Origin of the sequence: Auritidibacter ignavus (genome assembly GCF_003703835.1) — a bacterium.
GTDB classification, from domain to species: Bacteria; Actinomycetota; Actinomycetes; order Actinomycetales; family Micrococcaceae; genus Auritidibacter; species Auritidibacter ignavus.
The window spans coordinates 115,344-173,014 of sequence record NZ_RDQR01000002.1 but is presented as its reverse complement, the minus strand read 5'-3'; the positions used below and the strand labels follow the sequence as shown (position 1 = coordinate 173,014).

General features: G+C 60.2%; 47 protein-coding genes, 1 tRNA gene, 1 other RNA gene, 1 pseudogene and 1 riboswitch (2 of these 51 cut by a window edge). Of the genes and pseudogenes, 37 read left to right on the top strand and 13 right to left on the bottom strand.

What is annotated here, in order from left to right; genetic code table 11:
• From DYI20_RS02360 to tgt, 9 genes and pseudogenes are all read left to right on the top strand, one after another.
• Nucleotides 1-2,576 carry the 3' portion of an Lhr family helicase gene (locus DYI20_RS02360; protein WP_244924644.1) on the top strand. Its footprint begins 2,431 nt before the window's first position, so the window shows 2,576 of its 5,007 coding nt (coding positions 2,432-5,007); its start codon lies off the left edge, out of view; its stop codon occupies nt 2,574-2,576.
• A gap of 30 nt (nt 2,577-2,606) precedes the next feature.
• A pseudogene (locus tag DYI20_RS12835) lies at nt 2,607-2,804 on the top strand (hypothetical protein); the annotation flags it as partial.
• Between the two features lie 115 nt (nt 2,805-2,919).
• On the top strand, nt 2,920-3,162 hold the full coding sequence (locus DYI20_RS12830; RefSeq protein WP_342352891.1) for a zinc finger domain-containing protein: 243 nt from the start codon (nt 2,920-2,922) through the stop codon (nt 3,160-3,162).
• Between the two features lie 21 nt (nt 3,163-3,183).
• Entirely contained in the window at nt 3,184-4,251 is a 1,068-nt protein-coding gene (locus DYI20_RS02345; RefSeq protein WP_122548762.1) for a pseudouridine synthase, read from the top strand.
• A 137-nt stretch (nt 4,252-4,388) separates the two neighbouring features.
• Nucleotides 4,389-6,266, top strand: a complete 1,878-nt coding sequence (locus DYI20_RS02340; protein ID WP_122548761.1) for a TspO-related membrane protein — start codon at nt 4,389-4,391, stop codon at nt 6,264-6,266.
• A 41-nt stretch (nt 6,267-6,307) separates the two neighbouring features.
• Nucleotides 6,308-6,847 (top strand): NUDIX hydrolase family protein, encoded by a 540-nt coding sequence (locus DYI20_RS02335; RefSeq protein WP_110099936.1) that lies wholly within the window; start codon nt 6,308-6,310, stop codon nt 6,845-6,847.
• Nucleotides 6,848-6,963: 116 nt separating this feature from the next.
• Complete coding sequence (locus tag DYI20_RS02330; RefSeq protein WP_122548760.1) at nt 6,964-7,314, top strand: non-heme iron oxygenase ferredoxin subunit; 351 nt, start codon at nt 6,964-6,966, stop codon at nt 7,312-7,314.
• The gene (locus DYI20_RS02325; protein WP_122548759.1) at nt 7,311-8,696 is read left to right on the top strand and encodes an FAD-dependent oxidoreductase; all 1,386 of its coding nucleotides are present in this window, start codon (nt 7,311-7,313) and stop codon (nt 8,694-8,696) included. The genes DYI20_RS02330 and DYI20_RS02325 overlap by 4 nt, the downstream gene beginning before the upstream one ends.
• Before the next feature lie 78 nt (nt 8,697-8,774).
• On the top strand, nt 8,775-10,154 hold the full coding sequence (gene tgt, locus DYI20_RS02320) for a tRNA guanosine(34) transglycosylase Tgt (protein ID WP_122548758.1): 1,380 nt from the start codon (nt 8,775-8,777) through the stop codon (nt 10,152-10,154).
• Here tgt and DYI20_RS02315 read toward each other — a convergent pair.
• Nucleotides 10,094-10,885 (bottom strand): queuosine precursor transporter, encoded by a 792-nt coding sequence (locus DYI20_RS02315; RefSeq protein ID WP_424923553.1) that lies wholly within the window; start codon nt 10,883-10,885, stop codon nt 10,094-10,096. The genes tgt and DYI20_RS02315 overlap by 61 nt on opposite strands.
• Before the next feature lie 312 nt (nt 10,886-11,197).
• Here DYI20_RS02315 and DYI20_RS02310 point away from each other — a divergent pair, with 312 nt between their 5' ends.
• The 3 genes from DYI20_RS02310 to thiD all read left to right on the top strand — a co-directional run bounded on the left by DYI20_RS02310 (nt 11,198) and on the right by thiD (nt 13,732).
• On the top strand, nt 11,198-12,310 hold the full coding sequence (locus DYI20_RS02310; RefSeq protein WP_122548757.1) for a class I SAM-dependent methyltransferase: 1,113 nt from the start codon (nt 11,198-11,200) through the stop codon (nt 12,308-12,310).
• A gap of 11 nt (nt 12,311-12,321) precedes the next feature.
• Complete coding sequence (locus DYI20_RS02305; RefSeq protein ID WP_183145578.1) at nt 12,322-12,840, top strand: hypothetical protein; 519 nt, start codon at nt 12,322-12,324, stop codon at nt 12,838-12,840.
• Nucleotides 12,841-12,910: 70 nt separating this feature from the next.
• Nucleotides 12,911-13,732, top strand: a complete 822-nt coding sequence (gene thiD / locus DYI20_RS02300; protein ID WP_233242784.1) for a bifunctional hydroxymethylpyrimidine kinase/phosphomethylpyrimidine kinase — start codon at nt 12,911-12,913, stop codon at nt 13,730-13,732.
• Between the two features lie 143 nt (nt 13,733-13,875).
• On the opposite strand, the gene DYI20_RS02295 is transcribed toward thiD, so the two are convergent.
• A complete protein-coding gene (locus DYI20_RS02295) occupies nt 13,876-15,042 on the bottom strand; it encodes a thermonuclease family protein (RefSeq protein WP_122548756.1) in 1,167 nt (388 codons plus the stop codon).
• Between the two features lie 264 nt (nt 15,043-15,306).
• Between DYI20_RS02295 and DYI20_RS02290 the strand changes: the two genes are divergently transcribed.
• Together DYI20_RS02290 and DYI20_RS02285 are read left to right on the top strand one after the other, a co-directional pair.
• Nucleotides 15,307-16,314, top strand: coding sequence for a YeiH family protein (locus tag DYI20_RS02290; protein WP_122548755.1), 1,008 nt, complete (start codon nt 15,307-15,309; stop codon nt 16,312-16,314).
• Nucleotides 16,315-16,407: 93 nt separating this feature from the next.
• Nucleotides 16,408-17,532 carry a YihY/virulence factor BrkB family protein gene (locus DYI20_RS02285; RefSeq protein WP_233242785.1) on the top strand — a complete coding sequence of 375 codons (1,125 nt, stop codon included), beginning with the start codon at nt 16,408-16,410 and terminating at the stop codon, nt 17,530-17,532.
• A 112-nt stretch (nt 17,533-17,644) separates the two neighbouring features.
• On the opposite strand, the gene DYI20_RS02280 is transcribed toward DYI20_RS02285, so the two are convergent.
• From DYI20_RS02280 to DYI20_RS02270, 3 genes are all read right to left on the bottom strand, one after another.
• The gene (locus DYI20_RS02280) at nt 17,645-18,202 is read right to left on the bottom strand and encodes a CarD family transcriptional regulator (RefSeq protein WP_110099928.1); all 558 of its coding nucleotides are present in this window, start codon (nt 18,200-18,202) and stop codon (nt 17,645-17,647) included.
• 201 nt (nt 18,203-18,403) lie between these two features.
• Complete coding sequence (locus DYI20_RS02275; RefSeq protein ID WP_122548754.1) at nt 18,404-19,888, bottom strand: helix-turn-helix transcriptional regulator; 1,485 nt, start codon at nt 19,886-19,888, stop codon at nt 18,404-18,406.
• 36 nt (nt 19,889-19,924) lie between these two features.
• The gene (locus tag DYI20_RS02270; RefSeq protein WP_110101227.1) at nt 19,925-20,944 is read right to left on the bottom strand and encodes a magnesium and cobalt transport protein CorA; all 1,020 of its coding nucleotides are present in this window, start codon (nt 20,942-20,944) and stop codon (nt 19,925-19,927) included.
• Between the two features lie 423 nt (nt 20,945-21,367).
• Between DYI20_RS02270 and aceA the strand changes: the two genes are divergently transcribed.
• Both aceA and aceB read left to right on the top strand, forming a co-directional pair.
• Nucleotides 21,368-22,660: an isocitrate lyase gene (gene aceA, locus DYI20_RS02265; RefSeq protein WP_110099925.1), complete on the top strand. Its 1,293-nt coding sequence runs from the start codon at nt 21,368-21,370 to the stop codon at nt 22,658-22,660.
• 56 nt (nt 22,661-22,716) lie between these two features.
• On the top strand, nt 22,717-24,384 hold the full coding sequence (gene aceB, locus DYI20_RS02260; protein WP_371682191.1) for a malate synthase A: 1,668 nt from the start codon (nt 22,717-22,719) through the stop codon (nt 24,382-24,384).
• A 168-nt stretch (nt 24,385-24,552) separates the two neighbouring features.
• On the opposite strand, the gene DYI20_RS02255 is transcribed toward aceB, so the two are convergent.
• The 3 genes from DYI20_RS02255 to DYI20_RS02245 form a co-directional block, all read right to left on the bottom strand.
• The gene (locus DYI20_RS02255; RefSeq protein WP_233492070.1) at nt 24,553-25,503 is read right to left on the bottom strand and encodes a glycine betaine ABC transporter substrate-binding protein; all 951 of its coding nucleotides are present in this window, start codon (nt 25,501-25,503) and stop codon (nt 24,553-24,555) included.
• 68 nt (nt 25,504-25,571) lie between these two features.
• Nucleotides 25,572-26,459, bottom strand: a complete 888-nt coding sequence (locus tag DYI20_RS02250; RefSeq protein ID WP_334228433.1) for an ABC transporter permease — start codon at nt 26,457-26,459, stop codon at nt 25,572-25,574.
• Nucleotides 26,456-27,715, bottom strand: a complete 1,260-nt coding sequence (locus DYI20_RS02245) for a quaternary amine ABC transporter ATP-binding protein (protein WP_110110778.1) — start codon at nt 27,713-27,715, stop codon at nt 26,456-26,458. Before DYI20_RS02245 ends, DYI20_RS02250 begins: the two co-directional genes overlap by 4 nt.
• 611 nt (nt 27,716-28,326) lie before the next feature.
• Between DYI20_RS02245 and DYI20_RS02240 the strand changes: the two genes are divergently transcribed.
• From DYI20_RS02240 to ribH, 6 genes are all read left to right on the top strand, one after another.
• The gene (locus DYI20_RS02240; protein ID WP_166769898.1) at nt 28,327-29,154 is read left to right on the top strand and encodes a TIGR03084 family metal-binding protein; all 828 of its coding nucleotides are present in this window, start codon (nt 28,327-28,329) and stop codon (nt 29,152-29,154) included.
• A gap of 185 nt (nt 29,155-29,339) precedes the next feature.
• Nucleotides 29,340-30,722 carry an aldehyde dehydrogenase family protein gene (locus DYI20_RS02235; RefSeq protein ID WP_122548778.1) on the top strand — a complete coding sequence of 461 codons (1,383 nt, stop codon included), beginning with the start codon at nt 29,340-29,342 and terminating at the stop codon, nt 30,720-30,722.
• 192 nt (nt 30,723-30,914) lie between these two features.
• A riboswitch (FMN riboswitch) is annotated at nt 30,915-31,052 on the top strand.
• An 86-nt stretch (nt 31,053-31,138) separates the two neighbouring features.
• Nucleotides 31,139-32,293, top strand: a complete 1,155-nt coding sequence (ribD, locus tag DYI20_RS02230; RefSeq protein WP_122548752.1) for a bifunctional diaminohydroxyphosphoribosylaminopyrimidine deaminase/5-amino-6-(5-phosphoribosylamino)uracil reductase RibD — start codon at nt 31,139-31,141, stop codon at nt 32,291-32,293.
• Complete coding sequence (locus DYI20_RS02225) at nt 32,293-32,952, top strand: riboflavin synthase (RefSeq protein ID WP_122548751.1); 660 nt, start codon at nt 32,293-32,295, stop codon at nt 32,950-32,952. The genes ribD and DYI20_RS02225 overlap by 1 nt, the downstream gene beginning before the upstream one ends.
• Nucleotides 32,953-32,986: 34 nt before the next feature.
• The gene (ribB, locus tag DYI20_RS02220) at nt 32,987-34,375 is read left to right on the top strand and encodes a 3,4-dihydroxy-2-butanone-4-phosphate synthase (RefSeq protein WP_110099919.1); all 1,389 of its coding nucleotides are present in this window, start codon (nt 32,987-32,989) and stop codon (nt 34,373-34,375) included.
• Nucleotides 34,372-34,857 (top strand): 6,7-dimethyl-8-ribityllumazine synthase, encoded by a 486-nt coding sequence (gene ribH / locus DYI20_RS02215; protein WP_122548750.1) that lies wholly within the window; start codon nt 34,372-34,374, stop codon nt 34,855-34,857. The genes ribB and ribH overlap by 4 nt, the downstream gene beginning before the upstream one ends.
• A gap of 27 nt (nt 34,858-34,884) precedes the next feature.
• On the opposite strand, the gene DYI20_RS02210 is transcribed toward ribH, so the two are convergent.
• On the bottom strand, nt 34,885-35,838 hold the full coding sequence (locus tag DYI20_RS02210; RefSeq protein WP_122548749.1) for a cyclase family protein: 954 nt from the start codon (nt 35,836-35,838) through the stop codon (nt 34,885-34,887).
• A 1,123-nt stretch (nt 35,839-36,961) separates the two neighbouring features.
• Here DYI20_RS02210 and DYI20_RS12435 point away from each other — a divergent pair.
• Nucleotides 36,962-37,801 (top strand): PT domain-containing protein, encoded by an 840-nt coding sequence (locus DYI20_RS12435; protein ID WP_122548748.1) that lies wholly within the window; start codon nt 36,962-36,964, stop codon nt 37,799-37,801.
• A 615-nt stretch (nt 37,802-38,416) separates the two neighbouring features.
• On the opposite strand, the gene DYI20_RS02195 is transcribed toward DYI20_RS12435, so the two are convergent.
• Nucleotides 38,417-38,502: transfer RNA gene (locus tag DYI20_RS02195), tRNA-Ser, on the bottom strand.
• Nucleotides 38,503-38,646: 144 nt separating this feature from the next.
• Between DYI20_RS02195 and ffs the strand changes: the two genes are divergently transcribed.
• Nucleotides 38,647-38,743, top strand: an RNA gene (gene ffs, locus DYI20_RS02190) — signal recognition particle sRNA small type.
• 15 nt (nt 38,744-38,758) lie between these two features.
• On the opposite strand, the gene DYI20_RS02185 is transcribed toward ffs, so the two are convergent.
• Nucleotides 38,759-38,971: a hypothetical protein gene (locus tag DYI20_RS02185; RefSeq protein WP_122548746.1), complete on the bottom strand. Its 213-nt coding sequence runs from the start codon at nt 38,969-38,971 to the stop codon at nt 38,759-38,761.
• 788 nt (nt 38,972-39,759) lie between these two features.
• Here DYI20_RS02185 and DYI20_RS02180 point away from each other — a divergent pair.
• A complete protein-coding gene (locus DYI20_RS02180; protein WP_244924643.1) occupies nt 39,760-40,725 on the top strand; it encodes an NAD(P)H-dependent flavin oxidoreductase in 966 nt (321 codons plus the stop codon).
• Nucleotides 40,726-40,733: 8 nt separating this feature from the next.
• Here DYI20_RS02180 and DYI20_RS02175 read toward each other — a convergent pair whose 3' ends face one another.
• Complete coding sequence (locus tag DYI20_RS02175) at nt 40,734-41,255, bottom strand: type 1 glutamine amidotransferase domain-containing protein (protein ID WP_122548745.1); 522 nt, start codon at nt 41,253-41,255, stop codon at nt 40,734-40,736.
• A gap of 186 nt (nt 41,256-41,441) precedes the next feature.
• Between DYI20_RS02175 and DYI20_RS02170 the strand changes: the two genes are divergently transcribed.
• From DYI20_RS02170 to DYI20_RS02135, 8 genes are all read left to right on the top strand, one after another.
• The gene (locus DYI20_RS02170) at nt 41,442-44,204 is read left to right on the top strand and encodes a DNA polymerase III subunit gamma and tau (RefSeq protein WP_122548744.1); all 2,763 of its coding nucleotides are present in this window, start codon (nt 41,442-41,444) and stop codon (nt 44,202-44,204) included.
• A 36-nt stretch (nt 44,205-44,240) separates the two neighbouring features.
• Nucleotides 44,241-44,855, top strand: a complete 615-nt coding sequence (gene recR / locus DYI20_RS02165; protein ID WP_122548743.1) for a recombination mediator RecR — start codon at nt 44,241-44,243, stop codon at nt 44,853-44,855.
• A 172-nt stretch (nt 44,856-45,027) separates the two neighbouring features.
• Nucleotides 45,028-46,314, top strand: coding sequence for an aspartate kinase (locus tag DYI20_RS02160; RefSeq protein WP_122548742.1), 1,287 nt, complete (start codon nt 45,028-45,030; stop codon nt 46,312-46,314).
• Nucleotides 46,315-46,490: 176 nt separating this feature from the next.
• Nucleotides 46,491-47,399, top strand: a complete 909-nt coding sequence (locus DYI20_RS02155) for a 3-methyladenine DNA glycosylase (RefSeq protein ID WP_122548741.1) — start codon at nt 46,491-46,493, stop codon at nt 47,397-47,399.
• Entirely contained in the window at nt 47,396-48,808 is a 1,413-nt protein-coding gene (locus DYI20_RS02150; RefSeq protein ID WP_122548740.1) for a sensor histidine kinase, read from the top strand. Before DYI20_RS02155 ends, DYI20_RS02150 begins: the two co-directional genes overlap by 4 nt.
• Nucleotides 48,805-49,530 (top strand): response regulator, encoded by a 726-nt coding sequence (locus DYI20_RS02145; RefSeq protein WP_122548739.1) that lies wholly within the window; start codon nt 48,805-48,807, stop codon nt 49,528-49,530. Before DYI20_RS02150 ends, DYI20_RS02145 begins: the two co-directional genes overlap by 4 nt.
• Nucleotides 49,531-49,641: 111 nt before the next feature.
• Nucleotides 49,642-50,622, top strand: a complete 981-nt coding sequence (locus DYI20_RS02140; protein WP_122548738.1) for an ABC transporter ATP-binding protein — start codon at nt 49,642-49,644, stop codon at nt 50,620-50,622.
• Entirely contained in the window at nt 50,619-51,758 is a 1,140-nt protein-coding gene (locus DYI20_RS02135) for an ABC transporter permease (protein WP_110099165.1), read from the top strand. The genes DYI20_RS02140 and DYI20_RS02135 overlap by 4 nt, the downstream gene beginning before the upstream one ends.
• 365 nt (nt 51,759-52,123) lie before the next feature.
• Here DYI20_RS02135 and DYI20_RS02130 read toward each other — a convergent pair whose 3' ends face one another.
• Nucleotides 52,124-52,669 (bottom strand): hypothetical protein, encoded by a 546-nt coding sequence (locus tag DYI20_RS02130; RefSeq protein WP_183145576.1) that lies wholly within the window; start codon nt 52,667-52,669, stop codon nt 52,124-52,126.
• Between the two features lie 218 nt (nt 52,670-52,887).
• Between DYI20_RS02130 and DYI20_RS02125 the strand changes: the two genes are divergently transcribed.
• The 4 genes from DYI20_RS02125 to DYI20_RS02110 form a co-directional block, all read left to right on the top strand.
• Entirely contained in the window at nt 52,888-53,226 is a 339-nt protein-coding gene (locus DYI20_RS02125; protein ID WP_110099164.1) for a DUF4212 domain-containing protein, read from the top strand.
• Nucleotides 53,223-54,899 (top strand): sodium:solute symporter family protein, encoded by a 1,677-nt coding sequence (locus DYI20_RS02120; RefSeq protein ID WP_122548737.1) that lies wholly within the window; start codon nt 53,223-53,225, stop codon nt 54,897-54,899. Before DYI20_RS02125 ends, DYI20_RS02120 begins: the two co-directional genes overlap by 4 nt.
• Nucleotides 54,900-55,626: 727 nt before the next feature.
• Entirely contained in the window at nt 55,627-56,046 is a 420-nt protein-coding gene (locus tag DYI20_RS02115) for a hypothetical protein (protein ID WP_122548736.1), read from the top strand.
• 3 nt (nt 56,047-56,049) lie between these two features.
• Nucleotides 56,050-57,671, top strand: the 5' portion of a protein-coding gene (locus DYI20_RS02110) for an efflux RND transporter permease subunit (protein WP_122548735.1). The gene runs 1,522 nt beyond the window's last position; 1,622 of the gene's 3,144 nt are visible here — the first part of the coding sequence; the start codon lies at nt 56,050-56,052; the stop codon falls past the right edge of the window.

The window sequence follows — 57,671 nt, the reverse complement described above, 5'->3', positions numbered from 1 at the left end:
TCTTCCTCTTCGATCCCGACGAGCTGGCCGATCTGGTGCGGACCGAGGTCGGGTCCTCAGCGTTGTTCGCCTCCCGGTTTCGGGAAAATGCGGCTCGGGCATTATTGATCCCGCGTACGAAGCCCGGCCAGCGGGCCCCGCTGTGGCAACAGCGTCAGCGGGCCGCACAATTACTGGGCGTAGCCGCCGAGCACCCGCAGTTCCCGATCATCCTCGAAACCGTGCGCGAGTGCCTGCAGGACGTCTACGACATGGACGGGCTGATGTGGCTAATGCGATCCCTGCAGTCCGGGTCGGTGCGACTGGTCGAGGTCGAGACCGCCACCGGCTCACCTTTTGCCCAGCATCTACTATTTGGCTATACCGCCCAATTCCTCTACGAAACGGACTCGCCGTTAGCCGAACGGCGCGCGGCCGCCTTGAGTTTGGATCCCGAACTGTTGCGCCAGCTGTTTGGTGACGATCAGCTCCACGATCTGCTCGACGATGAGGTGATTGCCGAGATTGAGGCCGACCTGCAGTACCTGAGCCCGCGACGGCAACTGCGGTGGGATACTGAATCGGTGGCGGACTTAGTACGGGTGCTGGGGCCGTTGGATGCTGGCCAGTTGGCAGCCCGCATGCGGCCGGATGACGCTGAGCCAGCTACTGAATCAGCTGCCGAGCCGGCTGCCAAGCTGGCTAAAGCACTCGCGGAGGATCTGGTGCACCAGCGCCGGGCGATACGGGTGCGAATGGCCGGTCGTCAGGTCTATGTCGCTATCGAGGATGCCGCCCGGATCCGGGATGGGTTGGGGATCCCGTTGCCGATGGGTATTCCGGTGGCGTTCATCGAGCCGGTGGACGATCCGCTCGGGGACTTGTTGGGCCGGTATCTGCGCACCCACACGGTGGTCACCGCCGAGCACATCGCCACCCATTTCGGACTCGGTACCGCGGTGGTCACCCAGTATCTCACCGATCAGGTGCAACGCCAGAGGGTGGCGTCCGGGATCTTCCAACAGAGTGCTCAGTCCGGCGGAGTCCACACACACCAGACGCAGTACTGTCAGACCCAGGTGTTGCGTCGGATCCGGCAACGGAGTTTGGCGGTCTTGCGCCAGGCCGTCGAGCCGGTGACCGGTCCCGATTACGCTCGCTTCGTGCTCGACACGCACGGGATCGTTCCCCCGCGCACCCAGCATGGACTCTACCGGCCCGGGCAACGGGGGATCGATGCGGTAGCCGAAACGCTCACCCAGCTGGCGGGGTATCCAGCTCCGGCCAGCGCGTGGGAGCACTATATTCTGCCCGCCCGGGTCGCCGACTATGCGCCCGGGATGCTCAATGAGCTATTGGGCACCGGCGAATTTGTGATGGCCGGCACCGCCCCAGGCACCGGAGATGATGGCTGGTTGGCCTTCCACCCGGTCGAAACCGCCGAACTGACCGTGCCCATTCCCGATCTCGCACAGATTGAGGCCTTCGGAAGGGTGCATCACCGGATCATCGAGGTGCTGGCCGACGCCGGGGCGTTCTTTTTTCCCGAGTTATGTCACCGGGTCGCGGGACTGGATGATGACCAGCAGGCCGGTCAGCAGTTCAGCGACTCGGCGGTGCTCTCGGCCTTGTGGGATCTGTTCTGGGCCGGGGTGGTGACCAATGACAGCTTCACGATGATCCGGGCCGGGTTGGCCACCGGTCGTAGCGCGCATCGGCAACGATCGCAACCACGACGCTCCCGGGCTCGGCGGGCTCGACCTCGGTTGTCGACCGGGCTGGACTCCGGCGGGCTGAGGCCGTCCGGGGTGAGATCCACCGGGGTAAGGTCGAGCGCCGGATTGGATGCTGCCACCGATCAGCCCCGTGCGGCCGGACGGTTCTCGCTGTTGCGCCACCCGGAGGCCACCGGCCCCGATTCGACCCTGGCGGCCAACGCTCAGGCCGAGGTGTTGCTGGACCGGTACGGGGTGATCACCCGCGGGGCGGTCAGCACCGAGAAAATCCCCGGCGGATTCGGATACTACTACCGGTTCTTGACCCACCTGGAAGAACTCGGTGCGCTACGGCGCGGGTATTTCATCGATCAGCTTGGTGCCGCCCAGTTCGCCACCGCCAACACGGTGGATGCGTTGCGTAGCTTCCACCCGGCCCCGGGCGAGGAGGATCCGGACCATCCGCGGGCCACCCATCATGCGGTGGGGTTGGCTGCCACCGATCCGGCCAACCCCTACGGGGCCACCTTGCCCTGGCCCGAGATCGCCGAGCCGGCTACTGATCACCCCGCAACGGGGAAGTCCTCCGGCCCGCACCGCCCGGGCCGTAAGGCCGGTGCCCTGGTGGTCTTACTCGACGGCCAGCTGGCGGTGTACCTAGAACGCGGGGGCAAGACCATCTTGGAGTTCCCCGCCGCAACCACCCACCGCCCGCTGATCGCGCAGGCGCTGGTCGAGGCGTTGCAACGGGCCGATGCAGCTGCGGTGCATGTCAAAACCGTCAACGGGTCCCCGATCCGCAACACCGAACTCGCCGAGGCACTGCTCTCGGCCGGGTTCTCCTCCTCACCACAGGGGGTCCGGTTCCATCCACATGTTTGAACGTGACGGCTCTGCCCGAAAGTAGTTGCGATGCCCGAAGGCGACACACTTTTCCATCTCGCCGGCCAACTGGACCCGTTGTTGCGCGGGCAGATTATCACCGACTCCGATGTACGCACCCGGCGCTACGCGACCGCGGAGCTGACCGGAAGCCGGATCACCGGTGTGCGCTCGGTGGGGATCGCGCTGTTGGATCAGTCCATCCTGGCCGGAATCGGCAATATTTACCGGTGCGAGGTGCTGTTTGTGGCCCGGCTGGCTCCACATACTCCCGCCGGTGATCGTGATCCGGTCCTGCTGGGCGCGGTGGTGGATTTAGCCCGCGCGCTGATGCTGGCCAATAGTGGTGCCAGGCCCGAACACGCGTCCACGCGAAGGGGCGCACCCGCGCGCACGCGAGGGCGCGCCGATCGATTCCGCCTATTTCTGGGATGTGGAGGGCGCACCCGCGCGCACGCGAGGGCGCGGGCGGTTCTGGGTTTATGCGCGCACCGGGGCGCCCTGCCCGCGCTGTGGTGCCGTGATCCAGCACGACAGGCTGGCGGGCCGAGATTTATACTGGTGCCCGGCGTGCCAACAGCAGTAGGACACCAGGAGGGCTCACCCTATGACCATGACGCCACCGCTACCGGTCAAAGACGGGATCAATCCCACCCGGTTGCACCTACCGGTCACCGCCAACCAACTCGCCGAGCTCGCCGAACAGTACCGGCCCACTCCCCCGCGCACCATTGCCGAGTACATGATGGCCCGATTCGACCACGTGGATCCCGCCACGCTACGCGAGCGGTTCGACTCCGGGGAGGTGGTTACGATCACCGGCGATCCGGTGGGGTGGGAGCAGCCCTTGGGATCCCACGAGTTCATCTGGTATTACCGCACGGTGCCAGACGAGCAACCACTACCGGAGTCGGTCCAGGTGCTGTTCGAAGATGAGCACCTGCTGGTGGTGGATAAACCGCACTTCATGCCCACCACTCCCGGCGGGCGTTTTGTGAAGGAGTCCGCGCTGGTCAAGCTCCGGGTGGCGACCGGTCATTCCGATCTGGTGCCGCTACACCGGTTAGATCGGGCCACCGCTGGGGTGCTGCTGTTCTCCACTAATCCGGCCACCCGTGGGGCCTATCAGATGCTCTTCGAGCAGCGGCGGGTGACCAAAACCTATCAGGCGATCGTGCGGCTCGATGAGGATCCGGATCGGGCGATTCAGCAGTGCCGACGTTTACCGCTGGTGTATCGCAACCGGATCATCAAAACTCGGGGCGTGATCACGGTGGATGTCCAGGACTATCCGGTGGCCGATTCCGGTCGGCTCGCCCCACCGCGGATCGGCAAACGCCGGCGCAGTCACGATCCCACCACCGGACCGAATGCCCAGACCCGGATCTCGTGGTTGGGGGCGAGAGATGCCCAGGGTCCGGTCCCGCACCACGGGTTGGGATGGGTGCGGTTGGAACCACGCACGGGGCGCACCCACCAGTTGCGGGTGCATTTGGCCCAATTGGGTACCCCGATCCTGCACGACCGGCTCTACCCCGAGCTTTTAGCTCAGGCCCCCGATGAGATGGATCGGCCATTGCAGTTACTGGCCAGCACCCTGGAGTTTATCGATCCGCTCAGCGGTCAGGCCCGCCGATTTCAGACCGATCGACGACTCGCATATCAGCCTCGGTAAACCCCAAGATCACAATCCGGCAACGTCCAGCGTCTTTGATGAAGAATTCAGGATGATTGGGTAGCCTGAGATATCCCTGACAGAACCCGGCGGGTTCTCGGCAACGTCCCCACACCACAGCAAAGGATGCCCTGCTGATGAACGATGAGCACGGTCACGACACCGCCGCATCCGAGGCCTTGTCGCGCCTGAAAAGTTCTTCGTCAACGTCGCGCGAGCCCTTTGACCAGCAACAGTTCGAAGACTCGGCCGTCGAGGACTCTCCCGAGACCGAGTCGCCGACCCCAACCTCGGCTGATCCGAGCGCGGAGCAGGAACCCGGCACAACACCAGCAACACCAACAGAGTCTACGGAACCCGTTGAGACTACTGAACCCGCCCCTGGTGAGCCGGCCAGGAAGTCCCCGGAGGTCTCGGCCGAAGACAAAGCCCTGTGGACGGTGAGCTTCAATACCGGTTCCGGAGAAGAACAGCGCAAAGACACCCTGGGGACCCGGCTAACCACGTGGTTGGATTCATTCGGCGGACCAGATATGGACAAGGTCGAGGCCGATATTGCTGATACGCCAGCCCGGCTACGGCGGCACTGGCTCAAACATCGGGCCCGACAGACGCTGAAGAAGCGTCGCGCGGCAGAGCAAGCCGCAGCGGAACGAAGGGCGCGGGAAGAGCGGGAACGACTCGAGGCCGAGGTCGCCGAGATCCAACAGATCTTAGCGGTCCAGGCAGCCGAGCGGGCTGCCGAGGAGAGGGAACGCCAACGGTTGGCCGAGATGGAGTTGCTCAAGGCGCAGCAAGAACGCGAGACCCAGGCTTTGGTGACCGCAGCGCGCGAACTAGACGGCACCGATTATGTACCGGCCCCCGATCACCGGCCCATGTTGCAACGGCCCGGGGAAGAACTCTCCGATCAACAACTGCTGTCTCGGGCCCGATCACTCTTGCCGGAGTGGCGACGTCGTGACCGGATCGTGGAAAAGGCCCAAGCGATTGAGGCCAAGCAGGCCCAGCTACGCACAGACCAAACCGACACCGGTGACGATGCCCACGACCCACTGGGGCTTGGCGATGGTTCCGGCTACATTCCGCCTTACCTGCTTCCGGAACGGCAGGATCCCCAACCGGAACGACTCGATAGCGTCCGTCGGGTGATCGTGACCATCGCCTGGGTGCTGTTCGTGATCGGTGGGCTGGTGGGTCTGGGGTGGATCGGTGGCACCGAGCCACTGTCCCAGGTCAATGACGGGGCCTACCATTCGTCGGCAACCCTGTTATCGATGGCAAATTGGCACGTCGCGATCTGGCCGGTGCTGTGGATCGCTACCGGACTGTACACCGTGCACCAGTGGACCCCCTCGCAACGGTCGGCCTCCCGGCAACGGCGCACCGGGTGGCTCATGGCCAACGCCATGTTTGCCCTGGCCCTGTGGTTCGCACTGGTCCATATCGAACCGTGGGGACTGGAAATCATCGTGTGGATATTGCTCTGCGCGCTGCTGGTCACTGCGGTCCGGAACCTGAATTTACACACCTCGCGAACCCAGGGCGAGCAACTGTTCACCGACGCCCCGATCGGGCTGTTGACCGGGTGGGCGCTGGTATTTATGGCCTCCCAACTGCTGACTGTGGCCGGGATCTGGGACGTGCTCCACCTGCTGTGGTTGCCCGAATCCGTGTGGGCAATCGTCATTCTGATGGCACTGATGCTGTTCGTTCCCATGGTGTCGATGACCGAACGAGGGCGCGTGGTGATCGTCGTCGGCATGGCCTGGGGGCTAGCTGCCATCATCGGGGTGCGCCTGTTCGGATCCAATCCCTCGGTCTTGATCGCCGCGGTGGCATTGCTGGGCGGTTTCGTGGTGTTGTTGGCAACCGAAAACCGGCGCTGGCGGATTGCGCAGGCCGAAAAACGCTACCTTAACCAATTCGATGATGAGCCTCAGGGTAGTCTCGAGGGCGGGCTCGCAACAGACCTCGAGAACAGCCCGACATCGACCTCGATTGCTGGAGGCTGAATCCGGTGTTGTCGGACCCACCGGGCTGGTAGAAAAGAACTATGAGCGTTCGTACCCCAGATCCACATCCCGGTTGGCTCTCCGACGAAGACCTCTACGAGGCCCGGCGACGGTTGCCGATGGTCTACGTGGAGGCGATCCCGGTCCGGGTCGATCCTCTGGGATATGTCTCCCAGATCGGGTTACTCTACGTGGCCGATGGAGACGGGCACCTGCGACGGACGTTTGTCTCCGGTCGGGTGATGTACCGGGAAACGCTGCGGGCAGCGTTGATGCGGCATCTGGAAAAGGACCTCGGCCCGCTGGCATTGCCACAAATTCCAGCCGATCTGCGACCGTTTACTGTCGCGGAGTACTTCCCCCATCCTTCCGAAACCGAGTTGACCGATGACCGTCAGCACGCGGTGGCGTTGTGCTATTTAGTGCCGGTGACCGGAGAATGTCAGCCACGCCAGGATGCCCTGGAGCTCAGCTGGCTGACCCCGGAGGAAGCCATGGCTGAAGACATCCAGTCCGAATTCGTCGGCGGGCGGGGACGGATTATCCAGCAGGCCTTGGCCAGCGTGAATTGGGGGCGCTAACCGCCCGTGCTGGGATCCTCCGACCGGGCAGTTCCTGCGGTCTGCTCTCCCATCCGTCCCAACCTCGCATCCATGCCAACCTCACATCCATCTAGAATCTCGAAAAGGTAGCGAAGATGACTGACCAGCCTGGGCTCGATGTCGGCGCAGCCGCGGATCTGCCGGTGGAGGAGACACTACTGGTTCCGGCCAGCACCACCGGCACCGTGCCAATCACTATTTTTCACGACGAAACCGGATTCTTCGCGCTCAACGACCGGTGCACCCACGGTAACGCTTCTCTGGCCGAAGGGTGGATCGAAGACGGAACGGTGGAATGCCCCCTGCACGGTTCCCCCTTCTGTCTGGCCACTGGCAAGGCTCTGGGCCTGCCCGCCACCGTGGCTGCTCCCACCCACCGGGTTGAGGTGGTCGACGGGCGCCTGATCCTTTACCCGGGAGTGCCCGCCGAGGAGACCGAGGCATGAGCGCCGCAACGGAGCCGGCAACGCCCGGGTCCGTCGCCATCATCGGCGGTTCGGTCGCTGGATTCACCGCCGCGCACACCCTGCGCGAACGTGGCTATGCCGGGGCGATCACCGTGATCGACCCGAACCCCTACCCTTATGATCGACCACCGGTCTCCGGAGATTATCTCACCGGGGCGCTCGACGAGCCCGGTCTGCGCTTGGGCGGTGCACACTGGGCCGAGCAGCACCAGATCCGCTGGGTGCAGGCGGTCGCGACCGAGCTACACCTGGGGCACCGCCGTGCTGAGCAGACGGCCGGATCGGTGGCCACCGCAGCAACGAGATCCACACACCTGATCCGCACCGGGGACGGTCAACAGCTCTCGGCCGAGGTGGTCATTCTGGCTACAGGGGCCTCCCCGGCACCCTTCGAGCACTCGCTAGCCGATCAAGACGGCGAGCCTTTGCCGGTACTCACCGTACGGGACCACACCGACGTCGACAGAATCCGGCAGCTGATCACCTCCCGAGCCGAGGAGTCCCATTCGTCACGCCCGCTGCGCATCGGCGTGGCCGGTGCCGGGCTGTTGGCCGCAGAACTGGCCGCCGGGGTGCATCAGCTCGGAGCTGCGGTGCGACTGTATCAACCGCACCATCGGCAGGCTGCGGAGATTTTCGGGGACACTATTGCCGAGCTACTCGACGCCGACCATGCCCGGCACGGGGTCGAGCTGATTCAGCAGTATCTGCAGGCCGATGCGCTCCCGGAAGGGTTCACGGCCCAGACCGATCTGGTGCTCGCCGCAGTCGGGACGGTACCCAATACGCAACTGGCCGAGCAGGCCGGGTTGCCGGTCACCAACGGTGTTGCCGTCGATGACCGGCAACGGGTGGACGGTGTTTCCGGGGTGTACGCGATCGGGGATCTCACCCCGGGGGCCAAGCACTGGGATCAGGCGGTGCGTTCTGCCCAGCGGGCGGTCGCCGACCTACTCGATACCAGCCCGACCGCCGAACCGGACCAGGTCCTGCCCAAACACAACGAACACCACCGCGTGGCTCCGCGCTGGATCTGGACGGATCGCTACGACACGCACGCCGGGGCCCTGGGCGAGATGGCCCTGGCCGCTCGGCCCGGATATCAGCTCATCGAGCGTTGGCGCCGTCCGATCCACGAGGACGAAAGCACGCTGCAGGGTAGCGCAGCCAGTGGCGGACAGCGACGCGAGCACGCCAGCTTCGTGCTCGATCCGCAACACCGGTTGTGCGCGGTAGCGGCACTGAACCAACCGATGGTGCTACGGGCGGCCACCCGATTGATGCAACGCGGGATCGTCATCGACCCGGTGGACCTGGCCGATCCGGACCTGAACCTGCGCTCACTCATCCGAAATCGGTGAAACGCTCACCCGGTCCCGCTAAGGTGCTAACCTCGCACGGTTAACACGGCGACCAACCGGGGCTCTATCATGACAGAGATGGCAGATTACCCACAGACCCGTCGCCAACCCAGCGATCCCACCCCCGCGGTGGTTCCCACCCACCACCCAAGCCCGCGGGACGTCAGCTTCAGCATCCAGACCCGGATGGACTCCGGTCTGGGTCGCACCGGGGTGATTCACACCCCGCACGGGCAGATCCAGACCCCGGCGTTCATCCCGGTGGCGACTCAGGCCTCCGTGAAGGCCGTCGCCCCCGAGCAGATGTCAGCCATCGGCGCGCAGGCGTTGCTGGGCAATGCGTATCATCTCTACCTGCAACCCGGGGCCGAGCTGGTCGATCGTGCCGGCGGACTGGGTCAGTTCATGAATTGGTCGGGACCCACCTTCACCGATTCGGGAGGGTTCCAGGTGATGAGCCTGGGGTCGGGATTCAAGAAAGTGATCGATATGTCCGGACCGCATGCTCCCGACGGGACCGGATCCGATGACGACACCGCGGCCGGCAAGAACCGACTGGCCCACGTGGATGATGACGGAGTCTGGTTCACCTCCCATCTGGATGGCTCCAAGCATAGATTCAGCCCGGAAATCTCGATGAACATCCAGCACCAGCTGGGTGCGGACATCATGTTCGCCTTTGATGAGCTGACCACCCTGCATAATTCCCGTCGATATCAAGAAACCTCCCTGGAACGCACCCGGCTGTGGGCCCAGCGCTGTCTGGATCACCACGCCGGGCTCACCGCCCACCGGTCCGATCGACCCTATCAGGCCTTATTCGGGGTGATTCAGGGCGCCCAATACGAGGATTTGCGACGTAAGGCGTGCCAGGATCTCTCAGCCATGCAGGCTGAATTTGTCACCGATCATGGCACTGACCGCGCCGGGTTCGACGGGTACGGGATCGGCGGCGCACTGGAGAAGAAGAACCTGGGCACGATCGTGTCCTGGTGTGCCCAGGAACTACCCGAGGACAAGCCACGTCACCTGCTGGGGATTTCCGAACCCGATGATTTGTTGTGGGCGATCGAGTCGGGGGCGGATACCTTCGACTGTGTCTCGCCGACCCGGGTAGCCCGCACCGGTGCGTTCTACACCGACTACGGACGGATCAACCTGCCGCGAGCGCAGTTCAAGGACGATTTTGCCCCGCTACAGCCCGGGTGCGACTGCTATACCTGCGCGCATTATTCGCGGGCCTATCTACGACATCTGATCAAGGCCAAAGAGTTGCTGGTGCACACGCTGATCTCGATCCACAATGAACGGTTCGTCATTCGGCTCGTGGAGACCATCCGGACCAGCATGATCGAAGGCACCTACCCGGAGCTGAAAGAACAGGTGCTGGGACGGTATTACTCTGCTGAGGCCTCGGACCCGCCTGGGGCTTCGGCCCGTTTTTCGGTGACCCCGTAGGCCGGTTCAGCGCGTTTGATCAGCTTCATCACCCACATGGTCACCGGGGCGAGGATGATTTCCACGGCGGATTTAAACAGGAAGCCCACGACCACGTAGTTGACGAATTGGCCAACGGTTTCGATCCCGATCACCGGTGTTGCGATCGAGCAGAACACCAGCGTGTCCAAAAATTCGCCGATCAACGTCGAGACCGCAATACGACCAAACAGGACTTTCTCGCCAAAGGAGCGCTTCATCCGCACCATGAACCAGGCGTTGGAGAGCTGACCAACCAAAAAGCCCAACAACGAGGCCACCACGATCATCCACACCGGCCCGAGAGTGCGTTCCAGGGCCTGTTGGCCGTCATAAAAATCGGCCGGGGGCAGATTAATGATGATCCAGTAACACAGCACCGCGAAGATCGACAACGCGAAGGTGGTGATCACCGCGCGACGGGAATTTTTGAAACCGTAGACCTCGGCCACCACGTCGCCGACGATATAGGCCAGCGGGAACAGGAAGAAGCCACCGTCGGTCACGAGTGGGCCAATCTGTACGCCCTTGGATGCACCGATATTTGACAGGATCAACACGGTGGCCATGATCGCGGTGATGATCGCGTACAGTCCGGATCCAGCCGGGGCGAAGCGGGCGATCGGTCGGGAGTGATCAGTAGCTGAGGTCTTAGAGTTGCCGACGTTGCCAGAGCGGGGTGAGCTGGGGGTGGAAGAATCGGGGGCAGACACGGTGATCCTCCTGGACGGTGTTGTCAATGATGCAGTCGTGCTCGCTGGTACCGGCACGTGTGCTGGTCGTGTTGCCAGCGCTGGACGACGACGGTCTCACCGGCCTCTACGGCCCCGTGCACACCTGCTGCCCCAGGCGGCGTCCGCAGCTAGTGTACCAACGGTGTCCCGGGGTGCGGAAAGATGCCCCGCGTGCGGATCACGCCCCGGCTACGCGGGTGTGACAGGATAGAAGGGGATCACCTGAGCGTGCTGTGCGCGCACGGCGCAGGCGAGAGCATTGGAGCTACCCAGAACCGAAGGAAAGTCTAGATGAGTACCATCGACAAAATCTTGAGCGCGTTGTTTGCCCTGGCGCTGGCCGGTGGCCTGATTGCCTGGGGCCTGCACGCCAGCTGGTGGGCGGGGCTGGCTGCCCTGATCGCGGTCGCGATCCTCGGGATCTGGAGCATGCGAGATCGGAAAATGCTCAGGGTGATGGCCCGGCGGGAGACCCAGCTGCTGGACCAACAACACCAGGTGCTACTCGGTCAGCATCAGGTCCAGACTGCGCTGACCGAGGTCGTCGAGCAACAGCGCGAGGCGGTGGCCCGCACCGCATCGATCGCCTCGGCGACCGAGCAGATCAACGCCACGGTGGATGAGGTCGCCGGGCAACTGACCCAGCAGGGTGGCACCGCGCAAGATCGTCACGATCAGGTCCTCAAGACGGTCCAGGACGGTACCCAGCACCTCGATCGGCAAACGCGGAACCACGTCAATAACATCAACCGGCGACTGGGCTACGCGCGAGAAGAGATTGAGGCCCAGCAGTATTTGCAGCGTCGCATCGATACCGGCACGCTGTGGCCGTCCACCGGTGACTGGGCGTTGAATGCCCGTTCGGCGGTATACCTGCTCGATCTGCTCGATCAGGCTCGCCCGCAGCATATTGTCGAGCTGGGCTCGGGCACGACCACGTTGTTGTTCGGCCATTATCTGACCGCACACGGTGGCCGACTGTACTCTTTCGATCACCTGAACCACTACCGGGATCTCACCGCCAGTTATGTGAGTTTGCACGGGCTGGAGCCGGTGGTGGATCTGCAGCTAGCCCCCCTGGCACCGCTGGTACCAACTGCAGACACCGAGCCGGCTGAGGATGCCGAGCCACCTCAGTGGTACGACCTCTCCCAGGCGCGACTACCCGAGCAGATCGACCTGTTATTCGTCGACGGTCCCCCGGCAGCCACCGGCCCACACGCCCGGTATCCGGCCCTCAACGCGCTGGCAGACCGGCTGGCACCGGGTGCGGTGGTGATCCTGGACGACGGTGTGCGTGATGAAGAACAGCAGATCGCAACCCGGTGGGCCCAGGAGCACCCCGAGCTGGTGCGAGAAGCACCGGATCTGACCGCGATGATCGTGTTGCGCAAGAAAGGCTAACTCCGACCGGTATGACCACTCCTATTCCGCAAAAAACTGCCCAGCCCCGGGGCAAGAAATCCGGCACTTCCGATCGCCGGCCACGACTGAAGATGTCGATCTACGGTTATGTCATCGCCTGGCTGGCACCAAATATTGTCATGGCCGGGCTGGTCGTGATCCTCAATCTCTTGCCGGTGGCCGAGCAGGTCGGTGATCTGACCCCGTTGCTCACCCTGGTGGGGCTAGCCGGTCTGGTGCTGGGTCTGCCACTGACCCTGTTGGTGAACTGGTTGTTTCGGTTCACGCTCAACCAGGCGGTGCACGTACTGGCCTATGCCCTGGTGGGCATGCTCTACGGGCTGGTGGTGCTCGTCGGTGGGCTCGAGGGGCTGTTGCCGCTACTGATTCCGGTGGTCGGGTTCCCGGCCGGGATCCTGATGGCCCTAGGCCGGTGGCTGGCGATCCCGTTCACCGATGTGGTGGATGCCGACGGACACATTTTGGCCCCTGGTGAGGCTGACGAAGATCCGATCATCGACGAACAGTAGCCGGTCGATCAGACCCGGCCTGCCGGAGGAAAATCTGAGGAAAAGCCCTGACGGAAATGAGGATATGACGATGACCGAATACTCCATCCACGAACCAGCACTGGCGCTGTCTATTGCCGGCTCAGAAGCCACCGGTGGTGCCGGGGCGCAAGCGGATCTGAAGACCTTCCAGGAGCTGGGGGCCTACGGCATCATTGCGCTGACCTGCATCGTGGCCTTTGACCCCAACGATGACTGGAACCACCGGTTCACCCCGGTCCCGGCCGAGGTGATCGCCGATCAGCTAGAGGCCATTCAGGCTAACTACGCCGGACAGTTGCACACCACCAAGTTGGGGATGATGGGCTCACCGGAGACCATTCACACGGTGGCGCGCGCACTGCGGTCTCAACAGTGGCAGCACGTGGTCCTGGATCCGGTACTGATCTGCAAGGGTCAAGAGCCCGGCCACGCCCTGGATACCGATGAGGCGCTGAAGGCGGAACTGTTGCCGCTAGCGACCTTCACCACCCCGAACCATTTCGAGGCCGAGCAGCTGTCGGGCCTGACGATTTCCTCGGTGCAGGATCTGCAGGAGGCCGCTCAGATCATCCACGATCACTCTGGTGCAGCGGTGCTGGCCAAAGGTGGTATCCGTTTAGAGGGTGACCAGGCGGTCGATGTGTTCTACGACGGAACTGATATGGAGGTGCTCAGCACACCGAAGGTCGGCGATCATGCCGTCTCCGGGGCCGGATGCTCGCTGGCGGCTGCGGTCACCGCCGAGCTGGCCAAGGGTGCCTCCCCGCGTGAGGCTGCGTATACGGCCAAGGAATTCGTCACTCGTGGCATCGCCCAGCGGGTGAGCGCCAAGACCCCGTTTGACATGCTCTGGCAAGGCGGACTGCGCTAAAGGTTGCGCTCACACCGTCGCCACCGGCGCGGTGACCAGTGCAGAGAGCAGGGTGGGGCTACATCGACGGCGTGGACCAGGCTCATTCCCGTCTCGGCGCGGATCGTCTCCACTGCGGTTGGCAGTTTCCAGGATGCCGGTGACTAGTCAGCCTGCACCAGTTGCGGTCGCGCAGGTGCTACGGGACTGTCGTGCTGCTCCGACGGAACCTGCTCGACCTGGAATTCCGCGCGGATGTTCTGCCGGGAAGGCTCAGCTTGGTGATCGGCCGACTGTTGCCGAAGCTCCTGTTGAGAGTCTTGCTGTTGGGGTTGCTGTGCAGACTGTTGCTGCGCACCATCACCGGAGGAGTCTTGTTGCTCGTTGAGTTCCTGCTCGGTCGGTTCGGGCTGGGAGGAATCTGGGCTAGGGGGTCGTGATTCGGCGTTGCCGGCACCGCCCTCATCGGAGTCTTCGGGCACGAATCCTCCGTCTTCACTACTCATCGAAGCCCGAGCTTGCTGTGCTTCGGAAAGTTTCGACTCGATCTCGCTGAGACTCTCCTCGATCTGCTCCATATAGGTCTCTTTCAGTTGGCCCCAGGCCAAGGCGGAGACCGACTCGCCCGTCGTGGGGATCGCGGCCAGAATAGAACGAGCCTGTTGGGCCTCGGTCTGCAAACCGTTCAAGGTTGCAATGTATTCGGAGGTTTCCTGAAGATCGTTCAGATTCGAATCGGGAATCTCTTCGAGTTCCTCCAGCACCGGCTCGATCTGCGACGGCAAGGTACAGTCGGCATCTTTGGAGTAGATCCCGCGTTTGGCCTCGAAGGCCTGCTGACGCGCCTCGTTGAACTCTTGAGCCCGAGCATCGTCTTGCGCTTCTTCGGTATAGGGCACCGCATAACCGGAACGCACCATTTCGAGCGCCAGATCATCGCCAGATTTCTCCAAATCCGCCCAGACCTCGCCATTCGGGGCGTTCGGATAGGCCGGGTAGGTGGGATTCACCGTCGAGCCGGCAGGCGCCAGTTGTTCGAGCTGGTTTTTAGCTTCGTCATGCAAACAGGTGTCCAGCGTTTCGCTGGCATCATCTTCAGGCGGAACCGGGGCGCGCATGGCCTGCATGCGGACCACCTGCTCACCGGTGTTAGCGGTAATCTGCATTGACTGTCCGGTCAGCACCTCATCGATCCGCGCGGAGTCCTCGTCTTGGGCGAGATTTCGTACCACCGTCAGCACAGTCAACGTGAGCAACACCAAGGCCACCAGGGTCAACAAGATCATGATGGACCAGTTGATGCGGCGTTTGCGGCGGGGGTTTGAAGACATATGATTCGCTAGCAACTTGACGACGAGGGCGGGTCCAGCACGTCAGAGGGCGGTACCTCTGATCGAACGTGCTCCCTAAAGTGTAGCTAATGATCGAGGTGCTGTGAGGAATACCGACGAATACCGGTGCTGAACAGCCACATGAGGCGAAGCACCGGCCTGCAGGCCTGCGATGCTACGGTAGTCTGTGAGATTGCTCCCCTGCTCGTGATCATCTCAGGATCGAAAATACCGGGGGAACCGAGCCCCTAATAAGGATTGATCGTGAACCGCACCATTCTTCCCGGATTGGTACTCTCCTTCGCGATAGGAGCACTGGCACTGGGTATGATCGCTGGCATCGGCGACTACCTACCCGGTGTTTCCGGATTGCTGGTCGCCATTGTCATCGGGGTGTTATGGCGGAATATCGCCCCCGTGCCAGAGGTGGTTGAACCGGGGATCACGGTGGCATCAAAAACGGTGTTGCGCTGGGGCATTGTGCTCATGGGACTTCAGCTGGCGGTCGATGAGATTCTCGCACTCGGATGGGGCACCATTGTGCTGATCGTGCTCGCTGTGGTCATCACCTTCGGTGCCACCGTTATATTGGCCAAGGCCTTGCGGGTGCCCAGCGCTCTGGGGTTACTGATTGCCAGCGGGTTCTCGATTTGTGGAGCTGCGGCGGTGGCTGGTGCGGATTCGGTGCTCAAAGCCAAGAAAGAATTCACTGCGACCTCAATCGGGCTGGTGGTCCTGTTCGGCACCCTGATGATCCCCGCTATGCCGGTGCTGGTGGCACTATGCGGATTTTCCACAACTCAAGGGGCGATCTGGGCTGGCACATCGGTTCATGAAGTCGCTCAGGTCGTTGCGGTCGCCGAGACGCTGGGACCAGAAGCCTCCACCACAGCGGTGACGGTGAAACTGGGCCGGGTGATGATGCTGGCCTTCGTGCTGGCAGCGATAGCATTTCTCAGTTCCCGCCACGCGTCATCTCGATCCACCCCGGAAGACCCAGCCCCTGGATCACGTCCTGCTCTGGTGCCCTGGTTTGTGATCGGGTTCTTCATCATGGTGGCACTGCGCTCGGTCGATATTCTGCCTCCGACGGCCCTTGAGGTGGTCCAACTGATCCAGTCGTTGTTCTTGGCGACCGCGATGTTTGGGCTCGGCATGGGCGTGCGCATCCGGTCGCTGGTGCAGGTGGGCGCTCGCCCGATAATGTTGGCTACCCTCTCGACGCTCATCATTACGGTCATCGGGGGCTTGGGTGCAGGACGATTAGCCTAGTCGTGCACTAAAGTTGAATCCGTTGCACCGCGATCGGCTACCGGCGCGTGATCGTCGGCCCCCAAAACCCTAATCACTCAGGAGTTCTCCACCTTGTCTGCCAGAGATGACATCGTTCGCGTCTTGAACGAGGACGACCGCAATCAAGAATATGCCGACCCGAAACTGTACAAAAACTCCCTATCGTGGTCGGGCCGAAAATACGCTTTTAAACGGGCACTGAAGAAATTCGGCACCGATGGCGGAACCGATCTGTCGGCGAAGCTCACCTACTACACGGTCCTGTCCATGGCTCCCGGTCTGCTGGCCGTATTCTCCATGCTGTCCTTGGTCTTGTCCTCCAACGCCGAGGTTATTGAGAACATGCTCGATGATGTGATCACCCAGGCAGTTCCGGAAGACTATCAAGCGCTGGTACAAAACCTCGTGGAAACCATGATGGACTCGGCCACCGGTGGCGTGATCGCGTTGATCATCGGTGTGATTACAGCACTGTGGTCGGCATCGGCCTATGTTAAGGCGTTCTCCCGGAACATGAACTCCATCTACGGGGTGGCTGAAGGTCGCACCTTCATCAAGAAGAACCTCACCATGGTGCTCACGACCGCAACGGTGCTGGTCGGTGTAGTCGTCATCCTGATCTCTTTGGCCCTGAACCGTCCACTCGTCGATGGGCTGTTCGGCCCCATTGCGGAGCCGCTAGGATTGGAAGGCGTCCTGGCATTTATGACGGACACCTTCTTGCCGCTCTGGGCATGGCTACGCTACGTTGTGGTGGCTTTGGTGTTGATTCTGGTCATCGCCGTGATGTACCACTTCACCCCCAATGTGCAGAAGCCGAAGTTCACTTGGTTCTCCATTGGCGCCGTGGTGGTGTTGGTTGGTAGCGCGATTGCCGGTGTGGCCATGGCGATCTACCTGACCTACTTTGCCTCGTACTCATCCTACGGTGCGGTCGGAACTATCATGGCGGTGCTGTTCGTGCTCTGGATTTTCAATATGGTGATGCTGCTGGGGGCCCTAATCGATCACGAAATGTTCCGTGCCCGCCAGCTGGAATCCGGCATTCCTGCCGAGGTCCACGTCCAGCTTCCACCGCGTGATACCGCCGGTGCTGAGAAGGCTAAGGAAGACCAGGACAAGCTGATCGAAGAGGCCCGTACCCTTCGTCGGACCATGAGCAACCCACTAGCCCCGGAAAATCGCGACGTCGACTAAAAGACCACACCGAGGAAGTCAACGTCTGCCTCAGACAGCGGGGCCGGTGGGCAACACACTCACCGGCCCCGCTGTATGAGAGGAAAAGGATTGGAAAATATCCCGGGCGCTGTTAGGCCATCGAGGCTTCCTTTTCCTTATCCTCCTTCGATTCTTTACCGCGGTCCAGACCCAACCGGGTCAATGGCACGCCGTCGATCGCGCCATCGATGGTGCGCTCAGCTTCGTCGTGATCGACGTCAAGCACCAAAGCGACCTCGGCGATAATCATGTCCTTGGCCTCTTGATAGAGGTTTCGCTCGGCCATCGAGAGCTCCTTCTCCTTCTGGCGGCGGTAGAGATCCCGGGCGACTTCGGCAACATTGTCCAAATCACCGGTAGCCAGCTTTTCGCGCAGTGCTTTCAAACGACGGGACCACTGCTTTTCCAAGGTGTCACCATCCTTGGCCAGCAACGACATCAACTTGCGCAACCGAGTATGGCTGGACAGGTCTCGAACACCGATCTCCGACAGGCTCGATTCAGGCACAGCGATCTGCAGGCGCTGCTCCTGGACCTCAAGGACGACATAGTCGACGTCTTCACCCTTGATCTTTTTGGTGTTGCGGCTCACCACTTCGGCCGGACCGTGTTGCGGATGGACGACGAACTTGCCTGGGGTTAAACGCATGGAGCAGATGCACCTTTCTTTGATGGCACAGCATAAGCGCCCGGCATTGCAACGAAGTGTCGGAATACCGAGCGCTCGCTGTTTTCCTACTGAGGTACACCATACTAGCACGGAAACGGCCGCATACCACAAAATATCACTCAGAGCAAGAATGACATGCACGTGGCATGTCAGGCTCGAATTCACCCTCGCTGGACAGCGCTACACGTTGTCGACACCGGATTGTTCCTGAAGGAATTGGAAGACCTCCACTTCATCGACACCCGGGAAGGCACCGGTGGGCATGGCCGCCAAAATGTGGGCGTTAGTTCGCGCCGCGGGCCACGCATGTCCACCCCATTCGGCTTCAAGTTCCGGGGAAGGCAAGCGGCAGCACGTCGGGTCCGGACACCGCGAGACAGACCGCGAGGTGGTATCCCGACCACGAAACCACCGCGCCTGATCGAAAGGGACCCCAATCGAGGACGAGTAAAGACCCGAGGCGGAAGACTCCACCACGGCGGTGCACCAATAGGTACCGGCCGGGGTATCAGTGTATTGATCGAACGCGCGGAATCGATTCTGGACGTCAAAGACTTCTCGGGAGGTCCAGTACCGACAAATCTGCTGGCCTTCGATGGCTCCAATACTGTCTGTTGGGAAACTCACCCCGTCGTTTTCGTAGGCTTTATGCACCACTCCGGACTGGTGCACTTTCTGAAAGTGCAGGGTAATACCCAGGTGTTCGGTCGCCAGATTGGTGAACCGGTGGGCAGCAGATTCATAGGAGACCCCGTAGCCATCTCGCAGATCCTCAATGGCCAGATCTCGGTTCTGATGAGCAGCCTTCAGCTCTTTGACCACAGATTTTTCTGGCATGAGCAACGCGGCAGCACAGTAGTTGATGTAGACCCGCTGCTTCAGGAAGTCCTGATAGTCCACCGGCTCACCGAATCCGAGCACATAGGCCGCGATCGCCTGCAATAAGACCGACCGAGCGTCATGGTCGGTGTGCGGTCCGCCGGGCAGATAGAATCGTCGGTTCTTCAGGTCCGTAACCGAGCGGGTGGAGTGGGGCAATGAGCCGACGAAGTGGATCGAAAATCCCAGGTGGTCAGCAATGTTTGCGATTCTGCGGTGAGTCAGTGGCCCCGAGGGCTGGCCCACCGCTTCCAGCAGTTCTTGAGCTGTTGATTCCAGCTCGGGATAGTAATTGTTGCGCTCACGCATCTCCATCCGCAATGCGACATTGGCTCGGCGAGCTTCCTCCGGCGTAGCAACCCGCTCGGCAGCTTGACGTCGTAATTCGCTCGCTAAGCCCGCAATCGTTTCGAGCACCTCGGTGGGAGTCCGGGAAGTGATCTTGACTCCGGGTAGCCCCAGGGCGTGAAAGTGCGGGGATCGTTGGAGTTTCTCCACCGCGATTTCCAGTTCTGCTCGTTTGCTCGGAGGTTTAGCCGAGAGCATGTCGTCAACCGAGACGCGGAGTTCTGTCGCCAAGGCAGACAACAGCGACAGCTTCGGCTCGCGGTGGCCGTTCTCAATCTGGGAGAGGTGAGAGGCCGTAACATCCACCCTGCTTGCCAGATGTTCCAGGGTAAATCCGGCCTTCTTCCGCTGGTGACGCAATTGGCGTCCCAGCACCACGGAATCCAGCCGTGCTACCTCGCCGGTATCGGTCACATCGTCTACTGTGTTTTGCACCATAATCACAGCGTAGTTAAAAACCGCGGATTTTTCCTCCTACATCCAGCCCTTCTTCTTAAAGATCAGATACAAGGTCAGGCTCGCGGTCAACATCAGCCCAATGGCCCACAAATATCCGAAGGACCAATGGAGTTCTGGCATGTCGTCAAAGTTCATCCCGTAAATCCCGGCAATCACCGTGGAGACCGCGAACAGCGCAGCCCATCCCGATACTTTTTTCATATCCTCGTTTTGTTTTCGGCCCACCAGCGTAGATTCCACGGTCAGCGCATTCTGCAATGCGGCCCGAATACCTTCGAGTTGTTCGACATCACGGGTAACATTATCGCGGACGTCACGCAGGTGACGAGCGAATTCTTGATCCATGCCGTACTTCGTGGCTCCCCGAGTCAGCAGATCGATCATGTGCGATAACGGGCGAGTGACCCGCAGGAACTTCACGATCTCGTTGAATAGCTCGTAGATGCGTTGCGAGGTTGCCACCGTTGCCGAATCGCCAAACAGTGAGTCCTCGATGTCGTCCAGATCATCGTCGAGATCGATAATGATGGGCGCATAGCCGTCAACAATACCGTCGAAGACGAAGTACAACATTGTTTGCGGGTGCCCGGCGTCCATCACATGCCGCCGGAAGGGGCGGTGTAGCCAATGCACGACTTTCTGAGCCAGTGAGTGGTCATCAGCGAAGACCAAGAAGAAACGGTCGCCGACAAAGATATGCAGTTCCGCGAACTTCATTTTTTCGGTTTTGTCCACGTACTGGGCCCAGTGCAGCACGACGAACAGTACCGAGTCGTAGCGTTCAAGTTTGGGGCGCTGGTGTCCTTGCAAGGTATCTTCGACCGCTAATTCGTGTAGCTCAAAGTACTCGGCACACTGCTGAATTTCAGCCGAACTGGGTTCTGAAACCACCACATGGGCCCTAGCATCGGGGTCTGACGACAGACGCGCGAACATCTGTTCAATACTCTCCAGTGCTTCCAATCGTGGGGCCGAGGCCCCGTGCTGGACGTTATCAACGGAGTGCAAGAGATAGGTCATGGTGCATCTTCCCATCGTCTACTTGTCACCTTGGCCTACATATTCTTGCACGGTTTGCTTCGGTGGTCACCGCCACCGGCACCCGAACTACTTCGGGTCGTTGGTGGGACACTGCTACCTGCCGTCCGGGTCGCGGAGTGTTCGCGTGCGCGCACGTGCCCTCGCAGGCGCGCGGGCGTGAACGAGGGCAACCATTCGACAAATCGTCGCTTTTTCTGTTCTGCATCTCACAATTTTCAGATGAGGGACGAATCGTTCGAAAGAAGTCAAATTTTTTCCAAATGGTTATCTGAAGCGCAATTTTTTTCGACAATCCCCTGCCCCACTGGCGACAAACACGGAAGAGTAGAAACTACCCAGACGGGAACCGAACCATTCGGAACCGTCACGAAAACGACAAGAGACGCCACACTGATACACACTCAAGGAGTTCAGATCATGTCACAGCACACTCCCGCTTCCGCAGAGCAGATCCAGCACGACTGGGACACCAACCCTCGTTGGGCGAACGTCAAGCGCACCTACTCGGCCGACGAGGTCGTGAAGTTGCGTGGTCGTGTGCAGGAAGAGCACACTCTGGCGCGTCGCGGATCGGAGAAGCTCTGGGAGCAACTGACTACCGAGCACCCTCAAGGTGAGTGGACCAACGCTCTGGGCGCGCTGACCGGTAATCAGGCTGTTCAGCAGGTCAAGGCTGGACTGCGGGCCATCTACCTGTCTGGTTGGCAGGTGGCTGCTGACGCTAACCTGGCCGGCCAGACCTACCCAGACCAGTCGCTGTACCCGGCTAACTCGGTCCCGCAGGTCGTCCGCCGGATCAACAACGCACTGTTGCGGGCGGATCAGATCGAGTTCTCCGAGGGCATCCAGACTGTCGAAGACTGGCTGGTGCCGATCGTGGCCGATGCTGAGGCTGGCTTCGGTGGCCCACTGAATGCCTATGAACTGATGAAGGCCATGATCACCGCCGGTGCTTCCGGTGTGCACTGGGAAGACCAACTGGCTTCCGAGAAGAAGTGTGGTCACCTCGGCGGTAAAGTGCTGGTTCCGACCAACCAGCACGTGCGCACTCTCAACGCTGCCCGTCTGGCCGCCGACGTCGCCGATGTTCCCTCGGTGATCATCGCCCGCACTGACGCTGAAGCCGCCACCTTGCTGACCAGCGACGTCGATGAACGCGACCAGCAGTTCCTGACCGGTGGTCGCACCGCTGAAGGCTTCTACGAGGTGCGCAACGGCCTGGAGCCCTGCATCGCTCGTGCGAAGGCCTACGCAGAGTACGCCGATTTGATCTGGATGGAAACCGGTACTCCGGATCTTGAGCTGGCTCGTGAGTTTGCCGAGGCTGTCAAGGCCGAGCACCCCGACCAGATGCTGGCCTACAACTGCTCACCGTCCTTCAACTGGAAGAAGAACCTGGATGATGAGACCATCGCGAAGTTCCAGCGCGAACTGGCTGCGATGGGCTACACCTTCCAGTTCATCACTCTGGCGGGCTTCCACGCCCTGAACTACTCGATGTTCGACCTGGCGCGTGGCTACAAGGAGCGCCAGATGTCAGCGTACGTCGAGTTGCAGCAGCGCGAGTTCGCTGCCGAGCCACAGGGTTACACCGCTACCAAGCACCAGCGCGAAGTCGGCACCGGCTACTTCGACGCGATCTCCACCGCTGTCAACCCGGATTCCTCCACGGTCGCTCTGGCCGGTTCGACGGAGTCTGGACAGTTCTAATCCCTCACCACCACTGATTCTTCAGAAATCAGCCAGCCAGATAGGACGTGATGATCATGACCAGCCAGATTCGCTACACTACCTCTTCGGGACTGACCGTCAGCGTGCTCGGCGAGGTCTCCGAAGCCACTCAGCCGCTACTGTCCGATGCGGCCCTGGAGTTTCTGGCCTACCTCCACACCACGATGGAGCCCAAGCGTCAAGAACTCTTGGTAGCGCGTCAGCAGGTGCGCGCAGCCATTGCGGCTGGGGCGCGTCCGGGATTTGAGAGCACCACGAAGAAGATTCGTGATGATGATTCCTGGCGCGTTGCTCCACTGGCACCCGGTCTGAAAGACCGCCGTGCCGAAATTGCCGGACCGGTGGATCGGAAAATGACCATCAACGCCCTGAACTCCGGGGCCAAATGCTGGCTGGCTGATTTCGAAGATGCCTGTACTCCCACCTGGGAGAACATGATCGAAGGCCAGCGGAACCTCTACGAGGCGATCCGTGGCCAGATCCGCCACACCGACCAGACTACCGGTCGGACCTACAAGCTCAAGAAACCAGCCCTAGCGCAGTCTCCAACGATCCTCCCGCGGCCGCGGGGGTTGCACCTGGACGAGAGCCACATCGTGGTCGAAGATCAGCCGATCGCCGGAGCGCTGATGGATTTCGGGCTGTTCTTCTTCCATAACGCGCACGAGCTGGTACACCTGGGCCGTGGCCCCTACTTCTACCTGCCCAAACTGGAACACCATCTGGAAGCTCGCTGGTGGAATGACGTGTTCACCAAGTCCCAGGACTACCTGAACATTCCCCACGGAACCATCCGGGCCACGGTGTTGATCGAGACCATCACTGCAGCCTTCCAGATGGATGAGATTCTGTATCAGTTACGCGATCACTCTGCCGGGTTGAACGCTGGTCGGTGGGATTACATTTTCTCGATCATCAAGAACTTCCAGGACTCCTCCGACGAGTTCGTGCTCCCGGATCGTTCCGATGTCACCATGCAACAACCGATGATGCGGGCCTACACCGAGTTGCTGGTGCGTACCTGCCACCGTCGTGGTGCTCACGCCATTGGCGGGATGGCAGCCTATGTGCCGGATAAGTCGGACCCCGTCAAACACCGGATCGCTCTGGAGAAGGTGCGCGAGGAGAAGTCCCGTGAAGCTGCGGACGGTTTCGACGGTTCCTGGGTGGCTCACCCAGATCTGGTGCCGGTGTGCATGCGGGTCTACGACGAGTTGCTCTTTGAGACCCCGCACCAGATTCGCACGCGCAAACGAGAGGATGTGGTCCCGGATGCTGAGGCGTTGCTGAACGTGAAAGCCACCACCGGGGCGATCACCGAAGCTGGCATTCGCACCAATATCGAGGCCGGTATCCACTACTTGGACGCCTGGTTGCGCGGTCACGGTGGAGCCAGCATCAACGACCTGATGGAAGACGCTGCCACCGCCGAGATTTCCCGCTCCCAGCTGTGGCAGTGGATCCGAACCGAGGCCACGGCCACGACCGCGCAGGGGTCCGAACGCACCGTAACCCGCGAGTGGGTCGATGAGCTCATCAACGAGATCGTGTCTGCTGCGGATCGGTCAGACCAGGATCGGATCACTGAGGCCCAGGAGGTCTTTTCCGCCGTGGTCTTCGCCGAAGAGTTCCCTGAATTCTTGACCATCCCGGCTTACAACGCCTACCTGGCAGCTGACGCCAACACCCGCGTCGCCGTCTGAGGCACCTGGGGACCTAGAGCACAACCCCGAGCACACAGCACAGCGGGCCCGACCAGACACTCTCTGGCCGGGCCCGCTGTTGATCTACACAGGCAGTGTGTTCAGTCTCGGTGTTGCAGCCACCTAACCAAGCAAGTGACCCACCAAGACGGAGACGACACGCAAAATTTACTCTTCGTCGCCGGCATCTTCTTCGTCGCCGTTATCCTCAGAGTCGCCACCCTCGGTCAAGGAGTCGACGTAATCCTGGTTCTCCGCGACCCAGTCTGCCACGATGTTTTCGTACTCGCCCTCGTCGTCATTATCGGCGAACATCTGGGCTTCGAGATCGTAGAGCAGGTCGTTTTCCATGGTGAAGTCCGATAGCCACTCAGAGACCTCGGAGAAATCATCGCTGAAACCGTTGTAGGCGTAGGTCGACATGGTTTCAGAACCACCCAGAGCACCCTCGGGGTCTTCCAGATCACGGACCGGGAAGGCCTCGTATGCCCAGTGCGGACGCCACAGAGTCACCACGATGTTTTCGTCGTTATCGATGGCGGTGTTCAGCTCCTGGAGCATGGCAGGAGTGGACGAGGTGGTGAATTCCATCCCGTCCAAGCCGTAAGTCGGGATGACCTCATCTTCGGTGGCGGAGGTCAGACCGGCGCCGGGCTCAATACCGACGATCCGGTTGTCGAATTCATCGGCGTTATCGGCCAGTTCCTCCAGGGAGTCAATCGGCGCGTCCTCGTTGACAGCAATCTGTAGCGAGGACTCATCGTTCCAGGTACCCAGCATTTCCAGGTCGTCACCGTACTCATCCAGGTAGGACGCGTGGGTGGTGGGCTCCCAGACGTCCATGGTGAAGTCGTAGTCCTGAGTGGCAACACCGGAGAACACCACGGCCGGCTCAGCCTCTTCGAGGTTGACCGTATAGCCTTCTTCCTCCAGAATGTGCTTCCACAGGTAGGACACAGCAATGCCCTCTTCCCAGCCGTTGAAGACGCCGATGGTCAGTTCGCCTTTGTCCTCATCACCGTTGTCGCCGGTGCCGTCGCCTTCGCCACAGGCGGTCAGGGCCAGGGCGCCGATAGACAGTGCAGCAACGGATTTCCAGATCTTGTTGAACTTCCTCACTCTGTTACCTCCAGTTAGTGTCAGTGTGGATGATGAACCGAACCGGTACAACTCAGGCACCCGGTCCGTTAGCTTTTCTTCTTTAGCGCGGTCAGCCGGTCCAGGTACATCGCCAACACGACCACGGCGATACCGGCTTCAAAGCCCAGTCCCGCATCGATACTGCTCAAGGCCGACGTGACCTGGCCACCCAGGCCACCGGCGCCGACCATACCAGCGATGACCACCATCGACAATGACAGCATAATGACCTGGTTAATACCGGCCATAATGGTCGGCATGGCCAGTGGAAGCTGGATCTGACGCAGGATCCGGAACCGTGAGGCACCGAAGGCCTGGCCGGCCTCGACCACTTCAGCGTTCACACCGCGGATACCCAATTCGGTAAAACGCACACCGGGCACCATCGCGAACAGAATGGTGGCCACCATGCCGGGAACAACACCGACACGGAACATCACCAGCGCCGGAATGAGGTAGACCATCGGCGGCATGGTCTGCATAAAGTCCATGATCGGTTTAATAATGGCCGAGGCCGTATTCGAGGAGGCGGCCAGAATACCCAGCGGGATCGCAATGACTGCGGCAATAAAGGTGGAGATCGTCACCAGCCCCAGGCTGTCCATAGCATGTTCCCACATGTTCATCCCGGCAATCAGGGTGAAGCCCAACGCGGTGCCTAGCGCTAGTTTCCAGGACTTGACGATCCAGCCCAGCCCGGCCAGGACGAGGGTTACCGCCCACCAGTCAGGCCAGGTGAGCAGACCGACCAGCAGGTCGTTGAGCGTCGCCAGCGTGGTGCGCACGATTGAGAACGCTTCCGAAAAAGTGCCAAGCAACCAGTCCAGACCGGCTTCAATGGCTTCGCCGACGCCGAAGCGGAAGTCGTTAATGGACTCGAATTCGAACCAGGTGATGTCCGAAGCCGGGATGAGAGCAGACAGTGTCGAGCTCACAGCGCATCACCCCCAGCGGTCTTGTGGCGATCGGTATCGCCAGCAGGCGACGGATCGATTTGTTCAGCGTGGCGACCAACCGAGGCATCTGGCGGGGCGTCCGCAGGGTCGGTGGTCTCAGCTGACTCCAGACGCTCTGACAGTGTTTCCGAGCGCTGAGGGCTCATGGCCTCCAGCAGACGCGAGACGCGGACATAACCGACCTTCACCCGTTTGCCATGGTCCTCGCCTTCAACCGCAACCGGGCCGTCGGCTTCCACGGCAACCGGGACGATCTCCTGCAAAGTCGCCCCGGGCTTGACACTGCGGTGTGTGCGCCCGAAGCTGGTAATTTCTGCTTCCGAAAGCTCCGCAGGCGGAACCATGACCGATTGCGCGGTGAGAACCCGAGACCGATCCACATCCGCGGTGAAGGAGGCGACATAGTCATTGGCGGGAACCGAGAGGATCTCTTCGGGCGTACCGATCTGGACGATGCGGCCTTCCTTCATCACCGCGATACGATCACCCATGTACATGGCTTCGTTCAGATCGTGGGTAATGAACACGATGGTCCGATGTAGCTCACGTTGCAAGGAGATCATTTCTTCCTGCATCTCACGCCGGATCAACGGGTCCAAGGCTGAAAAGGCCTCATCCATCAGCATCACATCGGTCTGCGAGGCCAACGCCCGAGCCAGTCCCACACGCTGTTGCATACCGCCCGAGAGTTCACTCGGGTAGCGCTTTTCCCAGCCGGCCAAACCGACCGAGGCCAGCACCTGCGCAGCCATCTCCTGACGTTCTTTTCGACCGTAACCCTGGATTTCTAACCCATAGGCGGCGTTATCGAGCACGGTCCAGTGCGGCAGCAATGCGAAGTGCTGAAAGACCATCGACATGTGCCTGGCTCGCAGATCTCTCAGGTGGTTTTTCGACAGCTGAGCCAAGTCTTGCCCCATGACTTCAACAGTGCCCGAGGTGGCCGGTTGCAACGCGTTCAGGGTTCGGATCAGGGTTGACTTTCCGGAACCAGATAGCCCCATCACAACAAAAATTTCACCGGGCTTCACCTCAAAGGAAGCGTCAATCACCGCGGCAACACCCTCAGACCCAATGTCTTTTCGGTCAGCACCGGCCTTGATTTTCTCGACGACTCGTTCGGGACGTTTACCGAAAACCTTATAAACATTCTGTACCCGAATCACCGGGGCATCGGACTGGCCTGCACTACCTGTTGGCTCCGGTTGCTCCGAGATGTGTGGCGATGATGTCATACACGCTTCCCTTGGGTTGACATGCAAAATCAAGAAGGCGATCCCTTGCGGGAGATGCCACAAAAAGGTCACCAGCTAATGATAATAACAAACTTTCAGGGGAATATCTCATAATTCAGATCTTGGCTCCACAAATTCGGATGAGATAAAACTACCCAACCGGGCAGATAATGCAATGAGATTTACTGCACATAATGCGTCAACCATTCCGTCCAGACGAACAAGAAGCCTATGATCAGAAGCCAGAAGGTAACGATCACATAGTGCGGTGTTATGTGCCCACAAATCATGAGACCCCAAGAAAACGGCTTGAGTTTTTTGAATTTCCCATCGGGTGATCACAACACGCGTTCACTCTGAGCTGAAACTTGGGGCGTAAAACATTGATTCACAGGGTCCTGGCCGTGGCGCACACGTCCATGGCGGGCACCCGTGTGATGCTCGCCCCGGAGTGAGAGGCCACAGAGATGATGATGGACCTAGCAGACAAAGCCGTGTGAACGAGCTTACACTGGACAGTAAGGGAGTCAATCTGACCACCCATCACCGCACCGATGTCGCCCTACTTCAGCCCGGAGGGTCACGTCGTCGCCCTGGAAGCAAGGAAACTTATGAAACTGTCTGAGGCCGTTGTGCTACTTGAACGCGAAATCGCCGAGGTTGACAAACTGTTCCAAGACATCCCCGACGAGCAGTGGCGACAAGCTACCGTTAGTCAGGGGTGGACCGTTGCCGACCAATTAGGTCACTTAGTGTGGACCGATCAGCTCTGTCTGTCGGCCATCGACAACGACGAGCGCTTTCAACAGGTGGTGGCGCTGGCTCAAGGTAGTGACCCAGAGGCGTTCACCAAGCACGTTGATGCTGAAGCCCACCGACTAGCTGAGCAGGAGCCTGCCGAGCTGCTGAATCAGTGGACGACAACTCATCACGAATTACTGACCCGCTTGAAAGAATACGGCGACGATCAGGAGACGAAAATCGCCTGGCTGGCCCGCCCCATGAGCCCCACCAGCATGGCCCAGGCTCGCACGATGGAGCTCTGGGCCCACAGCTTGGACATCTACGACGCTGTGGGGTGGACCAAGCCCCGCAACGAAGCCGAAGCTTCGGTTGCCGAGCTCGGTGTGAAGACCCGTGACTTCGCGTTCACGTTGCACGGCCACACGCCACCGCAGGAGCCAATTTATGTCCAGCTGTCCTTACAGGTCGGCCCTGACCTGAGTTTTGGTGACCCTGATGCCGAGAACCGCGTTATTGGTTCCGCCTGGGGTTTCTGCGCGGTAGTTACGCAGCGTCGACACTTTGCCGATGCCGACCTCAACATCGAGGGTGACACCGCAAAGCTGTGGATGCAGATCGCCCAAGCCTTTGCCGGTGCTGCGACCACCGGACCGGAACCAGGGGAACGGCTATCTCCGGCTGATCTGGAAGACTAGCCCGCTGTCTGAGGCGCTCACGCGCACACGCGACCTCTCACACGCGGGCCACAACGGAGACGCGGGCTGGCGAGGTGTCGTTAATCTCGTTAAAGACGCAGAAATTTTTACGCTTTTCGCATGAATACGGCGTCCGGGGCGCGATGCCCCTTTACCAAATCGGTTTTCCAGTGTTTGCTGGAACCATGAGCAAATACGCAGTCACAAACCCCAACACGGGTGAAGTTGAAAAGACTTTCGACTCACTGACCACCGAAGAGATTCCCGTCATCATTGACACGGCCTATCAGGCCTACGAATCCTGGTCCCAGACCGACCTGAGCAAGCGTGCTGAGATTCTGAACCGGTTCGCAGATCTCCTGGATGAACGTGCCGAAGAGCTGGCGCACATCATCGGGCGTGAAATGGGCAAGCCACTCCCCCAAGGCAAGGCGGAGGTCGATAAGGTTGCCCGCACGGCCCGCTGGTTTGCCGAGCACTCCGCAGAGTTCTTGGAGACCACCGAATTGCCGGATGCTCCCGTGGCGGACCGTACCTACGTCAAGCACGACCCGCTCGGTGTGCTGTTGGGCATCATGCCGTGGAACTTCCCGTATAACCAGATCGCTCGGTTCGTGTTGCCGAACCTGATGGTGGGTAACACCATTTTGATGAAGCAGGCTTCGATCTGTCCTGAGTCCTCGCAGATGTTCCAGACCCTGCTGGAAGAAGCTGGACTGCCCCAGGGTGTGTACACCAACATCTACCTGAACTCTTCCGACACCGAAGAAGTGCTGAAAGACTTCCGTGTCAAGGGCTTCTCCCTGACCGGTTCGGAAAGTGCCGGCGCGTCGGTGGCCTCCGTGGCAGCCAAATACTACAAGCGCTCGGTGCTAGAGCTGGGCGGTAACGACCCGGCCGTGGTGCTAGACACCAACGATGTGGACGCCCTGGCCAAGAAGCTGGTTGGTATTCGCACCTCGAACGCCGGTCAGGTCTGCACCTCCCCGAAGCGGATGATCGTGGTCAAGGAGCTGTACGACGATTTCGTCGCCGCTGCCGAAAAGGCGCTGGCTGATGTCAAGGTCGGCCCCTACGACGATCCCGAGACCGACATGGGCCCGCTCTCCTCAGTAGAGGCCCGTGACGAGGTCCTCGAACAGATTCACAACGGTGTCGCCGACGGCGCAACCCTACGCTTCGGTGGCGAAAAACTGGATCGCCCCGGCGCCTGGATGTCCCCGGCGTTGCTGACCGATATTGATCCGCACTCCACGCTGGGTCAAACCGAAGTTTTCGGACCGGCCGTGATGATCTTTAAGGCCGAGGACGAAGAAGATGCCCTGCGCATCGCTAATTCCACCGAGTACGGCCTGATGTCTTCGGTCTGGACTCAGGACCCCGAGAAGGGTCGCGAGTTCGCCGAGCGGATCAACGCCGGTATGTGCCTGGTGAACGCTCACCAAGAGTCCAGCCCCGAGTACCCCTTCGGCGGTATTAACCGCTCCGGTTACGGTCGTGAAAACGAACGGTGGGCACTGCAGGGCTTCACCAATGAACGTCTGGTGCGTATCCACAACGAACACTAAGAACCGCGCTCATCTGGTGTCCTAGACAGATCCCGTTGAGGCCCGTGATCTGCCCCATCGTGAGGGCGTTCATGGGCCTCAACTGTGTCTCCACTCGGCCCCCGCGCCACCCGCCTGATGTCAGGGTGCAGAAATATGACAGTCGACATGACCCTGCGGGTGCACACACGACGAAACCAGAGTAAGATGACCCTCATGTTCCGGGGGTCGGTGAGAATCCGAACCGGCGGTGACAGTCCGCGAACCTCGCACCCGCGAGGCCGACTCGGCGAAATTCCGAGACCGACGGTGATGCGCCTCAGGCGCGAGTCCGGATAAAAGGAACACGATGATTGCAACAATGGCACCCTTTATGTAGGGGTTGCCTTCCCTCGGTGCATACCGGCTCACCGAGCCGGGAATCATGATCAGAGAAGATGATGAACACCGAGAACTCTTTCTCCACGGTAGCACGCGCCCACAGGCGGATAGCGCTGGATCGTGCCTTCCAGATCGCCCGCTTCGGCCCGGCCGACACCGCCAACCCACAGGTGGGGTGTGTGCTGATCGATCCCGCCGGCCGAATCCGGGCCGAGGGGTGGCATCGTGGTGCTGGAACCGACCACGCTGAAGTGGAGGCACTCAGGCAACTACCTGCTTCCTGGGCCGACCGTGGCCATGAGCTCACCGCCGTCATCACGCTAGAACCCTGCCACCACACCGGTCGTACCGGCCCGTGTGCCCAGGCACTGCTCGAGGCCGGGATTGCCACAGTGGTCTACGCGATGGACGATCCCACCCCCACCGCACGCGGGGGCGCAGACTTCTTGGCCAGCCACGGTGTGCAAGTTATCGGACCGGTCGATCCCGTCGCCGGATACCGCCTGTTGGGCACCTGGCTGGGCCTCACGCTCTCCCGCCCGCAGATCACGGTGAAGTGGGCGCAATCTGTAGACGGCCGAATAGCCGCACCCGATGGCACCAGTCAGTGGATCACCGGTCCGACAGCACGCGCTGATGCGCACCGTCGTCGCGCCGCGGCCGACGCCATCCTGGTCGGCACCGGAACCGTGCTGGCCGATGATCCCGCTCTCACCGCTCGTACTGCGCAGGGAGAGCTCTTGGTGCCCGCCGACGAGCAACCGGTGCCGATCGTTCTCGGCTCACGGGATATTCCCGATACGGCAGCCGTGCACCGTAGCCCTGCTCTGGCAGCTCGCGGACTGCATTCCGCCGTGCGCCTCACACCGCAACACCCGGGTGAACTGCTGCTCGAATTCGCTTCCCTGCGGGATCAGGGCATCACCAGCGTGCTGGTTGATGGGGGACCACGCGTGATCTCCTCCCTGATCCGGGAACACCTCGTGGATGAATTCCTGATTTACACCGCACCGGTGCTGCTGGGAGGACCGCGCACTGCCCTGGACGATATCGGCGTCACCAGCCTGGAGCAGGCATCCCCGCTGATCATCCGCGAGCGCCACCAGCTGGGTGCGGATCACGTGACGATCGCAACTCCCGCCCCATACGTCATACCATCAACCACAGAAGAGCACCACTCAATCGCTTACTCATCTGACAGGAGGCCCTGATGTTTACCGGACTGGTGGAAGACCTCGGAGAGGTCCTCGATCTCACCCCCGATGGAGATGGCCAACGCTTGCGCGTCCGCTCCACGCTGGTGGCAGCCGATGCCAGCCACGGGGACTCGATTGCCGTCAATGGCGTGTGTTTGACCGTCGTTGACCACACTGACACCGAGATCAGCCTGGACGTGATGGCCCAAACTCTGGCCGTTACCGGGCTGGGCAACTTAGGCGCCGGGGCTCCGGTGAATCTGGAGCGGGCCCTGCGGGCGGATGCTCGACTCGGTGGGCATGTGGTCCAGGGCCACTGCGATGCCCGCGCAGTGGTCGCCGAAATCCACCCCGGCCAGCAATGGCGCAAGATCCGGTTCGCATTACTCGAGGATGCGGCGACCACAACGGTTGCCCCACTGATCGTGGATCGAGGATCGATCACCGTCGACGGCGTTTCCCTGACCGTTTCCGCCGTGTCAGCACCGGCTGAAACGACTCCCTGGTTTGAGGTCTCGCTGATCCCCGAAACCTTGCGGGCCACCACGCTGGGGCAACTCGGCCCCGGGGACGCGGTCAACCTAGAGACCGATGTTCTAGCCCGGCACCTAGCGCGCCTGGCCCAATTCGACCGCTCACTCATCGTCCCCTTCGACCGCACCTCAGCCAACTGAGGTATCACCCTATCGTTCTGAACGGAGGCATCTGTTGTCCTTAGCATCCATTGACGAGGCGGTCACCGCCTTAAAAGCAGGCCGGCCGGTTATTGTCGCTGATGATCAAGACCGCGAAAATGAGGGCGATGTCATCATTTCCGCCCAGCTGGCTACCCAAGAGTCGATCGCCTGGGCAGTCAAACATTCCTCGGGGTTGCTGTGCGCACCGATGACGCGCGAGATCGCCGATCGGTTAGATCTGCCGATGATGGTCGAGCACAGTCAGGATCCCCAAGCCACCGCCTATACCGTCACCGTCGATGCCACCGAAGGAATCACGACCGGGATTTCAGCCCATGACCGGATGACCACATTCCACCGGCTGGCCGACCCCTGCGGTGTGCCAGCAGACCTGACCCGTCCCGGGCATGTGCTCCCCTTACGTGCCGTGGACGGTGGGGTGCGGGTCCGCCCGGGCCACACCGAGGCCTCGGTGGAATTAATGAAGCTGGCCGGCCTGGCCCCGGTGGCGGTCATTGCCGAAATTGTCGCCGATGACGGTGAGATGATGCGTCTGCCGCAGCTACAAGAACTCGGTGCTGCCGAACAGGTTCCGGTGACCACGATCGAGAAGCTGATTGATTACCTCAATGAGCGCGATCCCCGCCATGCCACTGACGCCTCCCAGCACTTGCAGTCGGGCACCTCACCAGTACAGCACCGCGCCCACCGCCGGGTCTCGCTGCTGGCCGACACGCTGGTCCCCACGATCCACGGTGATGTCCGGATCAGGGCCTATCGGGATCGCCAGCAGGGCATTGACCATTTGGCGGTGACAGCGCCGGGTTCGGCCAACGCCGAAGACCGGCGCGACGTCCCGTTAGTGCGAGTCCATTCCGAGTGCATCACCGGTGAGGTCTTCGGCTCGCTGAAGTGTGAATGTGGTCCGCAACTCGATGCCTCTCTAGCGCAGATCCACGCCGAGGGCGGCGCAGTAATTTATCTGCGCGACCACGAAGGGCGCGGTATTGGACTGGCCAACAAACTGCGGGCCTATGCCCTGCAGGAACAAGGACTGGATACCGTGGAGGCCAATCTTCAGCTGGGCTTACCAGCCGATGCCCGCAATTACGAGGTGGCTGCCGAGATCCTGGCCGAGCTCGGTATGACGCGGGTGCGACTGTTGACGAATAATCCCGAGAAGGTCGCTCAGCTCACCAGCGAAGGTATTACCGTCGTCGATACCGTGCCCCTGGTGGTCAACATTCATGACACTAATGTCCAATACATGCGCGATAAACGCGACAAGATGGGCCATACACTCCCCCAGACCTTGACCATCACGACCAACACCCAGTCTGTGACGACCGCCGGAGTTTCCTCGGCGCAATCCGTAGGTCCCGCCACAGATCAGAGTACAGAGAGGAACCTGTCCGCATGAGCTCTGCAGGAGCGCCCCAGCTTTCCGTGAATGCTGAGGGTCTTAACGTAGCCATCATCGCCGCCAGTTGGCATCACCACGTCATCTCGACCATGCAACAGGAGGCAATCACGACCATCATCGAGTCCGGGGCCGAAGCGGAAACTTTTACCGTGGCCGGCTCCTTCGAACTTCCCCTGGCTACCCAGGTTGCCTTAAAGACGGGATATGATGTCGCGGTTTGTCTTGGGGTCATCGTCCGTGGAGAAACTCCGCACTTCGACTATGTCTCCAGTGCTGTCACACAGGGGCTCACCCGGGTCCAGCTCGATACCGGCAAACCCGTCGGATTTGGAGTATTGACTGTAGACAACGAGCAACAAGCCTGGGATCGTTCGGGAGCAGCCGGGGCGCGCGAGTCCAAAGGCCGAGAAGCTGCTGAAGCTGCTTTGCACCTGGCCCGGGCAGTGCAAAAGATCACGACCGGTCGTAGTTCGTCGTGACGCCACGAGGAGTCGCGGTGAGAGTACTCATCGAATCACGAGGGGGTTCACCGGAGACCCGGTAGCGCGGTGAATCTTCAGTGGCGCGGCAGTGTAGAGAAAGTCGTACTTACCGTCAGCGTGACATTTCTCTGCCAGCTCTTCGAGGTCGCAAATTTCGGTAAAAACAACCCCCAGGTTGCGCATCAGCGCATTATGTAGCACCAAAGCAACCCCGGTGGCAGGATCGAACGTGACCTCGTTACCAATCAAATCGGTCACCAAATTGGGGATCTCCATCTCATGGAACCATTCCACAAGATCCGGAGAATAGGCCAAGCCCGGTTCGCAGAAATCCTCATAGAAGGACTCCCCCTCATCGTGGAACCGTTGGAGGTAATTGGTGCGGATGACCACAATGTCGTGCTTCTCGAGCGTGATGTTCTGGTGTTCTGCACAAGCTAAAAGCTCCTCGTGGTCGAAGGTTTCCCCGGCATTGAGTGATTCCACGCCTCGATACCGAGCTATGTCGAGAAGGACTCCTCGCCCCACCACACCACGTTGCGCAATGGGGGCGACGCTCGCTCTATCTAAACCACCAACCGTGGTGCGTGCATCGTAGCCATTCCACAGCGTTCCGTCGTACCAGACGTGTCCCAGAGCGTCGTACTGGGTTGATCCCTGCAAGAACGCCAACATTTTGTCATCGGCATAGTGCATACCGCCGGGGAACTCTGGGCCCGTGCCAGCATCCCAGGACGACTCATCGGTAATCATCTCTAGCTTGGCTGGTTCGCGCCCTGGGAAAACCGGGTCGCCTTTCGGATCACCAATCATGCGTTGCAGGGTGAGAACCTCGCCCTCTGACACAGCTTTGATACCCCGGAGCACCTCATCTCTGGTGAGAAAATTCAGGGCGCCCACCTCATCGTCCGCACCCCAACGTCCCCAATTCTTCGGAGCATTCGCTAGTAGTTCTCTCAGTTCTGGCACATGTGGCATCTGAATTCGTCCTATCTATCCCCGTCGCGAAAGAGGTTTTGATCTCCACCTCACCCGAGCTAATGTGACGTACATCATAGTTACACGCGAACGGCGAGCGCAAGATTCACACGGAACAGAATGGACTTCGCGAGGCACCTTGGCGTGTTCTTGTCGCAAGCCCAGGGTGTAGCGTTGCTGCAGGCTTGCCTAGCGCCCCCAATTCCAGCTTTCGCGGATACTAGCGGTACCCCGTGTTGACGATTCCGACAACCTGGTAAACCGAAGCCCGTCGGCCCTAACGGAAGCCTGACGGAAGAACGGAAAACACCGAAGATAACGACGACCAGGCTCGTACCCCTATGCGCACCGACAGGTTAGCCTTCGGACAACAAATCATGGCACGTTTCCGGCGGCAGAACCCGCCGAGCGCAGTAAGGACGACGGTCAGCGCGACGCCACGTTCTCCGATGAGTTACCAATCCGGGCTACATCGCTGGGAGAGGAGGAGTAACGAGCCCATTCAACCCCAGACAGAGAAAACATCGGCGTCGAAGATACCTTGTAGAACGGTCCCACCACCGATGAGTAATCCTCCACTTTCCCCACCGTCAACGATAGTGCTAACCCCGGTTTCTAGTAGCCGAGAATCCGCTCATGCCACTCGTACTTCCGGGCCACGATGAGTCGATGATCCTTAACTAACCGAAATGAAATAATTAACCAATAGTTAATGATTAGTTACCACATAGCTAACAATAACCAGATGGCGCCGACCCCCGGATCAAAAGTCAAATAATGAAACGTACAGGATACCGAACGCCTCAAGGTCGGAACGCGCGCACCCGGCGTCAGAAATGAGAATAATAGTCTTCGGTTAAAAAAGATTGCACAGCCACCCTAAAAGTCAAAAAAATATCATCCTGACTAGCCAGTTTGCCGGAGACTGCCTGACCAGAATCGAAGCTACATCCCTGCGATACCGCCGAAGTTTGACAAAAAGCCCTTGTACCTCCCACGAGGTGCTTATACCCTTGATTTTGAGTTCGAGCCAAAGTCTTGACTCGAGAGGGTCGCTCAGCCTCCGGGTAGTTCATTCCCTCAATTCTTTTAGGCACAACTTCATTCCACTAAGGAGAGCCCCATGTCTACTTCATCCAAAAAGAGCGTTCTGGCGACAATCGTCGGATTCGGATCCGCAACTGCGCTGTCTTGTGGCCTGATGATCAGCCCGGCTATCGCTGACACCAATGAGCCCGGCAACGGTGCACAATTTCCCATCGACGACCCAACCGACCAGCCCACCGACGAACCCACCGACGAACCCACCGACGAACCCACCGACGAGCCGTCGCCTACTGATACGGAACTGCCGGATACCTGTGATGTGTGGATCGTTGATTCAGCCGGCAGTAGCCCCCGCGAAGACAACACCCTGGCCCAGGGTGAAACCTTGTCCGGCGTCGATTTCGCCGGCGTAGGCCTGGAACCCGGATCTCAGTACACCTGGGCAGTCTCCACTGACTCAGACGTCGACAACGCTGAGTTCTCGGATCAAGCCGACGAAGAAGGATTCTTCGCCTTCAATCTGGGCCAGGAGACCCGTAACGAAGACGAGGCACCCGGGGAAGGAACCCAGACCGCACTGGCCGCTGGCGACTACACCGTAACTGTTGACGGCACGCAGGGCAACGGAGAACCAGCCAAAGACTGCACCGTCAACTTCACCGTCGTGGCAGATAAAGACGGCTCTGGCGCCGACAACGGCTCGGACTCCGACGACAAGGGCTCTGGCGACAAAGGCTCTGGCGACAAAGGCTCTGGCGACAAGGAAGTCGTAGCCGCAGGTTCCGGTCAGCAGGGTGGCGGAGACACCCTGGCTAACACCGGTGCCACCGCCGGCGTACTCGCCGGCGCGGGCGCCCTCGCAATTGCCGGTGGTGCAGCTGCACTCATCGCAGCACGTCGTCGCGCTCACTCCTAAAACACAAATAAAATAGGTCGGCCTAAACCGACCCTGCAACAAAGCAACTCACAAATATTGATGGGGCATGTCATAGCAGACCTGCCCCATCAATATCGACGCCATCTTGAATCCAAAAAACCGACAATAGACTGGCCATGCCATTCAAGTAGTCGTTTGTACATGTACAGGGTGCCAAGACTCCGGCTCTATTCTTCCAACCGTGTCAACCACGCGTCGCCGAGGTCACGCACTGTTCTAGCGTCCTTGACCGCCTGTTTTTCTTCAGCCTGTCGCTGAGCCTTTCGCTGTTGCTTCAGTTTGGCCGGGGGACGAAAATACCCATAGCTTTCTGTCCCTTAGCTATCTCAAGAGCTTTCTCTGCGTCCTGTCGCCGATCAAACTGACCTATCTCATGCTGCACGCCTAAGTAGCTCATTCTGACCCTGTACTTACCTCGCCTGAACGTGATCCCTCGAGGTAGCTTCTCAGGTCGTGCCATGTCCCTATGTGCTGTCCCTAGTTTTAGGGTACTTTGGCGCATATCCTGGAACAACCTGAGATAAGCCAATTCCGTTACTTCCCTTTATTTGCGACGAAAAACCCCGGAAACTCAACGGTTCCCGGGGTCATACGCGGAGGATAGGGGATTTGAACCCCTGAGGGCTGTTAACCCAACACGCGTTCCAGGCGTGCGCACTAGGCCGCTATGCGAATCCTCCTTGGGCTCTCACTCGAACACATGCCGTCTTCGTGCAAGAGCAGATTCAAGCATAGCTGAAATCATGACACGTTTTCAAAATGCGCACCGACGGTACCTGAATGACTCCTGCGCCCGGCTCTTGTCATGACCTGATACGATAGGTCACGGCTCCTCACGTGGTGTCATCTTTCTGAACTCCCCCAGGACAGGAATGTAGCAAGGGTAGGAAGGCTCTGGCAGGTACGTGAGGGGCCCTTTTTGTTGTGACTTCTAGGCTAGACTGCAGTCTCGCCCTTGTTCCGCGCCCGCTTAGCCCACGGCTCTTGATCGGTGGGTGCACCCAGGTTGAAGACAACAGTCACGACGAGACCGAGGACCAACCCAAAAATCAGGGCCAATAAGAAGTTAAAGTCGACGCTGAACATAAAGGCGAACAACACACCGGTCCAGACTCCAGCGAACAATCCGGGGGTAGACAAGTACTTCATCACATTCCTCTTGATCCGAAAGCTGTTGTGACCACTACGTACTCTTATTATCTCATGCTCCCGTTCCTGAAGTTCTCGCGCGAACTCAGAATTGCCAGCAACTGGTGACCCGGTTCCAAGGGTCCTCACATATTCGCATCTTAGACTGGAACCAGCGCCTCCAAGGTGTGAGTGATGAGTGATAGTGATCGGCCCGGATACTCCCCCAAGTATCCGGGCCGATTCTTTGACGCAACAGACTTCGTTCGACCATGAGCTATCCACGGTCAAATCATCCACGACCAGTCCGGTCACGATCCCGGTCTAGCCCGTAACCGGCGAGTTATCCAGCCACGCCATCGCCGTCCATCCAACAATTGTTTCAGCACATGTGCCCCACTGTGTAAAGGGAACAGCTAAGCGTGGCGCACCAGTTTCGAGGTTCTCTCCGACTCTCCACCGCGCGCCGGTAGATCGCCCGCATTGCGTGCTCTTTAACAACGAAGCACCCTTCGCAGTACCGAAAAGATCGTCAGATTCCCAGATTCCTTTAACCTTGACTCAAGCCTCTTCACATCGAAGCCTCTTAGAGTTGATATCAACCTCTTCAAGGTGTGAGTGATGAGAGGTGGCCCGGATGCGATAGCGTCCGGGCCACTTTTTTGTTGCGCAAATTCAAACAACGTGACAAGCCACAGCGCCACAGCCTCGTGACATATGGTGAAAATCACTTACACTAGTCAGCGGGCATGGGCTCTGCGAAGCGCCAAGCTCACCTCCGAAAGAGCTCAACCAAGGGAGAAAAAGCCGTGACGGTAGTCGAAGAACTCAAAGCGAACATGACGTTGCCAGTCATCGGTGCACCCCTGTTCATTATTTCGAATCCGAAACTGGTCATTGAACAGTGTCGCAATGGCGTTATCGGATCGTTTCCAGCGTTGAATGCCAGGCCACAGGAACAGTTTGAGGTCTGGCTTAACGAGATCGAAACGACACTTGCTTCCCTCAAAGAACAAGAGCCAGAACGTCGCATTGCTCCTTATGCGGTGAATTTGATCGTCCACCCCACGAACGAGCGCCTCCAGGACGATCTTGGCGTCTGTGTCAAGCACCGAGTTCCGATCGTGATCACGTCTTTGCACGCTCCCACCGAGGTCGTCAAAATAGTCCACGACTATGGAGGATTAGTTTTCCACGATGTCACCACCGTTCGGCACGCACGTAAAGCTATCGAGGCTGGCGTCGATGGGCTGATCCTGGTCTGTGCAGGTGCGGGTGGTCACGCAGGAGCTACCAGCCCGTTTGCTTTGGTCCCAGAAATCCGTCGCTTCTACGACGGGCCGATTGCACTGTCCGGTTCTGTTGCCTCCGGGCAGTCGATTCTCACCGCCGAAGTCCTCGGCGCAGATTTTGCCTATGTCGGCACGAAGTTCATTGCTGCCACGGAAGCGAACGTGCCCGATGCATATCAGCAGATGGTGCTTGATTCTGCTGCCGCAGATGTCGTCTACACCTCGGCTTTCACGGGCGTTGCCGGAAACTACCTGAAACCCAGTATCACCGCTGCCGGCCTAGATCCCGACCACCTGGCTGAACGAGACTCCTCCACCATGGACTGGAATAACGGTGGCGCGAAAGCCTGGAAAGATATCTGGGGTTCCGGCCAAGGCGTGGGACAAATTGACGCCGTGGAGCCGGCAGCATCCATCATCGGCGCCCTCGCCGAGCAGTACCACCAGCACAAAGCACTGGTGGCACAGCGACTTGGTGAGTAACCACGTGATTACCCGAGTTTGTTGACAATCTCGCGGTTAAAGGCGTCCAGATCTGCCGGGGTGCGCGAGGAGATAAGCTTGCCATCGACGACAACCTCCTCGTCCACCCAGGTTGCCCCGGCGTTGCGTAGATCGGTTTTCAGTGAGGGGAAGCTCGTGAGCTTCCGACCCTGGAGTACCTCAGCATCGGTCAGAATCCATGCGCCGTGGCAAATTGCGGCCACGAGTTTGTCTTGGTCGAAAAACCCGCGAGTGAAAGCCACGGCGTCCTCATCCAGACGGATCGCATCAGCATTGCCGGTGCCACCGGGTAGAACGAGAGCATCGAAATCCTCTGCCTTCGCCTGGGCCACCTCAAGGTCAACCGCCTGGGTGTGGGCACCTTCTTTACCGGATACTTCCTGCTGCTTCGGAGAAACCAGCACTGGCTCAGCCCCTGCTTCGGCTACAGCTTTCCAGGGTTCGGTCAATTCTGAAGGCTCATAGTTGTCAGTGACCAAAAAAGCAACACGCTGTGCCACGAGAATCAGTGACTCCTTTCGCGACGCTGTTCACGATATCCCGATGAGTTGTCTGTGCATTTGTCGTGCAGGTTTGAGATCCTGCTACTCCCTTTTTAACGCAAGTACTTCTCGACGGTATCGTCAAGGGGATACGATCGATGCGGATTCGGTCAGCTACACACTTTTGGCTGACAGCGACTAAGGTGTACTGATGTGACCACCGCCTTATACCGTCGCTACCGTCCGGACACATTTGATGATGTGATCGGTCAGGAACATGTGACCGAGCCGCTGAAGAACGCGCTGAGCAAAAATAAGGTCAACCACGCCTATCTGTTCTCCGGTCCACGCGGTTGTGGCAAGACCACCTCGGCCCGTATTTTGGCCCGTTGCTTGAACTGTGTCCAGGGGCCCACGCCGGTGCCCTGTGGCGAGTGCGATTCCTGTCGCGAGCTAGCCACCGGTGGTCCGGGCTCCCTGGACGTGATCGAGATTGACGCGGCCTCTCACGGCGGTGTAGATGATGCACGTGACCTGCGGGAACGTGCGACGTTTGCTCCCACCCGGGACCGCTACAAGATCTTTATTGTCGACGAGGCACACATGGTCTCCTCTGCTGGTTTCAACGCGCTGTTGAAGATCGTGGAGGAACCACCCGAGCACATCAAGTTTATTTTTGCCACCACCGAGCCAGATAAGGTCATCGGCACCATCCGCTCGCGGACTCATCACTACCCGTTCCGACTGGTTCCCCCCGAACCGCTGATGAACTATCTGGAGTCGCTGGTCGGACGCGAACACATTGCGATTGCGCCCGGAGTCTTATCCTTGGTGGTTCGAGCCGGTGGCGGTTCAGTGCGCGACACGCTCTCGGTACTCGACCAGCTCATTGCCGGAGCCACCGAGGAAGGCGTCAGTTATGAGCTCGCTGTGAACCTGTTGGGGTTCACCCCCGAGTCCTTATTAGATGATGTCGTCGATTCCCTGGCGGCCCAAGACTCCGAAACGTCGTTTCAAGTTATCGACCGGGTGATCCAATCCGGGCAGGACCCGCGTCGCTTCGTGGAAGATCTCCTGGAACGGCTGCGCGACGTGGTAATCGTCAAAGCCATGGCCGAGAATGCTGGAAGCGTGTTGCACGGCGTCTCTGAGGACCAGATTCGTCGTCTCAATGCCCAAGCCGCCCAGATGGGAGCCGCTGAGCTTTCGCGGGCCGCGGACATCATCGCAAAGGCCCTGACTGAAATGGTCGGGGCAACCTCGCCCAAACTTCACCTGGAGCTGTTGGTCGCGCGACTGATGTTGCCCTCGATCGATGAGACCCAGCAGGGCCTAGCTGCCCGGATCGAACGCATTGAGCGCCGTTTGGACTACGGCGCAGCGCCCCCTGCTGCCCCAGCCGGGGCAGTTGAGTCGACAGCTAGCGGTGCATCCGCTCCGGCCACTGCTGGCGCGACCACCACCTCTGGGGCCGCCCTGGCGCGGGCTACTCTGCGCGGGAATGCCGGCGACGAGCAACAACCGGAACCTGCTCCCAGGGACCAACCCCAGCAGTCGGAACCGCCACAAGCGCCACCCCAGCACACTCAGCCGGACCAGTCGGCTGAGCCGCGTCAGCCCAGCCCGGACCAAGGCAGTTCCCGGGTGGAAATGGTTCGCCGCGCGTGGCCGGAGGTGATCAACTATCTCGAACAGCATTCACGCCTGATGTGGATGACATTTAAAGACAACGCGGGCATTGCCGGCTTTGATGGCACCACGTTAACGATCGGCTTCCGGAATGACGGAGCCAAGCACACCGCCCAAAAACGTGGTGGTGAACAGATCATTGCCCAGGCCTACCAGCAGATTCTGGGCCTTGAACCTCAGGTGGACTTAGTCGTCGGATCAGATACGGCCGCCCCATCGGTTGCGGCCCCCAACTCCGGCGGTAGTAGTGGCGGTGGTGCCGACCCAAAAGCTGAAAGCCGCCCGACGCCGGCGGCAGAGACCCCAGCAGTGACGTCCACCGAGGTCTCTGCGCCCCCGGCGCCACAGACTCCCACGCGATCTGCTCCAGAGCGCGAGTCGGGCCAGGAACCTCCGTCCGCAGAGACTGGTGAGAACGAGCGCCCCGGGGCGCCGGACCAGACGCCTGTGCACACCCGATCGGCCGTCTCCGAGTACCAGCCCAGTGCCGAAGAACTTGCTGAACTCGCCGAAGACGAGCAGGCCCCTGTGGCCTGGGACGAAATACCCGACGAGGGTGAGACACCCCCCGCGACTCACCAGTCCCCACAGCAGCAACCCGCCCCCGCACCGCCACAGGCAACTCAGTCCGCCTCCGAGCCGGTTGCTGAGGACGGCTACGCCGGATTCATCCCCACCCCCGATCCAGCAGCCAAGCCCAAGGTCCCTTTCTTCGCCAAACCCGAGGCTGAACTTCGCGCAGAGTTCCAGGAACGTTTCGGCGATTTGATCCCGACCTATCCCCCCAAGACCCCCGATTCCTCTGCGCCGACGCAAGATTCAGCCTCTCCTGCTCCGCCGAGCGCTCACGCGCCAGACACCAATCGCCCCGGTACCCAGAACACCACCGATACTGACCCCGGCTCCGCAGCGACCACCACTACACCCCAGGCTGCGGAATCCGCGCCCGGTGAAGACACCCAAAACTCTTCCCGGCCGTCAATGTTCCAGCAGATGATGAGCCAGTACCGGAAAAACACGGCACATAACACCGTCGCGTCTTCCCCGGTCCATCCCACCGCTCCTTCACCGGAACAGCACCCCCACCAGGACCCGAGCGATCGCCACCCCGAACCAGCCACTCACGACGAGCCGGCACCGGTACCCTGGAACGAAGAAGTTGCCAGCGAGGATGACGTTCTCGTTGAGGACTCCGGCCTTGTCGGACGCCCGGTGCTAGAGCGCATCCTCAACGCCCGGCTCGTGGAAGAACTCAACCCCGACGGCACTCCGAAGTTCTCATCCTGATCGCTTACCACCAGCTCAACCAAAGAAGGTCCCATCGTGTATGACGGCGCCATCCAAGACTTGATGGACGAACTGGGCCGACTGCCCGGTATCGGCCCGAAGTCTGCCCAACGCATTGCCTTCCACGTCTTGGAGGCCGATGCCGAGGAGATGCTGAAACTCGCCGATGCCATCCGCGTGGTCAAGGAAAAGATTCAACTCTGCTCGGTCTGTTTCAATGTCACCGAACACGAGATCTGCCCGATCTGCGCCGATGAGTCTCGTGATCGCGGACTGCTCTGTGTGGTGGAGGAATCCCAGGATGTGCTGGCCATCGAGCGCACTCGCACCTTCCACGGTCGCTATCACGTTTTAGGCGGAGCGATTAACCCCATCGGTGGAGTGGGACCCGAGCAACTCCACGTCCGCGAGTTGCTCTCCCGACTACAAGACGACACCATCCAAGAGGTCATCATTGCCACCAACCCCAACTTGGAAGGCGAAGCCACCGCAACGTACCTGACTCGCATGCTCGCTGCCACCGGGATCACCATCTCCCGGTTGGCGTCGGGCTTGCCGGTGGGTGGAGATCTAGAATATGCCGATGAAGTCACGCTGGGCCGAGCGTTCGAAGGTCGCCGTCGCTTGGGAGAATCCCCCTCACAAGAGTGATACAGGTCATCACATCGCATGTCTCAAATCACAACTCAGCCAAGAGCATACCCCCAATTCGCAATATTTCACCCGTATCTGCTTGATTACACCTTTTTTCAGGTGCGCTGGGGTGGCATCCTCCGTACACTTAATGTCTTGTTAGCACGCACATCAATCGCGAAAGTTCTCAATGAGTCTTATCGTTCAAAAATACGGCGGCTCTTCGGTTGCCGATGCCAAATCCATCCAACGGGTAGCACGTCGTGTTGCCGACACCCAAAAAGCTGGGAACCAAGTGGTCGTGGTGGTCTCCGCCATGGGAGACACCACCGATGACCTGCTGGACCTCGCCGATAAAATTTCTCGTCAAGCCCCAGTGCGCGAAATGGATATCCTGCTCTCGGCCGGCGAGCGCATTTCCATGTCCCTGCTGGCCATGGCCGTACACGAACGCGGTATCACTGCCCGTAGCTTCACCGGTTCTCAGGCCGGTATGCTCACCGACACCCAGCACGGGGATGCCCGGATCGTGCAGGTCAACCCCTACCGCATTAAAGAAGCCGTCGATGAGGGCGATGTCGCCATTGTGGCCGGCTTCCAGGGCATGAGCCCTGAGTCCAAAGACATCACCACCATGGGACGCGGTGGTTCCGATACCACCGCGGTGGCTTTGGCGGCAGCATTGCGGGCCGACGCCTGCGAGATCTACACCGATGTTGATGGCGTGTACTCCGCAGACCCCCGAGTGGTGCCCACCGCTAAGAAAATCCACGAAATCTCCTCCGAGGAAATGCTGGAAATGGCGGCCTCAGGATCGAAGATCCTGCACCTGCGCTCGGTGGAATATGCCCGCCGCTTTGGCGTGAAACTCCACGTCCGCTCCTCATTTTCCCACCATCAAGGAACGTGGGTCATCCCCGATCCAGCCGATTCGATCCACCTGAAGGAAGGCGAGCCCTTGGAACAGCCCATCATTGCCGGTATTGCTCACGATCGATCCGAAGGTAAAGTCACCGTCATCGGTGTACCCGACGTGCCGGGTAAGGCCGCCGAGGTCTTCCACGTCGTGGCCAAGACCAACACCAATATCGATATGATCGTCCAGAACGTCTCGCGTGCCGGCTCCGGTCGTACCGATATTTCCTTCACCATCCCCAAGGATCAGGGCGACGAGGCATTGCGGTCGCTGCGCGAGGCGCAGGAGGACATAGGTTTCGAGGACACGCTGTTCAATAAGAACATCGGTAAGGTCTCCCTGGTCGGTGGCGGTATGCGCTCCAACCCCGGGATCTCCGCCCGGTTCTTCGACGCACTGCACAACGCCGGCGCCAACATCGACTTGATTTCGACCTCCGAGATCCGCATCTCGGTGATCACCGTTGCCGAGAAGCTCGATGACGCGATCAAGGCGATCCACACCGAGTTCGACCTCGACGCCGAAGAAGAAGCCACCGTCTACGCTGGCACCGGCCGCTAACACCGGTCCCGCCAGTGGCGCTAAGAGGTTAAGACCTCAACACAGCAAGACGTCACGGCAACTGACCACACGTGATGGCCGGTCCACCACCCCGGGTACTCGCCCGGTGGCGGACCGGCCTGTTTCACTCCTGCGGGGGATGACCCACCTCGCAGTGATCTTCTAGACTGTCACCCATGCACACAGCCACCAGCCCCGGAACCCTGACGGTGATGGATGCCGAGGACTATCGGGCCCGATCCGCCGCACACAGCCAGCGCATCACCGAGCTGACCCGGGAACTTTTCGAGCTCCGCGCGGCCGGGATCAAGCACCCGATCTTCGACTTCATGTTCTCCTACTATTCCTTCACCGCCGGGGCGCTGAAGCGCTGGCATCCGGGCCCCCACGCTGTGTTGCTCCCCGATCACACCGGTCAGGCCCCCGACCATGCTGACTACCCGCACTACCGGTATGACTCAGACTGGGGTGGGTACCGCGTGGATACCGACTCTTTTCGTGCCAAGCGCCAGACCGCCATCAATGTCACGGTCAATCTGCTCGCCGCCACACTACCCCGCCGGGCCCAGCTGAGCTGTTTTGGTCTGCACGAGTGGGCGATGGCCTACCGTTCGGACCGCCACGGGATTCGGCACGCCCAGCTACCGTTGCGACTCGGAGCATCCGGCACCGACGAGGTGGTGGAATCCCACAAGATCACGTGCACCCACTTTGATGCCTACCGGTTCTACGCGCCCGAGGCCAAACCGCTCAACCAGTTCAGGCCCACCCGCAAGCGCGCACCCGAACTAGAACAGCCCGGCTGTCTGCACGCCAATATGGATCTCTACCGTCACAGCTACAAGATGGTGCCACTGGTGGATTCGGATCTGATGGCCGAGACGTTCGAGCTGGCCTGGCAGATCCGGGTGATGGATATGCGCGCCTCGCCCTATGACCTCTCCGACTGGGGTCTGGACCCCATCCGCATCGAGACCCGGGACGGCAAAGCCGAATACACCCGCTTGCAGAAAGAGTTTTCCCAGCGCGCTCAGGTGCTGCGTGCCCGTCTGCTCGAGGTACTGACCCCCTGGAGCACGCTGTGACCGAATCCGCCGAGCCCTGCCGCGACCTTCCGCCCCACTGGCTACGCACCGACGCGCTGGTCGGTGCCGGCTTAGTGATCCTCGGGTTGATCTTTACCGCGTTATCGCATCGCTCGGGACTGCTCGAGACCATGGGATTCACCGCCTGGGGCACCTATCTCAGCGTGCCGTTGCTGGCTTTACCCATGATGCTCTACCGGCGCTTCCCCTGCGCGGTAGCCAGCTACCTGGCGGTGGCGGCCATCGTGTTCAATCACACCATCGGCGTGGAGGTGTACTCGTACCAGATCGTGCTCTTTGTGAGTTTCTACGGGGTCGGTGCCTGGTCGAATGATCGCCGGCGCGCCCTGTGGGTCCGGGTTGGGATTATCGGGCTGATCCTCGCGTGGCTGATCGCGATCTCGATCCAGGCCATCACCCAGGCCCAAGCCACGGGTGCGGACCTCTATCAGACCCTCACCGCGCTGGGATCCCAATGGTTGGTCAACGCAATCTTCTATTTCTTGGCCTGGATCTTCGGGAACTCCTCCTGGCAGGGCGCAATCGCCCACAACCAGCTTCATATCGCCCATCAGGAGCTCTCGACGGCCCACCGCGAGCTTCACGAGGCGCAACAACAACTGGCGGCCTCGGCCGTGCACGCCGAACGGATGCACATTGCCCGTGAACTACACGACGTAGTCGCCCACCACGTGACCGTGATGGGCATTCATGCCTCCGCGGCCCGGCGTAGCCTGGACACATCAGCCAAGGGCAGTACCGACAGCACCGGCAGTGTCGCTGGAGTCGAGCAATTGCGTGCCATCGAGACCGCCGCACAGCAGGCCATCGCCGAGTTGCGGGCCCTGGTCTACACACTGCGCGACCAGCCAGAACACACCGCGCCGCTACCGGATCTCAGTCAGCTTCCCGATCTGGTGCGAACGGCTCATGCCACCTCCCAAACCGTCCGACTAGAAATTATTGAACCCAGCCAGCCCGGTGTCGCCCGCCCCGAGGTCCCCTCCTCGGTGCAGCTGACGCTGTACCGGATCGCCCAGGAAGGCATCAATAACGCCCGCAAACATGCCGGGGCCACCGCCACCGTGGTGGTCCGGTTGCGTTATCTGGCTGATGCGATCGAACTGGAGGTCTCCGATCATAACCATTCCCCCAGCTCGATGCGTCGGGCTTCTGAGCACAGCGGCCTCGCTGAGGGCACCGGGTCCGGGCTGCAAGGGCTCACCGAACGCGTCACCGCGCTGGATGGGACCTTCACCGCCGGGCCGAAATCTTCCGGTGGCTGGTTGATTCGAGCCAACATCCCGCTCCACGAGACAGCCGCGGCCTCGAGCGAGGTAGCCACGATCTGCACCGAAGCAACCGAACCCTTCGATGCTCCACCACCGTCCAGGACCCAGCTGGCATGAACACCCCCAATGAACTCGATGAGCCCTTGAGCGTGGTGCTGGTCGATGACCAGCCCATGATCCGTACCGGACTGGCCGCGATGATCGCGACTGAGCCCCGATTACAGCTGGTGGGTGAAGCCGCCAACGGCGTCGAAGCCATCGAGCTGGTCCGGGCACAGCGCCCCGATGTGGTGTGTATGGACGTCCACATGCCGGTGATGGATGGAATCGAAGCCACCCGGGAGATCGCCCGGCTCTCCACGACCAGCTCGGTGCTGATCCTGACCACGTTCGATCGCGACGATTTCTTGTTCGAAACCCTCGAGGCCGGCGCCTCCGGATTCTTGCTCAAGACCGCCGGGGCCGAGGACATAATCGAGGCAATCATCACCCTGGGTGATGGGGACGCACTACTGGCCCCGGAAGTTACCGGACGGGTCCTGCAGCGTTTCGCCGGCCAGACCCCCACCGCAGACCAGCCTGACCAGCCGGCCCCCATTACTCGCCCGAAACCAGCTGCCCTGCTCGAAGCCGCCGGACCGGAAGTCCTCAACGAGCTCACCGGGCGAGAAACCGAGATCTTCCACATGCTCATCCAGGGCTATTCCAACCCCGAAATCGCCGAACACCTGGTCGTCGGTGCTGCCACCGTCAAGACTCACGTGTCGCATCTGCTGATGAAATTGCGGGTCAAGGATCGGGTCCACGCAGTGATTTGGGCCTACGAACACCACATCTAGCCCATCTCACTCATCTCGCTCCTCTCAGTCTTCTGGCGCCCGGCCGCAAGTGGTCAAAGTTCACCCAATAGGGGGAGGACGCCCCGGCCACCCGTTTTCTACATTGGTGATATGAGACATCACGACAATGCTCCCCCGCCGGCCGCTGGGGCCTTGGCCGAGTCCGGAATCGTCATCGACAACCTGATCAAGTCCTACGGCACCCGCCAAGTGCTCAAAGAGCTCTCCTTCTCCATCAAACCGGGCCTGATGACCGGTTTCGTGGGAGGTAACGGTGCCGGTAAAACGACCACCATGCGCATCTTGATGGGTGTACTCGACCACGATGGCGGCACCATCACCGTCAATGGTTCCCCCATCGATGCCCGGTACCGCTCTCAAATCGGCTACATGCCCGAAGAACGCGGGCTGTACCCGAAGATGCCGGTCAAAGAACAGCTGGTCTACCTGGCCAAACTCCACGGCGTCGACTCCGCTGCTGCCTCCCACCGTTCCGAGGAGATCCTAGAGCGTCTCGGCCTCGCCTCTCGGGCAAAAGATGATCTGGAAGATCTCTCCCTGGGTAACCAACAGCGCGTCCAAGTCGCCGCCGCGCTGGTCCACGAGCCGGCCGCACTCGTGCTCGATGAGCCGTTCTCCGGACTCGACCCGCAAGCGGTCGAGACCATCCTGGAGGTCCTGCAAGATGTCGCCAGCCGGGGTGCCCCGGTGCTGTTCTCCTCTCATCAACTCGATCTGGTCGAACGACTCTGCGACGAGCTGGTCATCCTCGCCGACGGGCAGGTGGCCGCCAACGGCACCCGCGATCAGCTACTCGAGCAGGCCGAAATTAAGGACTGGAGGTTGCGCACCGATGCCGACACCGGGTGGGCCCGAGAGGTCCCCGGCATCACGGTCACCGAATTCGACGGCGGCGATCTACGCTTCACCGCCGAAAACCCCCAGACCGCCCATCAGTTACTGGCCCAGGCCATCACCCGTGGCACCGTCTTCGAGTTCGGTCCGATCCACCGGAGTTTGCACGAGATCTTCCACGACGTCGTCACCGACCAATCCGATACCGCTGACACCACCCCAGGAGACCACCCATGACCAGCTTGAGCGCGGCCAGCGTTGTGGCCGGACGTGAAATCAAAACCCGCCTGCGGTCCAAAGCCTTTGTGATTACCGGGATCATCTTGATCGCCCTGGTGCTGCTCGGTACTCTCTTCGGACCTCGCGTAGCCGAATCCTTGACCTCCGGTGGTTCCTCGGACACCACCGTAGCCATCTCCCAAGACGTCGTGGACGCCAGCAACACCGCCGAACCCCACGCCGGACTCGATGCGGTCCCCGGGCTTGAGGCCACCACCGTCGAAGACGCCGAGACCGTCACAGACCAGGTGACCTCCGGCGAGGCCGATGCCGGGCTGATCCTGACCGAAGTGACCGACACCAACCCCATGGGTATTGAAGTCCTGTCCCTGGGCGAACCCCCCAGCGCGCTCATCGACGCCCTGTCGATCGCCCCGGAAATCACCATCCTGGAGGATTCCGATGCCCAGAATTTCGCCATCATGTACCTGCTGGGCATGATTTTCGGTCTGGTTTACTTTATGGCGGCCATCCTCTTCGGTCAGACCATGGCCAGCTCCGTGGTCGAAGAAAAACAATCCCGGATCATCGAGATTCTGTTGGCTGCTGTCCCGGCTCGAGCCATCTTGTTCGGCAAGGTACTGGGCAACTCCATTGTCGCTTTCGCCCAGATCGCGCTGATGGCACTGGCCGCGGTCATCGGCATTCTGGTTAATGGCGACGACGAGCAGATGCCGTTGCTCAGTGAACAAATGATCGCTCCGACCCTGTGGTTCGTCCTGTTCTTCGCCATTTCGTTTGTCATGGTGGCCGGGATGTACGCCGCGGCCGCCTCGATGGTTTCGCGCAATGAAGACCTTGGTTCCATCTCCACGCCCATCGTGCTCCTGATCTTGGTCCCCTACCTGCTGATTGTCATGTACCCCACCAATACCGCGCTCGTCACGGCGATGAGCTGGATTCCCTTCTCAGCAGTCGTTGCCATGCCGATTCGGGTCTTCACCGGCGAGGCGGCGCTGTGGGAAGTGCTGGGGTCACTGGGGCTGTTAATTCTCACCACCGCGTTGGTATTGGCCTTGGCCACCCGGATCTACCAGAACTCCGTGCTGAAAATCGGCAAAGCCGTCAAGTTCCGGGAAGCCTTGGCCTCCTAAGGCTCGGTGGCAATACCACCCACTGAGATACCGCAAGAGCTACTCATCCGCCGGGGACGACGTCCCTGACAGATGGGTAGCTCTTGGGATTCGCCAGGGCTCGGTCAGGGAGAACGAGACCGATCACTGCGCGCATCGTGGTCGAGATGATCGATGCACTCAAGTCAGTGTGTTGTCATTTCTGGCGGGCCAGCAAACACGTGACCAGAATGTGCACCGACCATGATTCAGATCATCCGTTGAGACTTTTGGGGGACACAATATTTTCTGGTCTGCCCTGCTGCGTGACTGCCGACCCCTCGTGTGCTCCGGCGACGATATCGATCCGTGTTTTTGACAGCACCCCCCACCTCCATGTGGTTGATTTACGAAGACCGGTTCGAACCGCGTGAAGACGCTGAATCGCGTTGTGGCCAGTGGCGGTACATAGTCCACCCAGCTTTCATCAGGAGAACCGCACCACCAGCGGCCAGCACCAAGCCCATTCCGGGCACGAAAGCACCCCACGCATTCAGCTGAATCGAGTGGGAGACGATACTCCAGCATTGAAGTATCACGATGAGCGCGACGATACCTCCCGGACCTGCCGCATGACCGATAGCCAGTTTGCGACGGGGCACGAAAGCTCCCGCAAACGCCAGGCATCCAACCGCCAACGTGAGAACCCCTGGGCCGTCGGTCCCACGAAGATGGAACGTCTCACCGGTGAGGTCCTCCACCCAGGGCAATGACACCCACGGGAGAAAAGCGGAGATAATGAACATCATTCCGCCGAGCATCATCGGCCAGCTCCCCGGGTGAAAGATTCCCCACCCGTGCGCCTTGCGTGCTTTCAATCGCGCGACGATCCCAGATAAGCCCTGGTCGTCGGCGCCAGCCGATGCAGTCTGTTCTCGTGCGGAGGTGCTCATACCCGGCACTCTACAGTGACACATATCACAGTGTCCAACCATAACCTAGCAATGGGGTGGAAAGCTTACGTGACCCATCACTCGATGATGAACAGTCGATCTCTTCTTATTTTTTATTGTGATGTAGCGCACACTCAGGTAGTCTCCCTTCAAGCGTTTTTGCCACATTCCTGAATCTCCTGGGCCCGTGCCCACGATCGACGACAAAGGAGCATCACATGTCTGACAAGGCACAAGAAAACCCTTCTTCACACGCTCCGCCTCCGGATAACGGCTGGCGGCAACGCTATTGGAAGAAGAACCTTCGACTGATGATTGTGCTACTGATCATCTGGTTTACCGTTTCATTTGGTTTCGGGATTCTGTTGATCGAGCCTCTGAATAACATCGTGATTCTTGGATTCCCCCTGGGCATGTGGTTTGCCCAGCAGGGCTCGATCTACACCTTCGTGCTCCTGATTCTGGTCTACGCGCTGTGGATGGACCGGCTCGATAGAGAGTTCGGCGTCTCTGAAGTTGACCAGCGCGACGCTCAGCAGGGAGGTCACTCGTCATGAGTTCCTTGGAATTCTGGACATTCTTCTTCCTGGTCCTAACCTTCGGTATCTATATCGTCATCGCCTGGCGCTCCCGAGTTAAAGAGACCAAGGAGTTCTACGTCGCTTCTCGTGGGGTGCCAACGATAGCCAACGGTGCCGCGGTAGCCGCCGACTGGATGTCAGCGGCTTCCTTCATCGGTATGGCGGGCATGATCGCCTTCCTCGGCTCCGATGGGTCGGTCTACTTGATGGGATGGACCGGCGGCTATGTGCTGCTAGCCCTGTTGTTGGCCCCGTACCTGCGTAAATGGGGCAAGTTCACTGTCCCGGAATTCGTGGGCGAACGCTACAACGACACGGTCCGGCTCGTGGCAGCTATCTGCGCCATCATCGTTTCCTTCACCTACGTCGTCGGTCAGATGACCGGTGGCGGTGTCGTCTTCTCGCGGTTCCTCGGTCTGGACCCGCAGTGGGCCGTGGTGGCCTGTGCGGCCGTGATTTTCTTCTACGCGGTGCTGGGCGGGATGAAAGGCATCACCTATACTCAGGTGGCGCAGTATGTGGTACTCATCATCGCGTACTTAATTCCCGCGGTGGCCATCTCGCAGTATCTCGGTAACTTCCCAATCCCCCAGATCACTTACGGGCAGATCTTAGAAGAACTCAACATGCTCCGTACTGATTTCGGTCTGCATGAGTTCACCGATGCATTCGCCGGTCGTGAGGGGGGTCAGCTGGATGTGTTTCTGGTCACTCTCTCGCTCATGCTGGGCACCGCTGGTCTGCCACACGTGATCATCCGGTTCTACACCACCAAAACAGTCCGTGGCGCTCGCTTCTCCGCCTTCTGGGCACTGTTCTTCATCTCCTTGTTGTACCTGACCGCTCCGGCGATGGGCGCCTTCACCAAGCTCAATCTGCTCCGGGACGCCCAGGGTTCCGACGAGGACGGCCTTCCGGGATGGGTCACACCATGGCAAGAAACCGGACTCGTTGAGGTGAACACCACCGGAGAAATTAATTCGGTGTCGAATGTGTCCGGAACGGCGGATCTCGTAGTCTCCAACGACATTTTGGTGCTCGCCTCCCCCGAAACTGGAGGCCTTCCCACCCCCATCGTCGGGTTGATGGCAGCTGGTGGAATGGCGGCAGCGCTTTCCACGGCAGCTGGCCTGCTGTTGGTGATCTCCTCGGCGACCTCCCACGATATTTACTACCGGATGATTTCGAAGGAAAGAGCCTCCGAGAGTCGGCAGATGTTGGTCGGACGCCTGGCCATGGCAGTTGCGGTAGTCATCGCAATCATTGCCGGACTGAATCCTCCGGCGTTTGTGGCCCAGGTAGTGGCCTTCGCCTTCGGACTGGCGGCCGCAACGTTCTTCCCGATCCTGATCTTGGGGATCTTCTGGAAGAATGCCAACGCCATCGGTGCAGCGGTCGGCATGCTCACCGGTTTGGTCTTCAGCGGCGGCTACATGGTCTACACCCTGGAGCTATTCGGCACCCCTGCCAATGAGCCCATCCTGGGTATCTCGCCGGAAGGCATCGGGCCCGTCGGTGCGTTGCTGAACTTCCTGATTACCATTGTGGTCTCAAAACTCACCAGACCTCCCAGCCAGGAAGTTCAGGAGATGGTGGAGTCGATCCGCTACCCCGCCCAGCAACAGCAGAAGGTCCCCGTTAATCGATAGCCACATCTCAACCCTCAACACCCTCACTCGCACCACGGCGCTCTCGGGCCAGTTTTCCGAAAGCGTCGTGGTGCCTTATATTCCGGGTTGGCACACCTCTGCCTGACGTTGGCATGCTCGGCATTCCTCAGTCCTTCTTCTACACTCCCCCTCACCAGCAACCCAATAGCGGGCGCACCTTCAAAAGGGCCGAGCCACGACGAGCCGCTGTAGCGACTCTTCTCTTGAACACCTGCTGGAGTATGCCCGAGCATCGGCACGCGCCAACCACACCGATGACGTTCTCACATCGGCCGAACTCTCCCTCGACAGACGAAGCCCAACAATGCTCGTCGTCCAGCTCGATGCGTTACCGCCTTCGGAACCAACCCCTGGAATACTTCGGGAATGCTTGGTGAAAGCGGTGATAGAGGACTGTTACGAGCAGGAACCCACGGGCGAGGAGCAACTGGTGGTATCACCACATGTCACGACACCATGTTTGAGATCTCCATCGCAACAGAATGGGCCGAACTCTGCGGTCGATCGCGTGCAACACGCTGTTCACGGCTCGGCCAGGCCAGCGCCATATGAGGCCCGAAACCGAAGGTCGTGCCACCCACGCTACACCGAGGCTTCAGCTGACAATTCTCGCGCCCCCGCACGCGGGCGGGTAATATGTGTGTGGTCCGATCCACGCAGACTCTGCACCGTGAGGAGCGCTCATGCTCATCTCTGAGGAGCACTGGTGATTACTGATATTCCCTTACGTCCCGAGCATGACGGTTCGGCCCTTTATCTTCTGGGCCCCACCGATCCGACCACCCTGGAATCGATCGTCATCGCCGCATCACGATCCTTGATGATTGACGCGGTGGGCACCGGCCCGATCAAAGCTACCCTGCAGTCAATGGCAGCACCCCACCATGTGGGATTGCGAGCTACCCTTCCCACTCCCTCGGTTGACGACCCCGCGCCCCAGCCCGGACCAGGGCCCGATCATCCCAACACCGCAGTGGTCTCGGTCCCGCTGTCCGAAGAAGTCCGGATCCGCGGGCTCATCTCCGCCCGCGGGATTTCCGGAGGCCGGATCGGCGTCGTTGATGCCAGCACCGAGGCCGTTGAGATCACGGCGCCTGTTGCCCCAGGTCCTGACAAAGAGAGCTAAACCATGTCATTCTTGCCTCGCTTGTCGCTGAGAAACCGCGCCTTTATCGCGTTGGTCTCGATCGTGATCACGCTACTGGGCTCCCTGTCGATGTTTCTCTTGCGACGCGAGCTGATCCCACCGGTGGAGCTTCCGGCGGTCGCCATCTCCGCCGTAAATCCCGGCGCCAGCTCAGAGCAGATGGCCGATCTGGTGGCCGAACCGCTCGAGCGTGAGTTACGCACCCTCGACGGGCTGAAACAAACCTCGGCCATCTCCAGCTCCAACTTCTCCATGGTCACCGTCGAGCTGGAATACGGCACCGACACGTATCGGACAGCCTCGCAGGCGGAAGTGATCACCAACTACCTCGACGATCAGTTGCCCGAGGGCACCACGACTACCGTGTTGAGCGGTGGCACCGGTGATATCCCGGCGATGGTGCTTTCTGCGTCCTCGGACCGGGACTCCGCGGAGCTGATCGCCGATCTCGAGTTGGCCACCATTCCGGATCTGCAAACGATTGACGGGGTAGCCTCGGTCCAACAGTTTGGTGGGGACCAGCGCATCGTGCGCATCACCCCGGATGATGAGGCGATGGCCACAGCGGGTACCTCACGCACCGAGCTCGTCGATGCGTTGGAAGACGCCGGGGTAGTGCTCCCCGGGGGCACCGTCAACGACGAAGATGATCCCAGCAGCGAGATGGACGTGGCCATCGGCAATGAGCTCACCGCCGTCGAAGATCTCGAACAGTTACTGATCAGCACCGATGAGAACCCGGTCCCGCTCGGTGATCTTGCCCAGGTGCAGGCTGAACAGCCTGAGCCCACCACCGTCTCGCGCACCAACGGCCAGGATGGTGTGTCTCTGCTGGTCATCCCGGCCGCCGATGCCAACTTCATCGAACTTTCCGACCAGATCACCCAGGTGCTCGACGAGTCTGAAGAACAGCTCGGCCATGGCACTCAGTTCACCGTCATCTTTGACCAGGCCCCTTTTATTGAGGAATCCCTCTCTGGGCTGGCCCAAGAAGGCCTGATCGGTCTCGCGCTGGCCGTGGTGGTGATCTTCGGGTTCCTCTTCGCCGTGCGCCCGACGATCATCTCCGGTCTTTCGATCCCCTTGTCGGTCCTATTTGCCTTCGGCGGCATGCTGATCACCGACACGACGCTGAATATGATGTCGGTGGCGGGTTTGATGATCACCATCGGCCGGATGGTGGATGACTCCATTGTGGTGATCGAAAATATCGTCCGCCACCTGAAAACCACGCGACCGGTCACGCGCGCCCAACGACGCGCCACCATCTACCGGGCCACCGCTGAAGTCGCCTCCGCGGTGGTGTCCTCCACCGTCGTGGCGATGCTGGTCTTCGCCCCGGTGTTCTTCGTCTCCGGGTTGGCCGGTGAGCTCTTCCGACCGTTTGCGATCACCGTGGTGCTAGCGCTGTTGGGCTCGGTGTTGGTGGCACTGACGATTGTGCCGGTATTGGCCTACTGGTTTATGCGGTCTCCGAAAACGTCCACCGATACTGCCAGCACCAAGGAGGACTCTGACCTCGATCATGACCTTGAGGCTGACCTCAAGACTGCTACCCAGCCCGAGATTCACGAACCCACCGGCGTCTTGGCCCGCGGCTACCG

Coding starts and splice junctions, on each gene's coding strand:
- DYI20_RS02185 (WP_122548746.1), bottom strand. CDS start 38,971: ATGAAGTACTTGTCTACCCCCGGATTGTTCGCTGGAGTCTGGACCGGT.
- DYI20_RS12435 (WP_122548748.1), top strand. CDS start 36,962: ATGTCTACTTCATCCAAAAAGAGCGTTCTGGCGACAATCGTCGGATTC.
- DYI20_RS02335 (WP_110099936.1), top strand. CDS start 6,308: ATGAGCGTTCGTACCCCAGATCCACATCCCGGTTGGCTCTCCGACGAA.
- DYI20_RS02130 (WP_183145576.1), bottom strand. CDS start 52,669: ATGAGCACCTCCGCACGAGAACAGACTGCATCGGCTGGCGCCGACGAC.
- DYI20_RS02310 (WP_122548757.1), top strand. CDS start 11,198: ATGAGTACCATCGACAAAATCTTGAGCGCGTTGTTTGCCCTGGCGCTG.
- DYI20_RS02225 (WP_122548751.1), top strand. CDS start 32,293: ATGTTTACCGGACTGGTGGAAGACCTCGGAGAGGTCCTCGATCTCACC.
- DYI20_RS02235 (WP_122548778.1), top strand. CDS start 29,340: ATGAGCAAATACGCAGTCACAAACCCCAACACGGGTGAAGTTGAAAAG.
- aceB (WP_371682191.1), top strand. CDS start 22,717: ATGACCAGCCAGATTCGCTACACTACCTCTTCGGGACTGACCGTCAGC.
- ribD (WP_122548752.1), top strand. CDS start 31,139: ATGATGAACACCGAGAACTCTTTCTCCACGGTAGCACGCGCCCACAGG.
- DYI20_RS02245 (WP_110110778.1), bottom strand. CDS start 27,715: ATGACATCATCGCCACACATCTCGGAGCAACCGGAGCCAACAGGTAGT.
- DYI20_RS02280 (WP_110099928.1), bottom strand. CDS start 18,202: ATGCGTTTAACCCCAGGCAAGTTCGTCGTCCATCCGCAACACGGTCCG.
- DYI20_RS02330 (WP_122548760.1), top strand. CDS start 6,964: ATGACTGACCAGCCTGGGCTCGATGTCGGCGCAGCCGCGGATCTGCCG.
- ribH (WP_122548750.1), top strand. CDS start 34,372: ATGAGCTCTGCAGGAGCGCCCCAGCTTTCCGTGAATGCTGAGGGTCTT.
- DYI20_RS02345 (WP_122548762.1), top strand. CDS start 3,184: ATGACCATGACGCCACCGCTACCGGTCAAAGACGGGATCAATCCCACC.
- tgt (WP_122548758.1), top strand. CDS start 8,775: ATGGCAGATTACCCACAGACCCGTCGCCAACCCAGCGATCCCACCCCC.
- DYI20_RS02140 (WP_122548738.1), top strand. CDS start 49,642: ATGAGACATCACGACAATGCTCCCCCGCCGGCCGCTGGGGCCTTGGCC.
- DYI20_RS02305 (WP_183145578.1), top strand. CDS start 12,322: ATGACCACTCCTATTCCGCAAAAAACTGCCCAGCCCCGGGGCAAGAAA.
- DYI20_RS02155 (WP_122548741.1), top strand. CDS start 46,491: ATGCACACAGCCACCAGCCCCGGAACCCTGACGGTGATGGATGCCGAG.
- DYI20_RS02160 (WP_122548742.1), top strand. CDS start 45,028: ATGAGTCTTATCGTTCAAAAATACGGCGGCTCTTCGGTTGCCGATGCC.
- DYI20_RS02125 (WP_110099164.1), top strand. CDS start 52,888: ATGTCTGACAAGGCACAAGAAAACCCTTCTTCACACGCTCCGCCTCCG.
- DYI20_RS02270 (WP_110101227.1), bottom strand. CDS start 20,944: ATGGGAAGATGCACCATGACCTATCTCTTGCACTCCGTTGATAACGTC.
- DYI20_RS02240 (WP_166769898.1), top strand. CDS start 28,327: ATGAAACTGTCTGAGGCCGTTGTGCTACTTGAACGCGAAATCGCCGAG.
- DYI20_RS02120 (WP_122548737.1), top strand. CDS start 53,223: ATGAGTTCCTTGGAATTCTGGACATTCTTCTTCCTGGTCCTAACCTTC.
- DYI20_RS02210 (WP_122548749.1), bottom strand. CDS start 35,838: ATGCCACATGTGCCAGAACTGAGAGAACTACTAGCGAATGCTCCGAAG.
- DYI20_RS02145 (WP_122548739.1), top strand. CDS start 48,805: ATGAACACCCCCAATGAACTCGATGAGCCCTTGAGCGTGGTGCTGGTC.
- DYI20_RS02340 (WP_122548761.1), top strand. CDS start 4,389: ATGAACGATGAGCACGGTCACGACACCGCCGCATCCGAGGCCTTGTCG.
- DYI20_RS02275 (WP_122548754.1), bottom strand. CDS start 19,888: ATGGTGCAAAACACAGTAGACGATGTGACCGATACCGGCGAGGTAGCA.
- thiD (WP_233242784.1), top strand. CDS start 12,911: ATGACCGAATACTCCATCCACGAACCAGCACTGGCGCTGTCTATTGCC.
- DYI20_RS02325 (WP_122548759.1), top strand. CDS start 7,311: ATGAGCGCCGCAACGGAGCCGGCAACGCCCGGGTCCGTCGCCATCATC.
- DYI20_RS02135 (WP_110099165.1), top strand. CDS start 50,619: ATGACCAGCTTGAGCGCGGCCAGCGTTGTGGCCGGACGTGAAATCAAA.
- DYI20_RS02295 (WP_122548756.1), bottom strand. CDS start 15,042: ATGTCTTCAAACCCCCGCCGCAAACGCCGCATCAACTGGTCCATCATG.
- aceA (WP_110099925.1), top strand. CDS start 21,368: ATGTCACAGCACACTCCCGCTTCCGCAGAGCAGATCCAGCACGACTGG.